General features: G+C 37.4%; 45 protein-coding genes (2 of these 45 only partly in view). 22 read left to right on the top strand and 23 right to left on the bottom strand.

What is annotated here, in order from left to right:
- A protein-coding gene (locus tag EQG61_RS07055) for a tetratricopeptide repeat-containing hybrid sensor histidine kinase/response regulator (RefSeq protein ID WP_129461215.1) crosses the window boundary here: on the top strand, positions 1-2,143 show its 3' portion. The gene continues 47 nt to the left of window position 1, outside the view; the window shows 2,143 of its 2,190 coding nt (coding positions 48-2,190); its start codon lies beyond the left edge, outside the window; it ends in the stop codon at positions 2,141-2,143.
- On the opposite strand, the gene EQG61_RS07050 is transcribed toward EQG61_RS07055, so the two are convergent.
- On the bottom strand, positions 2,140-3,402 hold the full coding sequence (locus EQG61_RS07050) for a hypothetical protein (RefSeq protein WP_129461214.1): 1,263 nt from the start codon (positions 3,400-3,402) through the stop codon (positions 2,140-2,142). The two genes, EQG61_RS07055 and EQG61_RS07050, sit on opposite strands and share 4 nt — an antisense overlap.
- Positions 3,403-3,702: 300 nt before the next feature.
- Between EQG61_RS07050 and EQG61_RS07045 the strand changes: the two genes are divergently transcribed.
- The 9 genes from EQG61_RS07045 (at position 3,703) to acs (ending at position 14,659) form a co-directional block, all read left to right on the top strand.
- The gene (locus EQG61_RS07045; protein WP_129461213.1) at positions 3,703-4,122 is read left to right on the top strand and encodes an IS1/IS1595 family N-terminal zinc-binding domain-containing protein; all 420 of its coding nucleotides are present in this window, start codon (positions 3,703-3,705) and stop codon (positions 4,120-4,122) included.
- A gap of 98 nt (positions 4,123-4,220) precedes the next feature.
- Complete coding sequence (locus EQG61_RS07040) at positions 4,221-5,597, top strand: porin (protein WP_129461212.1); 1,377 nt, start codon at positions 4,221-4,223, stop codon at positions 5,595-5,597.
- A gap of 20 nt (positions 5,598-5,617) precedes the next feature.
- Positions 5,618-7,156 (top strand): MFS transporter, encoded by a 1,539-nt coding sequence (locus EQG61_RS07035; RefSeq protein ID WP_129461211.1) that lies wholly within the window; start codon positions 5,618-5,620, stop codon positions 7,154-7,156.
- Between the two features lie 11 nt (positions 7,157-7,167).
- Entirely contained in the window at positions 7,168-7,392 is a 225-nt protein-coding gene (locus tag EQG61_RS07030) for a DUF6814 family protein (RefSeq protein ID WP_129461210.1), read from the top strand.
- Positions 7,393-7,457: 65 nt separating this feature from the next.
- On the top strand, positions 7,458-7,652 hold the full coding sequence (locus tag EQG61_RS07025) for a hypothetical protein (RefSeq protein WP_129461209.1): 195 nt from the start codon (positions 7,458-7,460) through the stop codon (positions 7,650-7,652).
- Entirely contained in the window at positions 7,645-10,329 is a 2,685-nt protein-coding gene (locus tag EQG61_RS07020) for an ATP-binding protein (protein WP_129461208.1), read from the top strand. The genes EQG61_RS07025 and EQG61_RS07020 overlap by 8 nt, the downstream gene beginning before the upstream one ends.
- A gap of 5 nt (positions 10,330-10,334) precedes the next feature.
- A complete protein-coding gene (locus EQG61_RS07015) occupies positions 10,335-10,697 on the top strand; it encodes a response regulator transcription factor (RefSeq protein ID WP_129461207.1) in 363 nt (120 codons plus the stop codon).
- Positions 10,698-10,717: 20 nt separating this feature from the next.
- A complete protein-coding gene (locus EQG61_RS07010) occupies positions 10,718-12,613 on the top strand; it encodes an acetate--CoA ligase (protein WP_129461206.1) in 1,896 nt (631 codons plus the stop codon).
- 138 nt (positions 12,614-12,751) lie between these two features.
- Entirely contained in the window at positions 12,752-14,659 is a 1,908-nt protein-coding gene (gene acs / locus EQG61_RS07005; protein ID WP_129461205.1) for an acetate--CoA ligase, read from the top strand.
- Between the two features lie 57 nt (positions 14,660-14,716).
- Here acs and EQG61_RS07000 read toward each other — a convergent pair whose 3' ends face one another.
- Genes EQG61_RS07000 through EQG61_RS06975 form a run of 6 tightly spaced genes read right to left on the bottom strand, consistent with a single transcriptional unit; the run spans position 14,717 to position 21,636 of the window.
- Entirely contained in the window at positions 14,717-15,388 is a 672-nt protein-coding gene (locus EQG61_RS07000; protein ID WP_129461204.1) for a GDSL-type esterase/lipase family protein, read from the bottom strand.
- Entirely contained in the window at positions 15,385-16,272 is an 888-nt protein-coding gene (locus tag EQG61_RS06995) for a carbohydrate kinase family protein (RefSeq protein ID WP_129461203.1), read from the bottom strand. Before EQG61_RS06995 ends, EQG61_RS07000 begins: the two co-directional genes overlap by 4 nt.
- Before the next feature lie 3 nt (positions 16,273-16,275).
- On the bottom strand, positions 16,276-17,598 hold the full coding sequence (locus tag EQG61_RS06990; protein ID WP_129461202.1) for a sugar porter family MFS transporter: 1,323 nt from the start codon (positions 17,596-17,598) through the stop codon (positions 16,276-16,278).
- 8 nt (positions 17,599-17,606) lie between these two features.
- Entirely contained in the window at positions 17,607-19,079 is a 1,473-nt protein-coding gene (locus EQG61_RS06985; protein ID WP_129461201.1) for a glycoside hydrolase family 32 protein, read from the bottom strand.
- Positions 19,080-19,124: 45 nt separating this feature from the next.
- Positions 19,125-19,721 (bottom strand): 3'-5' exonuclease, encoded by a 597-nt coding sequence (locus EQG61_RS06980; RefSeq protein WP_129461200.1) that lies wholly within the window; start codon positions 19,719-19,721, stop codon positions 19,125-19,127.
- A gap of 1 nt (position 19,722) precedes the next feature.
- Entirely contained in the window at positions 19,723-21,636 is a 1,914-nt protein-coding gene (locus EQG61_RS06975; protein ID WP_129461199.1) for a DUF294 nucleotidyltransferase-like domain-containing protein, read from the bottom strand.
- A 101-nt stretch (positions 21,637-21,737) separates the two neighbouring features.
- Between EQG61_RS06975 and EQG61_RS06970 the strand changes: the two genes are divergently transcribed.
- Complete coding sequence (locus EQG61_RS06970; protein ID WP_129461198.1) at positions 21,738-22,811, top strand: DUF4832 domain-containing protein; 1,074 nt, start codon at positions 21,738-21,740, stop codon at positions 22,809-22,811.
- Positions 22,812-22,864: 53 nt separating this feature from the next.
- Here EQG61_RS06970 and EQG61_RS06965 read toward each other — a convergent pair whose 3' ends face one another.
- The 6 genes from EQG61_RS06965 to EQG61_RS06940 form a co-directional block, all read right to left on the bottom strand.
- Positions 22,865-26,818 carry a DUF2194 domain-containing protein gene (locus EQG61_RS06965; RefSeq protein WP_129461197.1) on the bottom strand — a complete coding sequence of 1,318 codons (3,954 nt, stop codon included), beginning with the start codon at positions 26,816-26,818 and terminating at the stop codon, positions 22,865-22,867.
- Positions 26,819-26,821: 3 nt separating this feature from the next.
- Entirely contained in the window at positions 26,822-28,765 is a 1,944-nt protein-coding gene (locus tag EQG61_RS06960; protein ID WP_129461196.1) for a hypothetical protein, read from the bottom strand.
- A 47-nt stretch (positions 28,766-28,812) separates the two neighbouring features.
- Positions 28,813-29,547, bottom strand: coding sequence for an endo alpha-1,4 polygalactosaminidase (locus EQG61_RS06955; protein ID WP_164974902.1), 735 nt, complete (start codon positions 29,545-29,547; stop codon positions 28,813-28,815).
- A gap of 55 nt (positions 29,548-29,602) precedes the next feature.
- A complete protein-coding gene (locus tag EQG61_RS06950) occupies positions 29,603-31,216 on the bottom strand; it encodes a hypothetical protein (RefSeq protein ID WP_129461194.1) in 1,614 nt (537 codons plus the stop codon).
- 31 nt (positions 31,217-31,247) lie between these two features.
- Entirely contained in the window at positions 31,248-32,789 is a 1,542-nt protein-coding gene (gene pelF, locus EQG61_RS06945; RefSeq protein WP_129461193.1) for a GT4 family glycosyltransferase PelF, read from the bottom strand.
- A gap of 228 nt (positions 32,790-33,017) precedes the next feature.
- A complete protein-coding gene (locus tag EQG61_RS06940) occupies positions 33,018-34,553 on the bottom strand; it encodes a DEAD/DEAH box helicase (protein WP_129461192.1) in 1,536 nt (511 codons plus the stop codon).
- 150 nt (positions 34,554-34,703) lie between these two features.
- Here EQG61_RS06940 and EQG61_RS06935 point away from each other — a divergent pair, with 150 nt between their 5' ends.
- Together EQG61_RS06935 and EQG61_RS06930 are read left to right on the top strand one after the other, a co-directional pair.
- Positions 34,704-34,979 carry a DUF3817 domain-containing protein gene (locus EQG61_RS06935; protein WP_129461191.1) on the top strand — a complete coding sequence of 92 codons (276 nt, stop codon included), beginning with the start codon at positions 34,704-34,706 and terminating at the stop codon, positions 34,977-34,979.
- Between the two features lies 1 nt (position 34,980).
- Entirely contained in the window at positions 34,981-36,237 is a 1,257-nt protein-coding gene (locus tag EQG61_RS06930) for a mechanosensitive ion channel family protein (RefSeq protein WP_129461190.1), read from the top strand.
- On the opposite strand, the gene EQG61_RS06925 is transcribed toward EQG61_RS06930, so the two are convergent.
- Positions 36,234-36,629, bottom strand: a complete 396-nt coding sequence (locus EQG61_RS06925; protein ID WP_129461189.1) for an acyl-CoA thioesterase — start codon at positions 36,627-36,629, stop codon at positions 36,234-36,236. The two genes, EQG61_RS06930 and EQG61_RS06925, sit on opposite strands and share 4 nt — an antisense overlap.
- 168 nt (positions 36,630-36,797) lie before the next feature.
- On the opposite strand from EQG61_RS06925, the gene EQG61_RS06920 reads away from it, so the two are divergent.
- On the top strand, positions 36,798-38,114 hold the full coding sequence (locus tag EQG61_RS06920; protein ID WP_129461188.1) for an OmpA family protein: 1,317 nt from the start codon (positions 36,798-36,800) through the stop codon (positions 38,112-38,114).
- Positions 38,115-38,190: 76 nt separating this feature from the next.
- A complete protein-coding gene (locus tag EQG61_RS06915) occupies positions 38,191-38,586 on the top strand; it encodes a glyoxalase (protein WP_129461187.1) in 396 nt (131 codons plus the stop codon).
- Positions 38,587-38,632: 46 nt separating this feature from the next.
- Here the strand turns inward: EQG61_RS06915 and EQG61_RS06910 are convergent, their stop codons facing one another.
- The 7 genes from EQG61_RS06910 to EQG61_RS06880 form a co-directional block, all read right to left on the bottom strand.
- The gene (locus tag EQG61_RS06910) at positions 38,633-39,124 is read right to left on the bottom strand and encodes a DUF2231 domain-containing protein (RefSeq protein ID WP_129461186.1); all 492 of its coding nucleotides are present in this window, start codon (positions 39,122-39,124) and stop codon (positions 38,633-38,635) included.
- Between the two features lie 22 nt (positions 39,125-39,146).
- Positions 39,147-40,265, bottom strand: a complete 1,119-nt coding sequence (locus tag EQG61_RS06905; RefSeq protein WP_129461185.1) for a VIT1/CCC1 transporter family protein — start codon at positions 40,263-40,265, stop codon at positions 39,147-39,149.
- A 2-nt stretch (positions 40,266-40,267) separates the two neighbouring features.
- The gene (locus tag EQG61_RS06900; protein WP_129461184.1) at positions 40,268-41,386 is read right to left on the bottom strand and encodes an efflux RND transporter periplasmic adaptor subunit; all 1,119 of its coding nucleotides are present in this window, start codon (positions 41,384-41,386) and stop codon (positions 40,268-40,270) included.
- Between the two features lies 1 nt (position 41,387).
- Positions 41,388-45,722: a CusA/CzcA family heavy metal efflux RND transporter gene (locus EQG61_RS06895; RefSeq protein ID WP_129461183.1), complete on the bottom strand. Its 4,335-nt coding sequence runs from the start codon at positions 45,720-45,722 to the stop codon at positions 41,388-41,390.
- A gap of 59 nt (positions 45,723-45,781) precedes the next feature.
- The gene (locus EQG61_RS06890; RefSeq protein WP_235829039.1) at positions 45,782-47,080 is read right to left on the bottom strand and encodes a sensor histidine kinase; all 1,299 of its coding nucleotides are present in this window, start codon (positions 47,078-47,080) and stop codon (positions 45,782-45,784) included.
- Positions 47,081-47,165: 85 nt separating this feature from the next.
- A complete protein-coding gene (locus EQG61_RS06885) occupies positions 47,166-48,053 on the bottom strand; it encodes a cation diffusion facilitator family transporter (protein WP_129461181.1) in 888 nt (295 codons plus the stop codon).
- Position 48,054: 1 nt separating this feature from the next.
- Positions 48,055-48,714: a response regulator transcription factor gene (locus EQG61_RS06880; RefSeq protein WP_129461180.1), complete on the bottom strand. Its 660-nt coding sequence runs from the start codon at positions 48,712-48,714 to the stop codon at positions 48,055-48,057.
- Between the two features lie 135 nt (positions 48,715-48,849).
- Between EQG61_RS06880 and EQG61_RS06875 the strand changes: the two genes are divergently transcribed.
- Positions 48,850-50,943, top strand: coding sequence for an LTA synthase family protein (locus tag EQG61_RS06875; RefSeq protein ID WP_129461179.1), 2,094 nt, complete (start codon positions 48,850-48,852; stop codon positions 50,941-50,943).
- Between the two features lie 2 nt (positions 50,944-50,945).
- On the opposite strand, the gene EQG61_RS06870 is transcribed toward EQG61_RS06875, so the two are convergent.
- Together EQG61_RS06870 and fabG are read right to left on the bottom strand one after the other, a co-directional pair.
- Entirely contained in the window at positions 50,946-52,982 is a 2,037-nt protein-coding gene (locus EQG61_RS06870) for a hypothetical protein (RefSeq protein ID WP_129461178.1), read from the bottom strand.
- Positions 52,983-52,995: 13 nt separating this feature from the next.
- Positions 52,996-53,742 carry a 3-oxoacyl-[acyl-carrier-protein] reductase gene (fabG, locus tag EQG61_RS06865; RefSeq protein WP_129461177.1) on the bottom strand — a complete coding sequence of 249 codons (747 nt, stop codon included), beginning with the start codon at positions 53,740-53,742 and terminating at the stop codon, positions 52,996-52,998.
- Positions 53,743-53,869: 127 nt separating this feature from the next.
- On the opposite strand from fabG, the gene EQG61_RS06860 reads away from it, so the two are divergent.
- From EQG61_RS06860 to EQG61_RS06835, 6 genes are all read left to right on the top strand, one after another.
- Positions 53,870-54,397, top strand: a complete 528-nt coding sequence (locus tag EQG61_RS06860) for an RNA polymerase sigma factor (RefSeq protein WP_129461176.1) — start codon at positions 53,870-53,872, stop codon at positions 54,395-54,397.
- A gap of 39 nt (positions 54,398-54,436) precedes the next feature.
- Positions 54,437-54,709, top strand: a complete 273-nt coding sequence (locus EQG61_RS06855) for a hypothetical protein (RefSeq protein WP_129461175.1) — start codon at positions 54,437-54,439, stop codon at positions 54,707-54,709.
- Positions 54,709-55,191, top strand: coding sequence for a Spy/CpxP family protein refolding chaperone (locus EQG61_RS06850; protein ID WP_129461174.1), 483 nt, complete (start codon positions 54,709-54,711; stop codon positions 55,189-55,191). The genes EQG61_RS06855 and EQG61_RS06850 overlap by 1 nt, the downstream gene beginning before the upstream one ends.
- Positions 55,181-55,855 carry an MbnP family protein gene (locus EQG61_RS06845; protein ID WP_129461173.1) on the top strand — a complete coding sequence of 225 codons (675 nt, stop codon included), beginning with the start codon at positions 55,181-55,183 and terminating at the stop codon, positions 55,853-55,855. The genes EQG61_RS06850 and EQG61_RS06845 overlap by 11 nt, the downstream gene beginning before the upstream one ends.
- The gene (locus tag EQG61_RS06840; protein ID WP_129461172.1) at positions 55,852-56,865 is read left to right on the top strand and encodes a cytochrome-c peroxidase; all 1,014 of its coding nucleotides are present in this window, start codon (positions 55,852-55,854) and stop codon (positions 56,863-56,865) included. Before EQG61_RS06845 ends, EQG61_RS06840 begins: the two co-directional genes overlap by 4 nt.
- Before the next feature lie 62 nt (positions 56,866-56,927).
- A protein-coding gene (locus tag EQG61_RS06835) for a YHYH protein (protein WP_129461171.1) crosses the window boundary here: on the top strand, positions 56,928-57,671 show its 5' portion. Its footprint extends 591 nt past the window's final position; the window shows 744 of its 1,335 coding nt (coding positions 1-744); it begins with the start codon at positions 56,928-56,930; its stop codon lies beyond the right edge, outside the window.

Genomic DNA, 57,671 nt, shown 5'->3' with positions numbered 1-57,671 from the left:
TTCTCGCATTAACAATTTGGAACAAAGTATCCAATTGGCGAACGAAGCCCTTCAACTCGCCCAATTTCATCATCGCAAAGAACTTATTGCGAAATCGTATTCCCATTTATCTCTTTTTCATATGATTAAAGGAGATAATGATACTTGCACGGAATATGCGAACATTAGCATTGAATTATATCAAGAATTAGAAGACGATCGTGGAATTGCAGATGCGAAGTATGCCATCGCAGGTGTAATGTATAAAACCAATAACTATCATTTAGGACTAGTTTATTTAGTGGATGCTTTGGGTATTTATAAAAAACACGATGATTACCATAATATTTCTCGTTGTGAAAAAACCTTGGGCACTATTTATGAGTATTTTGAAGATATTGAAAAGGCCGTAGAATCCTATGAAAATGCGATTGAAGCCGCGCGAAAAATAAATGACATCAAGCTCGAATCCAATGCTTTAACTAATTTATCCAGTATTTGGATTAAACAAAATGATTTAGAAAAAGCGGACGCTTATATTGAAGCTTCGATTATCATGAAAAATAAAGCCGATGATATTCGCGGATTGGCTTTTGCCTTATATGGTAAAGCAAAAGTATTAGCAGCCCAAAAACAATTTGAATCTGCCGAAAATCTCTTCCATAAGTCCATTGAAATTCACACGCGCATGGGGGAAAAGATGGGTTTATCAATGGCGTATCATAAATTATCTAAGTTATATTACAGCACAAACAATATGGAAATGGCCAAGCGAACCTTGGATTTGGCCTTTGCTATTATTGATAAACATAACATTACATTAGTTCGATTTAAGTGTTATTATCTCTATTATAAGATTTATAAATCTGAAGGTGATATTTCCAAAGCTTTGAACTATTTAGAATATTTTATGCGAGAAAAAGAAGCGGTTTTAAATACGGAAACGCTGAAAGTAATCGATAAATACGACATTTTAGTCAAAATGAAAACCATGGAACGCGAAGCTGAATTGCAACGCGAACGCGCCGAAATGATCGAGCGAAACAATCGGGTAGAGGAAGCGGCTCGTGTTCGTCAAGAATTCCTTTCCACCATGAGTCATGAAATTCGGACGCCCCTTAACGCCATTACTACCATCATTAATATGTTGGGTGAAGAGCATGAATTAAGTAGTAACCCCATGTTGGAACCCCTGAAGTTTTCTGCCAATCACTTGATGATGGTCATTAATGACATTCTCGACTTTACCAAATTGGATATGGGAAAAGTAGAGTTGGATTTACACGATTGTGATCTGTGTGAGTTAATGCAAAATCTACATCAAACCTATTATCCGATGGCCGAAGACAAAGCTATAAATTTGGTATTGGACTTGGATGAAAACATTATGACTTCCTATGAGATTGACGCCACTAAATTGACTCAAATTGTAGGGAATTTGGTGAATAATGCCATCAAATTCACTGAAAAAGGAACGGTAAAATTGAAAGTGGAATTAGCTGAAATAGCGGACAAAGTGGATACTTTATATTTTGAAATCAGTGATACAGGGGAAGGTATTGAATCCCATAAATTGCATCAAGTATTTGAAAGTTTTACCCAAGTTAAAAATACACGAACCCGAAAAGCGGGCGGCACAGGATTGGGATTGGCCATTGTGAAAAATCTGGTAGCATTGTATGGTGGTTCAATTCAAGTTAGTAGTGAATACGGCAAAGGGAGTATATTTTACTTTTCCATCCCTCTTAAAAAATCATTACAATCCTGTGAGATTAATTATAAAACTCAAACCGTAGATTTTGATGGAAAATCAATTTTATTGGTCGAAGACAATTCCATCAATGCAATGATTGCCGACAAACTCTTATCCAAATGGGGATTCTCCGTATTTCATGTCATGAATGGAAAAGAAGCCGTGATGGAATCCAATAAAAAAATTTATGATTTTATTTTGATGGATATTCATATGCCTGAAATGGATGGTTTTGAAGCCGCTAGGTATATCCGAAAAACCCAAAATTTGAATCAAGAAACGCCAATATTCGGACTTACAGCAGACGTTTCTGCAAAAGACAATACAGAATACCAAGAATTATTCACCGGATTTTTATACAAACCCCTAGAGGTCGATCGATTAAAACAGGTACTTGTGAAATCAATCTAACGGTTGGCCTCAGAAATCCAATGGAAGGGTTTGTCTTGTAATGGAAAATGAGAATGGGTATTTTTAAGTTTCCAATACACTTTTTTGTTATTTATTATTCCATTTAAAATCAGCGTGTTTTTTGTTTCTTCATAATTTAAGACGAAAACGGGGACCGAATCAATTGCTGTTTTTCGAAATTCAACCGTTTTGTTCTTGGTAATTAAAATATAATCAAAATACACCCGTCCATAACGATGTTTAAAAAGAGAGGAATCTTTCGATTGAATACTCCCAACACCACCTTTTTCAAATATAAAATCATTCCAATCCATTTTGGTAAATGATTTCGTTGAAATAGTATCGCTATTAACAATGTAGGTTTCAATTTTATAAATATCCTCTTTGAAATGGGGCCGATTCGCTTTAGCCTTATCTTCTTCAATCCAACTTAAATTTAAAAATACACTTCCACCAATCACATAGAGTATAAAAAAGGATTTAAAGATGAGACGACCTACACGTAGTAATTTTGATTTAAAATAGGGTTGGTAAATGGATTCCACAGTATTCGCTTTTTGATAAAAGAAAAAGCCTAAAAACTTGTGACGTTCCAAATAAATCAAATAGAGGCATCCTATTACTAATTGAAATGAAAATAGTTTAACGGGAATGTCGTAACACACATTCATCATAAACACATGCAGAAATACCCCTAAACCGATAAATACCCCCAAGGAAATTGTTCTTCTCCAAAGAAGAAGTAAACCTACAACTAACTCAATGAAACCTGTAAAAAATTCATAGGGATACGAAACGCCTATGAAAGACCAGGCCAAACGCATCGGTAATAAATCTCCAAAGTAGGTGGCATACCGACTTAATGAGGGTTCCGGCATTTGCAAACCAAAAATTTTAATTATCCCATACGATAGTGCATTGAATGCAATAAAATACCGAACCAACGTTCGGGTCCAATACATTCGATTCTCATGAGAAGACTTTTCAAAAAATCCCCAAACCACGGCAATTAGAAAACTACATAATACGATGGTAAAATACTCGGCCCAAGCATAACTGGTGTCACCACTACCGCCACCATCACGGTTTAAAACGGATTTTACATGCCAAAGGTGCGTATTAAAAAACGTGGTGACTTGTTCAAAGAACCAACTTACGGCAGAACCTAAATAGGTGAATGGAGGTAATTCAAACCAAAACCAAGGTGCAGTAGTGCCTACAAAATAACACAAAGCAAAGCGAGTAAGAAATTTTTGCATTTTTGATTGTTTAGAATTGTAAATATAACAAATTGATTATAAGGATTATAATACCTTTTTGTTGTAAAATTGAAAACCCTATTACTTTTCGAATGGATACAATTTTATTATTTAAAGCATTATTTTCTGAAAACATCTGCATTAATTCTTAATGTCAATGGGATGTATTGCAGTATTTGTAGAGATATTCGCAATGTTTTAAGTCAAAAAATAGATATACTTAAAAAATAAGTTGATTTTTTTTTGAATATTATTTTTGTATAATTGCTAAATTAGTATATTTATGCAAAATTTATATATATGGAAATTCCTTCATGTCCCAAATGTCAAAATACAACCATAGTAAAAAGTGGGGTAATCAAAGATAGACAGCGGTATTTATGCAAATCTTGCAATTATTACTTTACCGTTAATAAATTAGGAAAAAAGATCGATAGCTACTATGTTACGAAGGCGTTACAATTATACTTGGAAGGTTTAAGTTTTCGGGAAATTGAGCGTATTATCGGGGTTTCCCATGTGACGGTCAGTAATTGGGTAAAAGAATTTAAAGTGACAAAACCCAATCACACCGATTACCATCCCACTTATAAGATTTATAACCACTTAGAGTTAGTAGAATTCCTAAAAAACAAAGATCAATTAAAAGGAGCGGGTATGATTATTACCGAACTGGGAGATAAGTTCATGCTTATAAAATGGGAGCGTTTTAAAGATTAAACTATATTATTTACATAAATATATATAGATATTTTTTTCATTAACAAAATTTTAGAATTTGGTCAAGCAAAAATGTATTACTAACCAAATTTTAAATTATGAAAAAAGGAATTGTTTGGGCTGCACTTTTAAGTACAGCTTTTTCATTCGCTCAAGGTTCACCTGATTATGGTGGGGGAATGAAATTCAATTTAAATTCTGAAGGTACCAAATACATGCGTTTTATAGCATGGAACCAAATTTGGGCACGTTCAACCGATCTGAACCCTGGAACCATGATTGGTGATCAAGGGGCTACTAAACAAGAAGATATTGGATTACGTCGTTTGCGTTTGTTAGCTTATGCTCAAATTTCACCGCGCTACATGATTGTGACTCATATCGGAATTAACAATCAAACTTTTATTAATGGTGGAGCCGCAGGTTCGCAAAACACTGGCGGTTACGGTGCAGGAAAAAAACCCGGCCTTTTCTTTCACGATGCATGGAATGAATATGCAGTCGTTTTACCAAAAGAAAACAAACCTTTCAGTTTGTCTGTAGGGGCGGGGTTGCATTATTATATGGGACTTTCCCGTATGACTATGTCGTCAACTTTAAACTATTTGACTATTGATGCGCCAATTTTCAACTGGCCATTAATTGAAAATTCAGATCAGTTTGCCCGTCAAATGGGACTTTTTGTTAAGGGTAAATACAATCGACTTGAGTATCGAATGAGTATTAATAAACCATTTGCAACCAACGTAACTCCCGTAAATACTACTGATGCCAATGCAGCAGTAGCGGTAGATAACAACAACAATGCACGTTGGTCAAAAGCAGGTTATTTTGAATACCAAATTTTCGATAAAGAATCCAATCTATTACCATTCAAGGTAGGAAGTTATTTAGGAACCAAAAAAGTGTTTAATATTGGAGCCGGTTTCTACACTGCACCCAGCGGTACTAAAACTTCAGTAAATGGTGTAACGGAACGCCATGACATCAACTTATTTTCGGGTGACATATTTTTAGATTTACCTGTTGGTGATAAAGCTAAAAAAGCAGCGATTACAGCTTACAGTGTTTACTATGATTATAATTTTGGACCGAATTACTTACGTAACATAGGAATCATGAATGAAGGGGTTAATGATACCAACTTCACTGGAACACGTGCTTTAGCAGGTCCTGGTAACCTTCAACCTATGGTGGGAACAGGTTCAATATGGTACACCCAAGCAGGGTATTTAATTCCAAATAAAGCGGAAAAACCTAAAGTTCGTATTCAACCTTTTGCAGCTTATACACACAAAAACTTTGATGCTTTGAAAAAAGCAAGTGGACAATATGATATTGGAACTAATTTCTTTTTGGACGGACACCATGCTAAAATTACCGCACAATATTCAACTCGACCCGTGTATACTGCAGTTGATAAAATCGACTCTTACAAGGGTGAATTCCTAGTACAATTACAGATTTATTTATAAACTTTTTAACCAACTGAACTATGAGCAAAGAATCATCAAAAGGGATTTGGAAAGTAATTTCTGCTTCCTCTATGGGTACCATGATCGAGTGGTACGATTTTTACATCTTCGGAAGTTTAGCGGTTGTTATTTCAACCAAATTCTTCCCAGCGGATAATCCAACTGCCGCTTTCTTATCAACACTGGCCACTTTTGCTGCCGGATTTGTAGTTCGTCCCTTCGGAGCTTTGTTCTTCGGACGTTTGGGCGATTTAATCGGACGTAAGTATACGTTCATGGTAACCTTAATGTTGATGGGAGGTGCTACCTTCTTGATTGGGTGTATTCCGAGTTATGAAACCATCGGATTTATGGCTCCTTTATTAGTCTTGGTACTCCGATTATTACAAGGTTTAGCCTTAGGTGGCGAATACGGAGGAGCCGCTACTTATGTGGCCGAACATGCTCCTAAAGGCGAGCGTGGGTATTGGACATCCTGGATTCAAACTACGGCTACGGTTGGTTTATTTGTTTCGTTAATGGTAATTTTGATCACGAAACAAATGATGACCAAAGAAGCATTTGAAGACTGGGGATGGAGAGTTCCATTTTGGGTTTCAATCTTAATGGTTGTTGTATCGTATTATATCCGCAAAGGAATGCATGAATCTCCTGTTTTTGCCAAAGCGAAAGCAGAAGGTAAAACCGCTTCAAATCCGTTAAAAGAATCTTTTGGACATAAATACAACCTCAAATTTGTCTTGTTGGCTTTATTTGGAGCGACTATGGGACAAGGGGTAGTATGGTATACGGGGCAGTTCTACGCGATGAACTTCTTGAAAACAGTACAAAATATCGATGCTTCACAAGTCGATACGCTTTTGGGAATTGCACTTGTTTTAGGTACACCATTCTTTGTGGTTTTTGGTAAATTAAGTGATAAAATTGGACGTAAAAACATCATGATGTTAGGGATGTTGATTGCGATTATCTCTTACCGTCCGATTTATCGTGCGATGTATAATACAACTGATTTAACCAAGAAAACGGAAATTGTTGAAAAAACAACAACAGTTCCTTCTATGAAAGAAATTGAAGGTACAAAAATTGATTCGATTTACACGACCAACAAAGCGTATACCGATGGAACTACTGTGGAAGAAATCAAAACCATCCACATGGAGGCCGGTAAAGTGATGGTCGATGATAAAGGAAAAGACAAAGTGGAAACCAAAATCACGAAAAAAATCAATGATAGTGATCGTTGGATGTTGGTTTTCTTAGTGTTCATTCAGGTGATATTTGTAACCATGGTATACGGTCCGATTGCTGCTTTCTTAGTAGAAATGTTCCCAGTGAAAATTCGCTACACGTCCATGTCCTTACCGTATCACGTGGGTAACGGTATCTTTGGTGGATTACTTCCTGCCATTTCAACCTATCTGGTTACAACCGCGAAAGACGCTGGTGATACAGAATTCTATTTGGAAGGATTATGGTATCCTATCATTATTGCCGCCGTTTGTTTTGTCATCGGGGTCATTTATATCGACAAAAAAATTAATACGCTTCACGAATAATATATAGGATTATGAATGCATTAAAGAAATTTCTAGGATTTATTTGGATTTTGCTCGCCGCAGTAGTGTCCTACTTTTGTATCTCCATTTTTGGTGGAAAATTATCCTCCGGTAAACAGGATGACCTGGTTTTCGGGATTATTATCTTCTTTATTTTATTACCTTTGGTAGTATCGGGTTTAGGCCTCTTTGGTTACTATTGTATTACCAGCGAATACGATGAAGATTATGATTAATAGACAATACTAAAATAATCCAAAGCTCTTATATCCTAAGGGCTTTGGGTGTTTTTATAAAAAACATGAAAAAAAGACACCAACAGAAACTAATCATCATAGCCTTAATCCTCTGGATGGGATTCAACCTTCCCTTGGTTTTGCTATTTGATTCCGCACAAAATATGGGCGGTTTTCCGTTGATTTATGTGTATTTTTTCTCCTTATGGATTTTAGCAATACTACTCACCCTTTTAATTGTTCGCCGCTACAATGAATAGTATTGTATTAATTGCCATATTGGTTTTGTACTTGGGTGTCTTATTTTATATCGCCCATTGGGCCGAAAAGAAAGACAATTCGAAATGGACCAATAATCCTTATATCTATACCTTATCACTTGCGGTTTATTGTACTGCATGGACCTATTACGGAAGCATTGGTGTGGCAGCAGAGAGTGGACTGAACTATTTACCTATCTATCTCGGCCCCGTTATCATTGCACCCACTTGGATCATTATTTTGCGAAAAATCATTCGCATTTCAAGAATCAATAAAATCTCTAGTGTAGCCGACTTTATCTCCCTTCGCTATGGGAATAGCCGTTTCTTGGGAGCCTTGGTTACGGTGATTTGTTTGACAGGAATTATTCCTTATATCGCGTTACAATTGAAAGCGATTGCCGAAACATTTCATATTGTTTCCAACACACCCATTCGTACCAATATTTTTGAAGACAATACCACTTTTATCGCCATTGCTTTAGCGCTATTTGCTTCCTATTACGGAACGCGTTATGTCGATGCATCCGAAAAACGCAAAGGAATAGTAACTGCTGTCGCATTAGAAAGTGTACTCAAATTGGTCTTCTTTGTGATCATAGGAATCTATGTTACCTACAGTGTTTTCAATGGTTTTGGTGATATTTACGAAAAAGCATCTCAACTCCCAGACTTTGTAAAACGAAATACCATTGGTGGATTGCCTCAAGCTATTAATTGGGGATTGCTTTGTGTGCTTTCCATGTTTGCAATTTTCCTTTTACCGCGTCAATTTCAAGTGGCCGTTATTGAAAACAACCGTGAGAATCATATCAATACCGCAGTTTGGCTTTTTCCTTTGTACCTTTTGATTTTCAATCTTTTTGTCTATCCCATTGCTTGGGGTGGCAATATTTTGTTTGAGGGCCAAGATGTCAATTCGGATGCGTATTCCTTGTTGATTCCGATGCATTTTAAAAATGTTCTATTAACCGCATTGGTTTTTTTGGGCGGATTCTCCGCAGCCATTTCCATGATTGTCGTTTCGTCTATTGGATTAGCCACTATGGTCACCAATAACGTATTAATTCCGTACAATTTTATTGGTCAACTCAAAGGGGAGGAGCAAACCATTAATAGTACCCGAATTTTAAATAGTCGCCGAATTGGGATTTTTTCTCTCATCATTTTGGCCTATTTTATTTACCGCTTTTTTGGGTTGGATTATAGCTTGGTGTCTATCGGACTCGTGGCTTTTGTCATTATCGCTCAATTGGCGCCAGCATTTTTTGGTGCTTTATTTTGGCGAAGAGGTTCGCGCCTAGGTGCAGTTTGGGGAATAATCATTGGTTTTGCCGTTTGTATATACACCTTATTAATTCCGTATGCTTTAGGTGCCAGCAATGCTGCCAATTCCTTGATTTCAGAAGGGTTCATGGGGATGCATTTGCTCAAACCTTTTCAATTGTTTGGTTTGGATTATTTGCAACCGGTTCCGCATGCTTTATTTTGGAGTTTGTTCTTCAATTTCATTACCTATTTTGGAGTTTCGGTGAGTTTTAAAGGAAATTACCGAGAACGCAATTATGCAGAAATGTTTGTCGACATCAACAAATATGTTACCAACCATGAGAATGCCTTTATTTGGAAAGGAACAGCCTATCGCAATGATATTGAAAAAGTGTTAATCCGTTTCTTAGGAGAAGAACGCACCCGACGAGCCATGAATATTTTTAACCTCAAATACAATGTGGATAAAAATCAAGAATTGGCCGATGCCCGTTTGATCAAATTTGCTGAGAATCTTTTGACTGGTCATATTGGAACGGCTTCAGCCCGAATCCTAATCGCCAGTGTAGTAAAAGAGGAAAAAATTACGTTACCCGAAGTGTTGAAAATCTTAGAGGAATCCAAAGAGAATATTATCATCAATAAAAAACTAACCGAGACTTCGCGGGAATTACAAGAATTATCGGCAAAACTTAAAGATGCTAACGATTCCTTAATCCAAAAAGACCAACAAAAAGATGAGTTTTTGGATACGGTGACCCACGAAATTCGAACACCTATTACCGCCATTCGTGCGGCGAGTGAAATCTTAATCGAAGACGACGAAATCCCTGAAGAACTTCGAAAACAATTTTTGCAAAACATTATATCTGAATCCGATCGTTTGAATCGTTTAATTGATAAGGTTTTGGATTTGGAGAAATTCGAAACGGGAAAACAAAAAATCAATGTCTCCGAAAATCGTATTATGGAAACCATTGAAAATGCGATTGAACCGCTCCAACAATTACTGACAAATAAGCAAATTTCGATTCATGTTGAAGGCAAGGAAAATACAAAAGCACTTTTTGATGAAGATCGCATTTTCCAAGTAGTTACCAATTTGGTGTCCAATGCGATTAAATTCTGCCCCGAGCAAGATGGATTGATTGTCATTGCCGTTCACGATAAAGCGGATTTCATAGAAGTCCAAGTAAGAGACAACGGCAAAGGAATTACCAAAGGTGATTTCGAAAATATTTTTGATAAATTTTACCAGTCAACCAATCAAAATTTCAAAAAACCAATTGGCAGCGGACTCGGACTCGCCATTTGTAAACAAATAATAGAAACACATAAAGGTAAAATTTGGGCAACCAATGGCGCAAACGGCGGCGCATGTCTCAATTTTACATTACCCAAAAAATAGCAACCATGAAAAAGATCTTAATCGTTGATGACGAACCCAACATAGTAATGACGCTAGAATATACCTTCAAGAAAAATAATTTTGAAGTATTTATCGCGCGTGACGGTCAAGAAGCATTAGAGATTTTAAAAACACAATTTCCAGATGTTATCATCTTGGATATCATGATGCCCTTAGTAGATGGATTTGAAACTTTACAACAGATTCGCCAAAATGAAAATTTAAATCATTGTAAAGTGATTTTCCTTTCCGCAAAAAATAAAGAAAGTGACATTGAAAAAGGATTAGCCTTGGGCGCTGATGCCTATTTAACCAAACCTTTTTCTTTGAAAAAAGTAGTCGAACAAGTACATGTTCTTTTAGCGTAAAACAACAACCAACAAATACCATGAATTACAACGAATTTTACCAGGAAAGCCTTGGTAACAAGGAAGCCTTTTGGAAAAAACAAAGCAACGAACTGCCTTGGTTTACACCACCCAACACCATTTTATCGGAAGATGCTAACGGCTATCCCTTGTGGTTTGCCGATGGTGAAACCAATGCGTGTTATTTGGCATTGGACCAACATATTGAAGCCGGATATGGTGATCAAGTAGCCATAATTTACGATTCACCAGTTACCCAAACCCTTAAGAAATATAGTTTTAACGAAGTAAAATCGGAAGTCTCACGGTTGGCGGGCGGACTTTTAGCATTGGGTTTGAAAAAAGGCGATACGGCTGTAATTTACATGCCCATGATTCCCCAAGCTGCATTTGCGATGTTGGCTTGTGCACGAATTGGCGTAACGCATTCGGTGGTTTTCGGCGGATTTGCTCCTCATGAATTAGCCATACGCATCGATGATTGCAAACCTCGAGTTGTGATTACTGCGTCTTCAGGTATCGAAATTGATCGATTGATTGCATATAAACCTTTAGTGGATGAAGCCATTGAATTGGCCGATCATAAACCCAAAAAAGTAGTGGTTTTGAATCGTAAACTGGGAGCTCGGATTCCTTTTAAAAAATACGACGTGGATTACGATGCCTTAGTCTATGGTTCAGAAGAAGCGGCTTGTGTACCTGTAAATGCTACACATCCCTTATATGTTCTATATACTTCAGGTACAACAGGTAAACCCAAAGGAATTGTTCGAGATACCGGTGGCTATGCAACGGCTTTAAAATTCTCGATGAAATATATATACGGCGCACAACCGGGTGAAGTTTTTTGGGCTGCATCGGATGTGGGATGGGTAGTCGGACATAGTTATATTGTTTACGGTCCGTTAATAAATCGTAATACAACTGTTCTTTTTGAAGGAAAACCGATTCGTACTCCAGATGCGAGTACCTTTTGGCGTGTGATTTCAGAACACAATGTCAGCGTGATGTTTACGGCGCCCACTGCAATTCGCGCGATTAAAAAAGAAGATCCCAATGGTGAATTCATCAAACAATACGATTTATCGTGTTTACGTACTCAGTTTTTAGCCGGTGAACGTTGCGATGTGGCGACTTTGGAATGGTATAACGAACATATTCCGGTGCCTGCTATTGACCATTGGTGGCAAACAGAATCAGGTTGGCCCATGATTTCCAATATGATGGGGGTGGAGCAACTTCCTATTAAACCAGGTTCAGCTTCCAAAGCGGTGGCAGGTTATGACATCCGTATTTTTTCTGAAAATGGCGAAGAATTGGGCCCGAATGAAGAAGGTTATGTGGTGATTAAATTGCCATTACCTCCAGGAACTTTATTGGACATTTGGAACGACAACCCCAGATTTAAAGCAGGTTATTTAACCAAATTCCCTGGGTATTATTTTTCAGGAGACGGCGGATTTAAAGATGATGAAGGCTATCTATTCATCACGGGTAGGGTAGATGATGTAATAAATGTAGCAGGGCACCGCTTGTCTACAGCCGAAATGGAGGAAATTGTGGCAGCGCATCATTCCGTTGCAGAATGTGCTGTGATTGGAATTAATGATGATTTAAAAGGACAAATTCCTTTGGCCTTAGTAGTTACTAAATCAGGCGAAGAAATTGAACATTTTCAATTGCAACATGAAATCGTTCAAAAAGTGAGGGAACAAATTGGTGCCGTAGCTTCTTTGAAAGATGTCATCGTAGTACAACGCTTACCCAAAACGCGTTCCGGAAAAATATTGCGAAAATTATTGCGAAGTATAGTTGATGGCGCCGACTATCAAATCCCTTCTACTATAGATGATGAAGCAATTATTCCTGAAATAGAAGAAGTGTTAAGTCATTGTAAAATAGGAAGTTTTAAATAAAAATTATTGTAAATTATATCATAAGCTGAAGATAAAGCCTGCTTTAATTAGCTATAGCAATTTAGCAACAAAAATCAATTTTGCATCTTTTTTATCTTTACTTTTGATTTGTAATCAGATTAATAAAAAAATAAGGAAATGAGTTATTATAAAATAAATAATCTCGAACATTATTTTAAAATGTATAAAAAATCCATTCGTGAACCCCGAAAATTTTGGGACCGAATCGCGGATGAGAATTTTACTTGGTACCAAAAATGGGACAAAGTTTTAGAGTTCGATATGCAGGAAGCCGACTTCAAATGGTTTGTGAATGCTAAAGTAAATATTACCAAAAATTGTATAGATCGGCATCTAGCCAAAAGAGGGGAAAAAACGGCCATCATTTTTGAGCCCAATGACCCCAACGAGGCCGCACAACATATCTCCTATAACGAATTATATGCTCGTGTAGCTCGAATGGCGAACGTACTTCGGGATCAAGGTATCAAAAAAGGGGATCGCGTTTGTATTTACCTACCGATGATTCCTGATTTGGCAGTAGCCGTATTGGCTTGTGCACGAATTGGCGCCATCCATTCTGTAGTGTTTGCCGGATTTTCAGCCTCTGCCGTAGCGGCACGGATTCAAGATTGTGAAGCCAAAATGGTGATTACTTCTGATGGAGGGTATCGCGGTGATAAAACCATCAATTTAAAAGGTATCGTTGACGAGGCCTTGGAAAAATGTCCCACGATTGAAACCGTATTAGTAGCACGTCGTACCAATCAAGATGTTCCTATGAAAGAAGGACGCGATTTATGGTTGCAACCTTTATTGGACGTTGCAATTCCAAATAATGTAGCGGAAATCATGGATGCTGAAGATCCCTTATTTATTCTGTATACATCCGGTTCAACTGGAAAACCCAAAGGGATGCTGCATACGACTGCAGGATATATGGTGTATACCGCTTACACGTTTAAAAACATTTTCAATTATGAAGAAAATGATGTGTATTGGTGTACGGCCGACATTGGTTGGATTACAGGTCACTCTTACATTTTATACGGGCCATTATTGAATGGTGCTACAACTGTTATTTTTGAAGGTGTTCCTTCCTATCCCAATTTCAGCCGTTTTTGGGAAGTTATAGAAAAACACAAAGTCAATCAATTTTATACGGCTCCAACTGCCATTCGTGCATTAGCGAAAGAGAGTTTGGATTACGTGCAAAAATATCCATTGTCGTCATTAAAAGTAATTGGTTCAGTAGGTGAGCCAATTAACGAAGAAGCTTGGCATTGGTACAATGACCATGTAGGTGGTAAACGTTGTCCATTGGTGGATACCTGGTGGCAAACCGAAACCGGAGGAATAATGATTTCACCTGTTCCTTTTGTAACGCCTACAAAACCAACCTATGCGTCTTTACCTTTACCCGGAATTCAGCCCGTATTAATGGATGAATTGCGCAATGAAATTGAAGGCAATCAAGTGACCGGAAGTTTGTGTATCAAATTCCCTTGGCCAAGTATGGCGCGAACCATTTGGGGTGATCATCAACGGTATAAAGAGACCTATTTTTCGGCTTTCCCAGGAAAATATTTTACAGGTGACGGAGCTTTACGTGATGAAGTGGGCTATTACCGAATCACCGGTCGGGTAGATGATGTCATCATAGTTTCAGGGCACAACCTTGGTACCGCACCTATTGAAGATGCAATTAATGAACATCCCGCAGTGGCAGAAAGTGCTATCGTAGGATTCCCGCATGACATTAAAGGTAATGCGATGTACGGATTTATTATTTTGAAAGAAGTAGGAGAGACCCGTAATCGTGAAAATTTAGCGAAAGAAATCAACCAATTAATTTCGGATCAAATTGGACCGATTGCCAAATTGGATAAAATACAGTTTGTAAGCGGTTTACCTAAAACCCGTTCAGGAAAAATTATGCGTAGAATATTGCGTAAAATCGCAGAAGGTGACTTCAGTAACTTCGGTGATATTTCAACGTTATTAAACCCGGAAATCGTTGAAGAAATTAAAAACGATCGCGTTTAGTTATTAGTTTATTTAGTTTATTGGTTGAAAACTGCTTTCTTATGAAGGCAGTTTTTTTTATTTTTTAAGCACAGCCATTAGCGTTTTCTCCATCACTTTGTATCCTTCTAAATTGGGATGTACACCATCATCTCCATATTTCTTGGCTAATCCAGAATCACTATCTTTCAAAGGTGTATAATAATCCACCAAAGGAAGCGCATTTTTAAGTGCATAATTTTGAATCAAAGCATTCAATTCAGTTACTTTTTCTGTTGGAATAATTTCGGGACGCCAGGGAAATCGATTGGCGGGAACCAATAAACAAAGAATGGGTTGGATTTTATTCGCTTTTGCTAAATCCACCATTGATTTAATATTGTCAAAAATTTGAGGAACAGAAATCGGACCAGCATTTTGGGCAATATCATTAATTCCAGCTAAAATAACCACCGATTTAGGTTGCAAAGCAATAACATCTTGTCGAAAACGCAATAGCATCTGACTTGTGGTTTGTCCACTTATTCCACGATCAATCAATTGGTTTTGTTCAAAAAATTGCGGGTCATTCACTTTCCAAAACTCAGTGATAGAATCACCCATCAACACTGTTTTTCCTTGAAAGTTGGATGCTGACATGATCATTTTATTTTCTGTGTCATATTTTTGATAATCAACAAAATCACTCACTTTTGTTTGCGCAATTAATGAAGTAGCAAATAGAAGAATAAAATAGGGTTTGATGTTCATTTTTGTTGGGTAATAAATAATTCAATTTCTCGTTGTGACAGCTCAGGATTGGCACCTTTTTTTCCAGCTACCAATGCGCCAATAGCACAACCGAAAGTTACGGCTTTTTGCGGATTATTTTCATTCAAAAACACGGAAAGTAATCCGGCTAGAAAACTATCTCCTGCACCAATGGTATCCACAACTTCAACTGCAAATCCTGGGGAATAATAAAATTTTTGTTGGGTATAAAACACCGCACCTTTCGCACCTAAAGTCACACAGATACTTTCAACCCCCGTATAGTTCGATAAAAATTGTATATGCCCTTCTAAAGTATGATGCCCCGAACCCAATGCAGGACAAACTTCAAAGAGTTCGTCATCATTTAATTTTAATAAATCCGCATGGATCATCAACGCTGCCAAGTCATCAATGTCGTAATACGGCGGACGAATATTTACATCAAACACTTTGTATTTTGCATGTTTCAAATAGGTGAGCAAACTTGCTTTTGACGTTTCGTCGCGGGTGGCCAATGAACCAAATACAAAGGCATCGGATTGGTGAACAGCTTCAATAGCAACATCTTCAACAGCAATTTTATCCCACGCTACCGGATATACAATTTCATAAGAAGCATGCCCTTTTTCATCCAAATGAACCAATACTTCACCGGTTTTCAAGTCAGAATCCGTTTGTATCAGTGCTGTGGAAACCCCTTTATTGGCTAGAATAGCAATCAATTCTTCACCCAAAGAATCATTTCCTCTTCTACTTATAATTTGGGAAGAAACCCCTAGCGATTGCAAACGAATGGCTACATTCATAGGGGCTCCACCGGCAATAGCACCGGTTGGTAAAACATCCCATAATATTTCTCCAAAACAAACTACCTTTTTCATGTTCTAACTTTTTAGACTTTCCGAAACATCTTCCAAGGATTTCCCTTTGGTTTCGGGCATTTTAAAATATACCCAAGCCAATTGCCCGATCATCATGATACAGAAAAAGGTAAACACAGAAGCTGCTCCAATTTTTTCAATAGTAAATGGCATAAAGGCTGGAATAATGGCCGCTAAAACCCAATGCACCGAAGAACCAAAGGATTGTCCCGCAGCGCGTAATTTATTGGGAAATATTTCAGAAATGAATACCCAAATTACCGCACCTTGTCCGATAGCATGAGCCGCGATAAAGACAAAAAAGAAAAGCGGCACTAACATACCTTTCCATTCCAATGCAAAAGCAATGGCTACTAATCCGAGGGAAATAATGTAACCAATAGAACCAACATACATCAATGTTTTTCGCCCATATTTGTCAATGAGTCCGACACCAATAATGGTGAAAATTAGATTGATTAATCCAATTCCCATACTGCTTAAAAAAGACGCCGACTGTTCTAAACCCGCCAATTCAAAAATTCGAGGCGCATAATATAAAAATGCATTAATTCCAGAAACTTGATTGAAGAAAGCGATGAAAAAGGCAAGGAGTAGGGGTTTGCGGTAGGTTTTTAAAAATAGAGATTCAGAAGTTGGGTCATTCTTTTTTTCATTTAAAATAGCATGAATACTGTCCTGAGGATCAACTGTTGGATCAATCGCTTTAAGTATTTGCACTGCTTTTTCGGCGTCGTTTTTATATTCTAACAGCCATCTCGGACTCTCGGGTACACCCATAACCATTAATGTATAGAGCAAGGCAGGAATTGCTTGGATTCCGAGCATCCATCGCCAAGCATTTTCCCCAATATCGCGTAAAAAATAATTAGAAACAAAAGCGACCAATATTCCGAAAACAATATTGAATTGGTACAAGGCAACCAATTGACCCCGTTTTGCAGCAGGAGCAATTTCTGATACATAAGCCGGAGCTGCAATAGTAGAAACTCCAATTCCGAGTCCGCCCAAAAATCGAAATACCGCAAATGAAACCGGATCATTTGCCATACAAGTTCCCACAGCCGAAAGCAAAAAGAGCACACCGATAGCAACTAATGTTTTTTTACGTCCCCAATGATTGGTGGGCCACGAACCGAAAACTGCTCCTACAACAGTTCCCCAAAGCGCTGAAGACATGACCACTAATCCATGGTATAAGTTGGAGCTATTCCATAAGGTTTGAAGTTGTTTGTCAGCCCCTGAAATCACAACAGTATCAAATCCGAACAGGAATCCGGCCAAGGCCACGACAATGGACCAATAAAATATTTTACGATAATTCATAGTGATAGTTATTTTTTCCAAATAGAAGGAATTGCGTTGATGGTTAAATTTTTGATTTTTTGAACTGAATTCGAAGTGATAGAAATATCTGAATAGGGTTGAATAGGGAAAAACAAATTGGTCATGGAATACTTCCCGTCATTAATAAGCAGTTCAATCGACGATGCATCCAATAGCATTTGAACAGAAGTAATCTTTTCAGGTACCGCCATGGATTGAATTTTTGAACCAAAAACTTCACTAAATCCAACTTGTCCCGATTGAGATCGATCCATTTGAATTACGCCATCGGCAAAGGTGATTTGAAATTGTTCTTTAGCACTATTTGAAAGAGTGATTCTAAAGTCGGAAGCCTCAGTCGCAAATGAAATTTCAGCTTGTTCCAATTCCAATCGCTTTTTCTCAAAAGGCAAAGAGGCAATAATGGCTTTATACAATTCGTTTTGATTGTATTGGAAAACGGGCAATAGGGATTGCTTTAGGAAAAATTGATTTTTTGAAGCGACCAATTCGAGTTGGCGTGGTACTGTCATGGCACTTCGCCAAACCTCAGTGGGCACTTTGGTGGCATATTGCCAATTGCTCATCCATCCTAAAAGAATACGTTGGTTATCGGGTACATTGGAAAAGGTGACGGCTGCATAAAAATCAGTGCCGTGATCCATCCAAAGCGAAGACTGACTAGGAGTGAAGGTTTTTCCATCGAAATCACCAACGAAATAGCGTGTTCCCGAACCGCCATTCGGACATTTATCACCGTGATTAACAATCATCACCCATTTTGTGGTCCCCTCCGAAGTGGTCATAGGAAATAAATCGGGGCATTCCCAAAAACCGAGATCTTTAAAATCATTGTCGGGTTTAAAATCACTTTCTTTTTTCCATTCTTTTAAATTGGGAGACGAAAAAATTCGGATATGATCGCCAACCGCCAATACCATATTCCAAAGCTGTGTTGAAGGATTCCAGAAAACTTTTGGATCGCGAAAATCTTGTTCCCCAGAATTGTTGAGTACCGGATTTTTATCATATTTCACCCAGGTTTTTCCTTCATCCAAACTGTACGCAATTCCTTGCGATTCGGTGTTTTTTTTACCCGATTTCCAAATTTCATCATTGTGATACGTGAAAATTGCAATCATGGCGTTTCTTCCAAATCCAGCGGTATTTTGGGTGTCAATTACAGCACTTCCGGAAAAAATCCAACCCAAAGCATCGGGATATAAAGCGATAGGGAGTTGCTCCCAATGCATTAAATCGTAACTTACTGCATGGCCCCAATGCATCGGACCCCAAACCGTAGCTTCAGGATAATATTGATAGAATAAATGATATTTACCGTTAAAATATACCAAGCCATTGGGGTCATTCATCCAATGTGCAGGCGGTGTGAAGTGAAATTGCGGACGATAAATTTCGTCGTAATTTTGCGCATAAATTGAAATTCCGGTAAAGAAGAGTGCAGCAAATAGCGATTTCATGAATTAAATTTTGCTAAAAATAACAAAAAATCAATTCTTTAACACTTATCGCAAACCTAATTTTGATTTTAATTTGAGAAACATGAGAGCGATGTTATAGGCATCGTCGGTTGTGGAAACATGCTCTGTCGTGGGAAGTTTGTAATGTGCTGCCAATTCGTCTAATGCGAAATTTTTATCCGAAATATCGTGCAGTTTTTTGTACATAATTTCAATATCCAACGCCTCATTTCGCAAGCGACCACAACCTAATTTTTCTAATAGTTCATTTAACATTTCAACATCAAAATAGGTACGGTGTCCAACTAATACGGCATTATCAATAAATTTGATAAAATTTTCGATAGCTGCAGGTTCGGCGAGCTTGGGTTGCAAACTTTCCATTCCAAAGTCATGATTAAGGCCATTATCATGCAAATATTTATACTGCGGAATCGCAATTTCAAAAACATCACCTACAATCACTTGATCGTTTATAATTCCGATAGCCCCAATGGAAAGCACTACATCTTTTCGTGGATTGAGTCCGGTAGTTTCCAATGAAAAGGCGACATAGCGATTGGACTTTTTATCAAATTTTGACAAATAGTCTTTCCAAAATTCCGGGTAATCTTTGTTTATGTTCTTTAACCAATCCAGCATATTAGGAGAATTGTGTGAGTTGATAGTTGTCTTTAATCAGTTCTTCCAATTCACGCATAGGTTGTAACGCGTGTTTTAATTTTTCTTTGTCGACTTTGCTCATTTCTTCCAAATCAATATACTGTCCGTCATCATCATTTTTCAAACCTTCTAGGGTTCTAAATTTGGACAACTCTAGAAAGGCTTCAGCGCAGTTTACATAGATTTCAGCATGTTTTGGATCAATAATTGCGAGATGTTTGTAACGATGATAGGTACTATTTATCCCTTTGATGGAATTACTGATTACTAATAATCGGGCAGCATCCACTAAAGGAAGAATACCTCGATTTTTAATGTCAAATTTCCCTTTAAACGTTCCTTCTTCTTCCACATTGAACTTTTTAAAGAACGTTAGTGCGGGTGGTTTACGAAGTGCATCATTCCCTAAATAATCAAAAAACAAGACATTGTTTTTGGCATTTTTGAAAATCACATCGGTGAGTGCATCTTCCAATTTTTGTTCGCCAATAGCCATTTCGTAATCAAAAAATACGCTACTGATTTCATTGGATTTTTCACCTGGAGTATTCATCCAGTTGTTATACTGTTTCACCCAATCTGTCAACGACTTACACCAAAGCATATTGCTTGCCATATGATTTTGAGAACACATTTTATACCCCACTTTTTCTAAAGTCCCGGTGGCTTTTTTGGCCAATCGAATGAAGTAATCTTTGGTGTTTCTGTACTTGTCGGCGGGGACATCTTCAAAGATTAGAATACTATCTTGATCGGTTAACAACAATTGCTCTTTTCGTCCCTGACTACCGATACACAACCAAGCATAACGAGCAGGAGGGGACCCAAGGTCTAAAATTGCAAGTTCGACCGCTCTTTTTACTATAGCTAACGTAATTTCACCGGCAATGCTGTTAATGTGAGTCAACGGAATCGTTCTATTTAAAGACGATTGAATGATTTCGTATAATTTATCCCGAACAATTTTGAGTTCTTTAGCCGAATTAGATTTCTTTATTTCTTTCAAAAGAACGCCGGGGTTATTGGCTTGCGCAACCACCAAATCGTGCTCAGAAATGATTCCTTTCACTTCCGATTTGTCGGTTCCATCCAAGGTTACACACAAATGGGTGACACCGTGTTTTAACATCACCAATTGCGCTTCAGCCACGGAGATATTTTCAGTTACAGTAATAACTGGAGCATTCATTAAAGTGGGGATTAGCGACAGAACTGGAATACGACCTGTAGCCACTTTGGCGCGAAAATCTTTATCGGTTACAATGCCAATGGGACAGGCTTGATCCGTAATTAACGCGCTATCCAATAAATTATCGGTCATCAGTTGCGCAACATCACGGATAGTAGTCGTAGCGCTCACTTTCAACGGATTACGATTGTAACTCAAGGTTTGAAAATACAACATATCCGATTGATTCTCATTGAATGCTACAGTATCCGATAAAAGACCTTTGGCTTGTTTATCGGCTTGGTTTTTGGAATTGGTTGCGAAACTTTCCAGTAAAAAATCTAAGACTTCTTGATTTTGTGAAACATACGGTTTGAATGTTGCAATTGGAATAGCATACACAATACAATCGTCTTTGGCTTTGGCGGTCATCTGGTAATTGTTTTTTGCAAAAAAGGGACGCAAACCAAAAATATCACCAGTATGGCATTTATTGAGTAGCATTTCATCGGCATCAGAAACCACCATTAAATTCACAATTCCAGAAGATACAACATAGAACGAATCGTGTAACGCATCATTGATTTGAAAAAGTGTTTTGTTCTTTTCTAAATTATGAACGCGAACAGTAATGGCGATTTTTACCAAATCATCATAGGCTAAAAAATTGAACGGTTCATAATCCTTTAAAAAATCAGCAATACGCTGTGCAATAGCATTACTCATAGCAGTTTTCAATCAATAACGATAGTCAAGCTGAATTTGGTGGTTGGGGTTATAACCAAACCAATCTAACCACAGCCAACAACAACCACCGCAAAGACATCATGAATGCCTTGCTTAGCGCTTTACCGACTAGTCGGATGATACAAGTTCGCTACCCATCATTCAAACAATTGATGTATTCTTCAACAGCAGTAACTTCCACACAAGCGTTTACACAAACGAATTCGGCTCGAATTGCGCATCACAATGATTGTTTTTTGGCGAGTTCGACCGATTTTGGAACCTATGATAATACGGCAACCCAATATCCTTACATGGAACAAGATACCAAGTTTCTAGCAATGGGGGGTGAAACGTGTGCCATGAATTTACCCCGATCAGGTTGTGCTTCTGCCCTTCAAGAAATGGCTAAATTTCACTGGTCATTTATGAATTTGGACTATTTTCCTGGAGTTATTGACGGATTTCAAACGAATAATTGCTACGCAGATATAGAAAATAAATTGGGATATCGCTTTGAGTTGCGTTCTTCAACTTTTCCGACGACAGCTATGGTTGGTTCCGTTTTACCCGTAAATTTTAAACTTTTGAATGCTGGCTTTGCAGCACCTTACAATGCCCGAACGGTTTCCTTAATTTTAAAAAACACAACCACAAACCAAATCGTCAGCTTACCCATGAATACTGATCCACGCCGATGGTTGGGACCGACAGAAATTATTGTCGCTGAAAATTTACAATTGCCCTCTTCCTTACCTGTTGGCAATTATCGATTGTATTTACACATTGCAGATGCCAGTCCTTCCCTAGCCAATCGCCCAGAATATGCGATTCAAATGGCCAATTCAAACATGTGGAATGCATCAACCGGATATAATGACTTGAATTATATTTTAAATGTCACTTCTCCTCTTGCTCTAGCAGAAAATGTGAAATTTGAAAGTGTCATTTATCCCGTTCCTGCTCAAAATGAATTGCATGTAGAAATGGCCGGAATTGAAAACTATCAAGTGGTGCTATACAATTCATTGGGACAAAAGATTGACACCGAACAATCATTGGTAAATAACCGCAAAACAATATATGTAAACGGTTTAAGTGATGGCGTGTATTTTGTTGAAATTTCGAAAGATGGCATTAAAGATACCCGTCGCGTTGTTTTAACGGATGATTAATAAAAACAACACCATACATAAAAAAAGGGATTCGTAAATGAATCCCTTTTTTATTATCGTTTTCTCGCTTTAAAATTGTGTTTCAGTCCGAAAGAAACCGCATTGGAGTAATATTTTTGTTGGTTAAAAAACTCCAAATTAAAAGTAATAGCCGTAAAATCAAACAATTGATAACTTAACGACCCGTTCAATCGCTTGAAATTTTTAGCAAAGTCATCTAAAAAATAGCCGGCTTCCAATCTAGCTTTTAAATTTTCTGTGTTGAGTTCCCATCCTAGTCCGCCACCACCAAAGAATCGTTCTTTTAGCATCCAATACGGATAGCCCAATTGTAAATCACGCGATCCCAACATTACTTGTGATTCAACAAAAGGAATAAACTTAGAAACGCTTTTCTTTTTTTCATCCCACAAAATTCGCGCAGAAAAGTGGCCACTGTAAGAAGCGTCAAATTCTTCTATTTTCAAATTTCCATCCGGTAATTCCGTTATTTTAATACGATTCGCTTGCGATGCTACATTGAAATTGTTTTTACCCGGTAACCGTCTAAAAATAGTATCGCGAGATAACATTCCATCTGTAAAATAATCGCTTTCAAGAACGAATGAAACATTCAATTTCTTTAATAATTGCGTTTCATAATAGCCTGTGAAGCGAATATTGTAAATCTTTTGATTCATTGCAGAAGCCGTTTCTGCTGGGAAAGCACTTAATTCTGACGAATAGTAATTTTTCCCTTTTGTTTTGTTAAATCCGACGCTAGTTTGAAAATACAATGCACTTTGCTGACTCATTTCCAGTCGCGCTCTCGACCAATATTGCGCTTTATTTTCAATGGATGCCGTTTTAAATTGGTACTCTAAACCACCCAATGCATTATCGGTATTGTAATCGTATCTTTTCCCGTTGCGAAAATCAATTTCGTAATAACCTGAATACGAAATTCCAAAAGTATGGGTGCGTTTTTTGGCATCAATTCGATTATACGAAAGTAAATTTCTGAAAATTGCGGGATCTTTCTGGTTGGTTTCCATACTGGATTTGTAATCCAAATAATCCCCATATTCTGACCGAATAGATTTGTTCAATTTTTTCAAGACATCAGGATAAAATAACGGCTGTTGATTTGCAATTAATTCTTGTTGAATCCCCACTTCTTCAAAAACAACATCTTTATTTAACATTTTACGAAGTTCTTCTTTAGCTGGAGATTCACTCATTGAATTGGCAACAGTCCAGGCCTCTGTAAAACGCCCTAATCCATGATAAATAGTGGTCATTAAGGCTTTAACTTCTTGATCATCTGGGTTTTTCTTGATGTACTCTTTATACAAGGGAATGACTTGAGAGGATTTACCCATTTCTACATACCATTGCATTTTTTGTTTAAAATCAATTTCCGGACTAAAGGCGGACCAATCGAGCGCTTTTTGAAAATTACCCTCATCGGCATACTTCCAAACAAAACTAGTTGCCATCGAACTCCATAGTTCGGAAGGTTGAATTTTATCCACTTCCAATTTCCACTCCTCGGGAAAGTAATTTTGCAAATGACTAATGTAGGCGGCATGATTGTCATGTGAAGGTTCCAATCGGTGTATTTGTTGCAGCAAACCTTTGATCTTTTCTTTATTTTCCTCCGAATTAAAATTCAACACATAGGCCTTTAATAGGGAAAGGTCATTCGGAGCTACTTTCGTTTGTTCGAACATCCATTTTTCTTTAACTAAATCATCCGGATATCCAATCACATGATCCAGTTCTGTTGCATACAACACATTGTTTTTGGACGGGAATTTTGTAGCATGGATGTCATACATTTTCCAGACTTCGCCGGCTTTATCTTCCCACGACATGTATTTGGCATACTTATTCCAAACGGTGGAATCAATCTCGGCATTATCAAGCATTTTATATTTCAATGTCAATAATTCCAATTCGTGCTTTTTGACAAAATCATCTTCCCAAGTTCCACCACTCAAAAAACGGGCTACGGCTTTTTTATAGGTAACCAATTCATTTTGTGTAAGAGCCACTACGGTTGCAATCTTTTCATCATTTGTCTTTTCTTGTTCTTTATAATCTGGCAAAATGATCTGATCTTTAACCGTTTTGATACTGTATAAATAGCCATCCATTAGTGGTGTTTTGGTGAACGAATACCCTTGTTTTTTTAAGACGGCCTCTGTTGTTGCATTTTTTTCTTTGGAGCCAAACATCATCCAATAATTATTATCGATTTGAATGGCATTGGTTTGCGACACACTGTAATTTCCGTTGTTGGATTGGTGTTGATAACGCGAAGCTCTCCAACGCATAACCGTGATTCCTCCCTCGTTACCATTCACAAAATGCATTTGAGGAAACTGTTTTGTAAATTCCTGAATAAAAGACTTGAATTCAGGGTACATAGCGGTCTTAGCGTTTTTGGACGTTCGCCATCCATAATTTAAATTATTGCGCAAATTATACCTTCCGGCACTACTATTTGCTGTCGCGGGAATTTGAAAAACATCATCAGGATGCACAAAATGGGTCCAAATTCCAGTAAATAAATACATGGATTTTGTGGCATAGACTTCATCATTTGAGAAATAAAATCCACTGGAAATGCGCGGATAATCAAAGAAATTTGAACTAAACGGATCGTAATCAAATTCGCGATCGCCCCCCTCCTCTGCTTGTCCTAAAAACAAACTACACATGTATTTCAAACTGGGCATTGATTTTTTTAGTGCCCGAACACCATAACCGTCAATCTCATTGGAAGGTGGTACATAGGTCGTTGGATATTTTCCATAATTGCTCAACTCCCATTTCTTTTTTATAGTACTCATAGAGGTTTGAATCATTTCCTCATTGGGCCATAATTTTTTAGTCAATGACACATGGTTATACCCATGGAAAGCCAATTCGTGATTGCCTTTTTTCAATTCATTTACAAACCAATCGGGTAAAGCTTCGGTATGATTATTCGTTTTTATTTTCCTTGAATTCCATTGATCTAAGGTAAATGGCGGTACAATTTTATTGCGGTAATCAAAAGTAAGCATGGCCGCATATGGAATTTTGTATTCTTGTGCCAAAGCTTTCATATCGGGCCACCATACTTTAGAGACAAAATCTGAAGTAGTCAAATTCATTTCTGATTGAATCGGTTCCGCTTTAATATCATACTGTGGTGCTGGAAAATCATCTAAGAAAATAGTAGCCGTATTAGCGATTGGATAAGGAACATTTTCCAATCCTCTCAAAACACCAGCAAACAAGAATCCGCGGTCAATTTTTCCAAAATCACCGGATGTATTATACAATAATACCTGCCCTAACCCTACTTTATTCTCCACAATAGCAGGATACGTATGATCATTAGCAGCGGTGGCTAGAACTCGAACCTTTTCTGAAAAATTCTCGGCAGCAAAACCAAAGAACTTAAATTCTAAGTTGCGCGTTTTATTTTCCATTCCAGGTAAAACCGGGGATGTAAAATACCAACCCAAAGCTTTGGTATTGGTACCGTATTCTGCTTCGGGTTTGAAACCATATAGAAAGGCCATACGCTTATCCTCACTAGCAAAGGGTACAAATAAATGACCGCCTTTGGTTACAAAATCCAACAATTTGGCAATAGCTGCATCGTTTAATTTTCGGGTGTTGTATACCACAATTACGCGTGCAGTAGATGGAATGGATAGTGAGGTGTTCCAACTTGACTCTGTACTGCAATTAAATGGAAGTTTACTGTAATCACAGGCTTTTCGAAGTTCTGCATTGTATAATTTGCTGTATTTTGCTTGATCGTCATATAAAGATAGTACTACGGGGGTCTGACTCAATTCAGGCGTTTGGTAACGAATGAAATTATCCGCAATTTCAATTTCTTCATCGGATCTTAGCCAATCAAAAACCGAATTGGTATCGTTATTGTCACGTTTCCCACAAGCTGTTACCACAAAAAGCAGAACAATGCTGTAAAAAAATAGTTTATTTAGGGTTGAATTTCTCATGGCTTAAAACAATAAATCTTTTACTTTACTCTTTTTGGGTTCGTTCAAAATCTCGTAAACATTGAGAATTTTACTGGTATAAATCAAATTGATTGGTCTTCCTTTTTGGCGAAGTGATTTCAATGATTTTACCAATTTATTTTGATAATGTTTGTTTTCGGCAAACACATTTTTCTCGACCATACTGGATTCGGTTAAGACAAAAACCAAGATACTTTTTGCTACAGCATATTCAGGATGGGTACGGAAAAATTCAGGATTATTTCGGTACTGATGTTGGATGGAATCGATTTTGGGATATTCGTTTAAGAAATAATCATAATTCATGAAATAATGGGAATTGGTGCTCAATACCTGTGTAGCCGGATCATTTACTACACAATAGGTTTGCTCAAAATAATTGGAAGCAATGTGATCATAAGCATTTAAAATATATTTTGGCGTATCATCAGAAACTTCCAATTCGCCCATTTTTTCCTTTTGATAATGAAAGGCTAAAAAAACGAAAAGCACATAGGTTAAGGGCATGCAAACCACTACACCTTTTTTTGAAGGTTTCCAAAACGATTGGAATACCGTTTGAAGAATGGCAATATTAAAACCAATAATCAACGGTAAAAATACAATCATGGCATTATTCAATAAATCTTTGTCGACAAACTTCAAATGGAAATTGGATAATAAAATCAAGAAATTGAAATAGGAGATGAACGTTAAAGGTGTGCGCCACTCCCCTTTTTTTATGACCACAAAAAGAAGTAATAATCCCAAAGCAATCATCGAACTTACTTGAACCCAATACAAAATTGTCGCATAAGGGTAAACCAATTGCGGAACGTAGGTGTAAGAACTGATCGAAATTAAATTGGACTCTAAATACGAAATCCAATCGATACCTTGATATTGGCAAGCCAATTTATAGATTACAAAGAGAACAAAACTCGCTACCATAAACGCAGCCAAAACCAATATACTTTTTTTCCATTGGCTAACTGTGGTTAGTACGCCCGCAATTAATAAAAAAGGCGGAATGAGTATGCAATACGTAAATAAGTCGGTTAGTCCGATGGCTACAAATCCAACTGCATATAAGATAAAGTAGCTTTTTTTATTTCCTTTAAACAAGTTCGAGTTGGCATACATTGCAAACAATGGCAAAGCAAAGGCCAAGGCCAAAAATGTTGGATTTCCTTTTAAAACGAAATAGACATTCAGTGGCGAAAGCACATACACCAAACCAAAAAATAAAGCGGTAATCAATGGTGCAAAATACTTCGACAAAGTCATTTTATGAATAACCCAAAACAAGACAACGGCCAAAATTACCGATTCTAGTAAGGCGATGACTTGTAGGGCAATTGCCGGACTCACATCGGTAATTTTACTGTAAAAATTAACGAGTGAGAGTTCGCCATTGGTTCGTAAATCCTGCGTAGCCCAATATTGATTGTCAAATTGCAAAACGGAATTCAAATCGTTAATCCACGAATCGGATAAGGAATAATTATCATAAATCACAAAGAAATAGCGACTTAAAAAGGTGGTTGCGCCAATAATAATCACCGTCCAAAATAGGATCCGATTTTCATACCGTACATTTTTATCTTTGGGAGTAATGGATAAAAAATAACGGATAGACTTTCTGTTTTCGACCGCTTTAATTAAGTTGATGATTGCTTTTTTAAAGGCTTGTTTGATAAACCCCTTCGGATTTTTAAGGTTTTGAATGCCTATAGAATCTAAGAGTACAAAAAGACTAAGTAAAAAATAGCAATTAAATGTATTGTAAGCACTTAACTGCACCAAACAAAAAATAAGTACAATTAAAAGTGCGCCATAGCGGAGCCAATTGGTGACAATAAAATCGAGAAAATGAACCTGCTTTTCTTTATTAATGAACTTTCGGTTCAAATAAAATAAAAATAGGATAATGAGACAAAGTCGCATAAAGCCTATTAAAATCGAACTTGTAAAAAACATCATCATGGCAAATACTAAAATTTAGGGAGTGTTTGTAAATCGATTTTACCAATGAAGTAATCAAAATCGGTAGAATCCATGCGTTTTTGAATGGATTCTTTCAAATTTTTGGTATCAGCATATTCAATACAAATTACGGGCACGTTCCACTTGGATTGCATTTGAGTAATGGATGCGTAGCGTTCATTATACTGAGTTTCTTTTCGCAATTGATATATTTGGGTGTCAAATTGATAGTCAGAGGCGACCGATTCAAAAGCCACTCCGCAGATGTACGAATGGGTTTCAGGCACCAACTCTAGTCCGGCATTTTGTAAAAACAGCTTATTGGGGTATTTGGCTTTGAGTTCTTTGAGTAATGTGATAATTCCTTCACGTTGGTCTTTTTGGGGACCGAATTGGGTGTAATTATCAAAATTATCCATGAAAATTCCGTCAAACCCTTTTTTGAAAATGGAATCTGTAACTTCCAAAATAATATTTCGTGTTACCGGATTTTTTAAATCCAAATAATGGCTGTTCCAAATGGTGTTTTTCCCTAATGTATGTTCCTTTAAAGCATTGTAATGGGGTGCATTTTCATTGACTTCCCCCAAACTGAAATAGGCAAACACCTGTTTGTTTTGGGACTTGAAAACCCGAACATTACTTTCTAAATAATGATGCGATTCCAAAATAACGTAACGATAACCATTGATTGTTTCCGGCTTTAATTTTCCATAACACACCAACACAGCTTCTTTTTTCATGGTATTTTGAAATGCAATGATTATAATTATAATGGGTAAAATATATAGGATGTACTTAATACGCTGCATAGTAGTGGTAATCTAAATTTTTAATGTACTTGAACGTATCTTTCATGGTAATCAATTGAAATAAAATTGAACCAGCCAACAACCCGAAAACACTGCATTCGTAGCTTATCAATCGACTTAAAACAAACCCAACAAGTAGGTTCATGGAACAAGCATAGATTAGCGCTTTTAATGGTTTTTTAATTTGACCCAGTGTAAACAAATACAGCGTATTCAAAATTCCCCAAGCCAAAATTAAATACGACACACCACCAATCAGGAAGACTTTAAAACTAAGTCCGCCGAGTTCATGATGAAATTTAGCTTGGAAACCCCATGAAGCATGGATCAATTCGAAAACTCCAAAAAAAGCTAAAAAACCGGTAATAAATAACAAAACTACTTGTTGCCAGTACATTTTTCGAATGTGATTACTATACATTTCTGGCGTTGAAGCGCTAATTACTTTTTGACCAATATCCATAAAGCGAGTAAACGATGCAATTCCATATTCCAATACACCAGCCAACAAGAGATACACCATGATGGCTAAATCCATTCCTAATTCATAGTTTTTTTCAAAATACACCATAAACGGTTGGCTCGGACCTACTCCAGCTGACCAAGCAAAAATTCGATCAATGAAAATGAAAAAATACATGAGAAAACCATAAATAAAGTACTGATAATTATGGTAAATAAACACAGGAATGGCAATGGAATCTCCCGAATTGGATTTCACTTGTTTAACATATTTACGCAAATACAAGGTCAAAATTGTTTTTGCAAATAAAATAGCAACGGCGATCCCTAACCAATGCACAAAATAGATAGAAAGTGTGGTATATTCTTTTAAAATTCCAGCGGTTAATGTCCCCAAAGCAACAGAAATTGTAATAGCCCAACGCTGTTTTATGGTGTGGAATGGCGCAATCACTAAGACTAAAATTCCGATTAAAAAGGCATAGGCAAAAACAACAAATAATAACTCATACGGGTACAAGTGGAAAAATAGATTAACCGTAAAAATTAATAGCAGTACCGTAAATATTGAACCTACCCCTATTTTCAATAAATAGTTAATGGTTCGGCGCACGCGCAAATAATCATGGTGATTCCAATAAAACGAGGCTTGTTTTCCAATAACTTGGATAAATCCACCCGTAGAAATGAGTCCGACGATAACCCCTAAAACCACCGCTGTCGATTGGATTTCATTGAATCCAACAAAGGTCCACAGCGAAAAACCGAACACGATGATGGTGGCAATTTGAATAAAAACAGGTAATAAATGAAACAATCCAAGTGTGTAGTACTGACTGAAAATTTTGGCTTTTTCAAATATGTAATCGGAAAACTTATGCCGAATGGGTTCTAAGATTTCTTGTTCTTTTTCCTTTTCATTTTTAAGAGTAGTACTGTCTGCACTATTGTAAATGGCTGAAAAAATAAATTGAGCCAAATCAGGAATAGACGCAAATCCATAATCCTCCATTGTGTCATTTTCACGAATACCAAAGGACTCTATTGTCGCTTCAACAACGTGCACACTTACAGGCTTACCGATCTTCTCTCGAATGGATTCTAGGAGAGATTGTCTTTTTTCATTGTAGTTTTCCATACTGTAGATTGGGGATCTTTTATGGTTAATTTTAAGAGGCTTCCATGGTCATTTCCTCTTGATTTGAATGCAAATAAATGGTCTTATCAACGGGTGATTGCATCAAGGAATCATAGATTTTTTCATACGCGTTGATAAACTTTGTAATGGTGAAATTTTGAATCACTTTTCTTCGTGCATTCTCCCCCATTTTCTTGCGCAATTCTTCATTTTGAAGTAATTCAATCACACGATTTCCAAGGGCTTCAAAATCTTTGGGCTTACATAAATATCCGCAAGATTCATCCAATGCTTCTCCTACTCCCCCAACATCCGTAGCCACTACAGGCACTCCACAACTCATGGATTCAATCACAGTATAGGGAAATCCTTCAGAAATTGAAGTCAATATCGATACATCGCCTTCACAAAACAATTCACTTGGCGTTTCATGATGGCCGGCAAAAATAAAATTATTTTCTAAGTGCAATTCAGTGATTAATTCTCTACATGCTGTAGTGTAAGAAGGAACCGCTTCGGCATCTCCATAAACGATGTATCGCACATTCGGAATGACTTTTTGTACAACTGCGCAAGAGCGAATCATGGTAATTATATCCTTTAATTCAAACACACGTGCGGCAGCCACTACTGTGGGAATATCTTTCAAATGCGCTGGTTTTTCCTTAGGAACGAAAACAGTTTCATCAATACCGTTGTAAACTACTTCGATTTTTTTCAGGTCGGCGCCATACTTTAATTCCCATCCTCTATTGAATTTGTTAACCGATACGATTTTATCCGCTTTGTAATACGCTAATTTGGTAATACACTCCGAAAATCGAATGAGTAAGTTCTTTAAGAAAAATGAATATTCCGAAGTATTGATTGCAATCAATCGCTCGCGAATAAAGACTCCATGTTCGGTAAGCACCATAGGCGTACCGTATTTATATTTTAAAACCAAAGCGGGTAATACGGGGAATCCCGACAAGGTTAAATGCGTAACATCTACTTTGGGTACGGGAATGGATATAGGTAATAAAAAGCGATAAATCCAACGCATCCCCACAGTCAAATCATAAAGAGAAACGTCGTAATGACCGTCATTTTGAGCAATTCCAGTAGTTGTTTCGTAAAAACAACGCCAAACCGCCCAACTTTTCATGGTTTTTTTATAATCGTGATTTTGGAAGAATTTCCACAATCGAAAAACAGTTTGATCAATTGCTTTGGGTTCTTGTACCGGCGCATAAATATGACCGAGTAGTTCTTTAAACAAAGGAATGAACTCCTGTTGAATCGCCTCACAGTCATCTTTTTCTTTTCGACTAACAAATTTGTGGTATTTTTTACCATAATCTACCAACTCTTGTGGTTCGAGCGGTGACCAAATTGGAACTTGAATGACGTTTTTCACTTGTTCACTCAATACATAATTTGAAGCTACTTCAAAATTAGCATTGATGGTGTACAATGAGAAATCGACATTTGAAACTTGACTACATAAAGAATGTGCCCAAGTCGAAACACCACCGCCATTAAAGGGATAAGTGCCTTCCAATATCAGCATTACTTCATTTTTGTTCTGCATACGAATTTAATAGGGTTTTTTAATCTGGGGCGATTAAAAGAACTCGGCTAATAGTTAAACTTGAAACAAAGATATTTTGTGAAATGGAGTGATGGAGTGAAATCAGTTATAAATAGTGATAAACTCGATGAAATACACTTTTTGTACAATGAAATTTTGTAAGGAAATTTTAAGGATGAATTATACCGATAAAATGGTGTTTTTCATCGAGATAGCTGATTTTTCTGACTACTCTTCAGCCATTAATTTTTCCCGCATTTTTTTTGATGTGGCCAAAACCAGTTTTTCTTTGTAGTCTTCAATTAACCACAAGCGGTAATTTTTTGTAGTATTTCCTAATAAAACACAATATTGGCGCACGCGATATTCAATATCATCCGCCAATTCTTTGGTTAAGAATTTAGCCGAGATTTGATCCTCTGCATTTTCAACACAAATACGCGCATGTTGGTCAATCGATTTGTCAATGACCGTTTTGGCTTTCAAATTATTTTTTACGGTGAATTTAAATTCTTCATGTAGATCAAATTCAAAATCAACCGATTTACTGAACTTTTTACGCAATTCAGGCGGCATCTCGTACTTAAAATTACTTTCTATCTCGGCATCATCGCGGAGACTAGCCAGATAAAATTCAGGAGCTTTAAATATATGTTGCCAATCCACAGGATTATTCCACAACCCAAAACGCAGAGCATTGTTTCCTAAATCGATGATGGTAAACTCTTCTTTATTGGGCAAACGCCGTGAACCGCGTCCAATCATTTGAAAATAAAGGGTGATGGACTTTGTCGCTCGATTCAAAATGATACTCTCTACCGTGGGTTCGTCAAAACCTGTCGTTAAAATACTTACCGAAGTCACAATAGCATCCGGTGTTTTTTTGAACCATTTCAGAATTTCTTTTCGTTCGTCATTGGGCGTTGTATTATCCAAATGGCGAATGTTTAATCCTGCCTTTTTAAACGTTTCATACACATACAATGAGGTGCTGATACCGTTATTGAAAATCAAGGTTTTTTTTCCCATTGATTTTTCCATGTAGGCATGCAACAATTTCTCCTGCATCATCAAATTGGAATACAATTCATCAGATGACTTTACGGTATAGTCGCCATTGATGCCCACTTTCAAAGAAGTCAGACCCACATTGTAGCTATAGGTTGTTGCTTTGGCTAAGTATTTTTGGTCAATCAAATTTTGAATGGTATCCCCAACGATCAATTCATTGTAATTTTGATACATGGGTAGTTTCACATTCGAACTTAATGGCGTAGCGGTTACGCCCAATATAAAGGTATCTTTAAAAGCACTGAATAATTTGCGAAAGGAATTAAAATGCGCTTCATCGACAATCACTAAACCCACATCGTGTATGGCTAATTTTTTATCGTTTAAGCGATTTTTTAAGGTCTCAACCATGGCCACAAAACAAGAATACTCTTCTTGATCGGGTAATTCTTTGATGTCGCTGTTGATGACTTTGTTTTTAACTCGAAATGTATTCAGCATTTTTGAAGTTTGCTTGCACAATTCGATACGATGGGTTAAAACCACCACTTTTTTCTGGTGTTTTTCAAGATAGCGACGGGTGATTTCAGAAAAGATAACCGTTTTTCCACCACCAGTAGGCAATTGATACAACAAATGATAATTAGCAGGCGCGTTATCCAATCGCTCGAAAATTTTATCGATGTCCCGTATTTGGTAATCGTAAAGTTCCTTTCGATCCTCTAATTCGTCAAATAATTGTTGATCCAACATTCAAAAATGAAATTTTGCAAAAATAAGTTTAAAAAAGAGTGGCAACCTAATTTTTAACAAAAAATATATCCTGAATTTGTAAACAATTTTAAAGTTATTTTAGGTTAAATCTAAATCGTGATTCCTAATTTTGTACCAAACCCAAAACTCATGACCCGACTTTTTCGAACCATTGCTTTTTTAGAAGGCATTTCCTATTTGGTATTATTTGCCAACATGCTCTTTGTAAAACCAAATGATTTAGTGCTATACAAGACACTACTTTTTCCCATTGGTATGTCGCACGGCCTTTTGTTTATTGCCTATGTATACCTAGCTTTAGCAATTAAAGCACAACAACAATGGACATGGCGTGATTTGGGCTGGATTCAAATAGCGTCATTACTCCCTTTTGGAACCTTTGTCATGGAAAAGAAATATTTCTAATATGCATCAAAAACTTGAAAGTTTATTTGGTTGGTTATATCCCTTGCTCCGTAAAATTGGATTAGGAGATACTGTTGCGTCGTATACCAGTTTATTAGTCAATATGGTTGAAATGATCGTTTTGGCCTACCTAATTTACATGCTGTTCCGACTGGTTTTGGTGACGTTTATGGCAGTCATTGCTAAGAAAACCCGAACTAATTTCGATGACTTATTGGTCAGTAATAAAACGGCCAAATACATTTCTTACCTCATTCCGTTTTTATTCATTTACAAATCGGTTCCCGTCATATTAGAAAATTATGTGTACTGGGAATCCTTTTTTGGGAAAGTCGTAGGCGTTTACATTGTTGTGCTCACCTTGTGGATTATTCGAAGTATATTAAAATCCATTCGGGATTATATGAAGGAAAAGCCCAAGTATAGCGACAAACCTATCGATAGCTTTATCCAAGTCATCATGATTATGTTGTGGATTTTTGGGATTGGAATTATTATTTCAAAAATATTCGACATTTCGACCAATGCCTTATTAGGAACGCTAGGAGCCGTATCGGCTTTTGTCATTTTGATTTTTAGAGATACCATTTTGGGTTTTGTAGCCAGTGTTCAAGTGGCTTTGAATGACATGGTCCGCATTGGCGATTGGATTACATTTGACAAATTTGGAGCAGACGGCGATGTGATTGAAATTAATTTGGCCACAGTAAAAGTGAGAAACTTTGACAACACGACTACTACAATTCCTACCTACAGTTTAATATCAGACTCTTTTCGCAATTGGCGCGGTATGCTGGATTCTGATGGCCGACGTATTAAGCGATCTATACTTATTAAATCCAAAAGCATTCGTTTTCTAAACGATGATGAATTGCATAAACTCAAACGTATCCAACTCATTTCCAATTACATCGACCAACGGCAACAAGAAGTTTCGGAATACAATCAATTGCACAGTATTGACAAATCACTTTTGGTGAACGGTCGAAATTTGACCAATTTCGGATTATTTAGAAAATACATTACAGGCTATTTGGAACAACATCCTGGATTAAACAAAGACATGATTTTGTTATGCCGCCAATTGCAACCCACTCCACATGGTATGCCATTGGAAATTTATGCCTTTTCAAAAGACCAACGTTTTGAACAGTATGAATACATAATGGCGGATATTTTTGATCATATATTGGCGGCTGTACCCTACTTTGATTTAGAGATTTTTGAATTAGCAACCGATACTAAATCAGAAATTTAATCTTTTTTATTTAATCGGTCACTGACATACTCAACTTTGGTTTTACCGTGGGCTCTGGGTTTTCCATTTTCATCCACGCCTACCATGGTAATTACATCAATGGTGATTATCGTTTCGCGGGTCATCATATTGCGCACTTCACACATTAACGTAAGGGAAGTTGTACCGAATTTCACTACATCGATACCAATTTCTATTATATCTCCTTGTTTGGCCGAACTTCTGAAATTAATTTCCGACATGTGTTTTGTCACTACTCTAGGTGTTTCTAATTGAATGATGGCATATAGAGCCACTTCTTCATCTATCCAAGCCAATAAACGTCCACCAAACAATGTGCTGTTCGGATTTAAATCTTCGGGTTTAACCCATTTTCTAGTATGAAAACGCATGCTGTAATTTTTTAAATAGACACACTCAAAAACACAAAGTAAGAAATAACTTATTTTTGTTAATGAAATTGTTTGTAAAAATAAGGAATCTTTTAACACATTTTCTTGCTAATAACCTGCAAACAACTATATTTGCAACACAAAGTATAAATTTAACTAAATTCTAATATGAAGAAAATTACTTTGTTGTCGCTTTTAATGGCTTCATCTGTAGCACTTCAGGCTCAGAAAAAAGAAGAAGTAAAAGACACAACCGCAACATCTGAATTTAACAAGTGGACTATTGAGGCAACCGTTGGTCAGGCCAAGGGAGTTAAACCCTATGCAGTTGGATATTTTTCCAGCGATCCTGGTGCTTTTTTGGGTAAACCACAAGCCAATAGTTTTTCATTGTCAGGTCGTTACATGTTAAGTCCAATTTTTGGATTTAGAGGTTCTTTACATTATGACAATTTAAAAAACATTAAAGACAACGGAAGTAAACCTTTTGAAATGCAACAATTTGGTGTAGGTTTAGAAGGTGTTGTTAATTTATCTCGATTATTAGGAATTCAAGAAAACTTAAACCGTTTTGGTTTATTGGCTCATGGAGGTATCAAAATTGATGCGATGACTTCAAAAACAGCAAATGTTTTTGAAAACGATCATAATAATGGTGCTACGGAATGGAATGGTGGTTTAGTAATTGGTATTACTCCACAATTTAGAATTACGCAAAAATTAGCTGTAATGTTAGATGTTTCTGTTCAAAACAATTACCGTCAACACTTCAATTGGGATGGATCATATTCTGATATTTCCAACAACTTAAATGGTCAATTAATTACGGGTTCATTAGGTTTATCGTATTCATTTGGACCAAATGATATTCATGGTGACTGGGCTGTAATTCGCGATAAAAAATCAGATGAAATCGAAGCATTAGGTAAACGTATCGATGATATGGAAACATTAATGAACGATACCGACAAAGACGGAGTTCCAGATTATTTAGACCAAGAAAACAATTCAGTTGCAGGTGTTGCTGTTGATACACGTGGTAAAATGGTGGACATCAACCGTAATGGAGTTCCAGATGAGTTAGAGCGATATGTTGATAAAACGACAAAAGAAGTTACACAACAGTCTAATGAAGATATGGTTAAGAAATTAATCAATGAAGGTTATGTAACTACTTATTTCGACACGAACAAATCGACACCAACCAATGTTTCTACAGAAGGCATCGACTTTATGTTGACCTATTTGAGAAACTTCCCGAATACCAAAATTGAAATCATCGGACATGCTGATGAAATTGGTTCAAGTGCATTCAACAATAACTTAGCCAACAAACGTGCAGAGGCAGTGAAAGCTATCTTAGTGAAAGCTGGAATCGCTGCAGACCGTATGACTGTTGTGACTCAAGGTGAAGACTCATCAGTAGATCCAAACTCTGATGGTGCTAGAAAATTAGTAAGACGTGTAACTTTCCAAGTTAAATAATTAACAACGAAGTATTCATAACTATAACAAAGCCTCTGCAATTTGCAGGGGCTTTTTTTATACCTTTAAAAGAAAAATGGAACCGAGAGACCCCAGTCTAATGGAATTGCGAGGCAATGCTATTGGCACCATCAACCCCAACTCTTCTTCCGAAGAAGTTTTTCAGAATCAAACCCTACGCCCCATTCTGAAATTGCAAAATGATTTGTTTATTGAAGTGTTTCGGAATTATGCAGTCAAACAGAAAAATGTTTTCTTTTCATTAGGGCCCGACAAGAAAATGGCTTATATCGAAAACGTCATTCAACGGGATATAAAATTCCGTAATTCACTGAAAGGAATGGTAATTGGATTATTTACGGTACAAGAATACCAAGAGTACATTCTTAATTCTTCCAACCTGAACAAACGCATGATGAATATGTTAATTGAACGTTTGAAAAGTCAGGTTCAACTTTTTGAAAACCCATAAAAAAACCGGAGTGTAGTGCTCCGGTTTTTTGTTTGTTATTTTTTATTTAGTCTTCATCATCATGGGTTTCCATCTCATTTGAAGGAGCTGCATTGCTTTCATTTCGAATTTCAGTGTGGCGAATCTCTCCTCCACTTGTTCCTGTAGCTTTGCCTAAAAGAACTCCAGCAATTGATAACACCAAAGCCGCAATGGTTACCCATTTTGCTTTAGCATTATCTTTCACATTCAAATACCAGCCAACAATAGAGACCAAACCAAGAGCATATAAAACCAAAGCTAGTTTTTCTGCAATTTCCTCATGTTCGTGGATGATTTCATGTCCAACTCCAGGCAATTCCTCTACCATTTCTTCAGCACCTTCTCCTGTAGCCATACTCGCTAAAGTGGCGATTGCTCCCACAATAAATAAAAAGTAGGCTGTATTCTGTATTGTCTTATTTTTTAAAACAATTCCGCCAACCAAAACAATAAAACCTAAAATAATTCCGATGATGGGAAAATGATTTACCACCATGTGTAAATGTGCATCATTCATACGCTATGTTTGTTTTTAATTATTAACCTCCCAATTGTACACCTATCAGCGAACCAATGCCATAGGTTACGGCAGCAGCTGCCAATCCAAATCCAATTTGTCGAAATCCAGAATACCAAATTGACTTCCCAGTAAATAAAGTGATGGACGCGCCAATCGTAAATAAGCCGAGTACACTAGCCGCCAAACTTGTCAAAATTGCAGGAAACCCCGATAAAAAGAAAAATGGAAAAAGGGGAATAATCGCTCCAATCGAAAACAATAAAAAGGAAGTAATAGCGGCCTCCCAAGCGGAACCTCCTAATTCCTCTTTATCAATTCCCAACTCTTCTACAATTAAGGTATCGATAGCTGATTCTTTGGATTCAAAAGCTTTATCTGCTAGATTTTTGGCTTCACTCTCTGACAATCCTTTGGCTTGGTATAATAAAATGAGTTCCTTTTTCTCTTCTTCTGGAGACGCTTCCAATTCCGCCATTTCTAAATCGATTTGGCGTTGGTGTAGTTCGCGCGAACTCTGCACAGACAACCATTCGCCCAATGCCATCGAAATCGCACCCGCCAATAGTCCGGCCGTACCTGTCAACAAAATCGTATTGTTTTGAGCGGCTGCACCGGCGACTCCCATTACCAAACTCATATTAGACACCAAACCATCATTGGCTCCCAAAACCGCAGCACGTAGCGCGTTCCCTCCAACAGATTTGTGCCGACTCTCAAACTTGGATAAAAATCCGCCCGAAACATTTAACGCTTGGTTCGAATTTACAGCCTCTATAATTTTTAAGTGATTGTGTTCAAATCCCGATATTTCCTCACCTTGTTTTCGTTTGTTACGAATTGTATTGACCGCAAATTGTTTCTCAACACTTGCCAAACTACTGATGATTGAACTGTACCCAAAAATTTTACCCAAACGCAATTGCAATTTGGCCCTTCGTGAAGGACTGGGCATTTTGTAGTTCGGACTCACTTTTTGAAGTTCACCCAACATGTGTTGCGCATGACCTTCTTCAATTTTAGCTAAAGCTTCTAAAACCCGAAACAAACTTTGATCTTCTTGAATAGCGGCTATACTGTGGTATAAAAAAGCCGTATCGATTTCGACTTGTAGTTGTGCTTGTAATCGGGAAATATCCATAACTAATTGATTAAATCAAATACTCCTTTGAGCAATACTTTGGAATCGGGTTTTATTTTTCCATCCACAGCAATCTCTTCAAAATCATCGGAAGAAGAACCTACAACAACTGGAACTTTAGTAAAATGAATTCCTTTACCATCTTCATGGTGAAATAAAAGTACGAAATATTTATCATTTTCTTTACCTAAAGCATCTTTAGGTACCGCATAACCTTTTTTACGATCCACCACAATATTGGCTTCAATAAACATTCCGGTCAATAATTTTTGCTTTACTTTTTCATCCAAATGGCCATGAACATTGGTGGTTCGGTCGGTTCCTTCAATCGATTTACCAATTAAATGCACCTCGCCTTCAAAAACTTCTTTAGAAGCTTCGGGTACTGTAAATTTGATCAATTGATTTTCTTTTACTTTTAAAATGTCTTTTTCAAAAACGCTTAACTCGATATGTAATTCCTTATTATCCACAATCTCCATCAACATTTCAGAAGGATTTACAGCCATACCCACAGCGGCATTGACAGTAGTGATATCCCCAGAAATAGGCGCATATAACGTAATTGTTGACGCAATTTTTCCTTTTTCAACTTGTCCTGGATTAATAGTCAACATCAATAACTTTTGACGTAACGATTGGTATTGTCCTAAAGCGGTTTTATAATCACTGTCCGCCTTTAGATAATTCTTTTGCGAAGTGATTTTCTCGTCATACAAGGTCTTTTGACGTGTATATTCCGATTTTAAATATTCTAATTGACGAGCAATTGTCAAATACTCTTTCTGCATATCCACGACTTCCGGACTTTCAATGGTAAGTAATGCTTGCCCTTTTGCCACTTTATCCCCGATGAGTAGGTTCGAACTCTTTACAAAACCCGAGATGAACGTGGTGATTTTAGCCCGATTTTTAGGCGGAACATCAATGCGCCCTGAGGCTTTCACAGCCACATCAAAATCCATCGCAATAGGCGTTCCCATTTCCATTCCCATATTTTCAAATTGGGCTTTGGTAACCGTTACATATCCAGAATCAACTGTAGATTCAGGCGCGGTTGCGGGTTCATTTTTACAACTTAAAGCAAGTAAACTTAACGATAATACAATATATTTTTTCATCTTATTGAAGTGTCAAATAAATTAATTGATAGTGAAGGGCATTGTATTGGTAAACAGCATTTAGGTATTCAGCTCGAATTCCGGTGGCATTTTCTAAACTGAGAATGTATTGAAAAAAGTCAATTTCACCATGCTTATAACTCATCTCGGCCACTTTGATAATTTCGTTGGCCAACTGGTTACCCGTTTCCTGGTAATACTGCATGGTTTTTTGATATTTATCTAATTCTTTTTTTCGAGAGATAATTGATTGTTCCAAACGTTGTAGCTCATTTTGCTTTTGGGATTCCCAACGTTGTTGCTCCAATTTTGCCACTTTATTCTTGGCTTGAATTGAACCATAAAACAAAGGAACTCCTAATCCGACTTGAAAACCATAAAGTGAAGTCGATAAACCATTATTTTTTCCTTGAAAATATTCCAAATTGAGATCGGGTAACCAACTTTGTTTTTGCAAATACACATTTTGGTCGTTTACTTTACTTATAGACTGGAAGTAAGATTCATAGACTTGCTTGTTTGAACTATAATCAACGGCAATAACCGGTTCTAATTTTTGGGTTTGAATAATAGGTTTTTCTTTGTCCTGAATGAAAGCGGCTAATCGGGCATAAGCGGCTTCTAAATCCAAATCCAATTGCTCGAGTTGTGTGTGAATTTGGCGAAACTTACTCTGCGCCGTGATTTTTTCCAAATAATTGCTTTCCCCCAATTCAAACTTTCTGCCACTGGCTTTGGAAAAATTTTGATACAAACTATCGAGATAACGATACATTTGTTTTTGATGGTTCAAATACACAATCGTGTTGTATAATTGGGCGACTTCTTGTGATAGCTGCAACTTTTGCAACTCCAATCCTGCTTTTTCTCGCTCATATTCAGCACGAAGCAATTTCTTTTGAGCACTGTATACTGTTGGAAAACTAAATTTCTGTTGGACTCCCACTACCTTTAGCGGTAAATTATTCAAAGCCAAATTATTCTGATCATAGCTGTAGTAAACATTGGTTTTATCAATAGAATAGGCCGTTCCTTGAGCAGCTTTCGCCTTTTCAATTCCGGTATTGGCCGCTTTAATTCCCAAATTATTTTCGGTTGCTTTTTGAATTAAACTTTCCAATTCCGTATTTTTTTGTTGGGCAAAAGTTCCCAAACTACTGAATAAGAAACCGAAAACAACAACTGCTGGATTGATTTTAAATTTGGCTTTTTTCCCTTCTTTGGAATCCAAAAGTTTATATAAAACCGGTAAAACAATCATCGTTAAAAGTGTTGCCGTAAACAAGCCACCTATCACTACGGTCGCTAATGGACGCTGCACCTCTGCTCCTGCCGAACCGGAAATCGCCATAGGCAAAAACCCTAATGCGGCCGCTGAAGCCGTTAACAACACAGGACGTAAACGGTCAGTTGTTCCTTTTTTGATTAATTCATCAATATCGGTCATGCCTTCGTGTTTTAATTCTTTAAAATGTTCAATTAACACAATTCCATTTAAAACCGCAATTCCGAACAAGGCAATAAACCCTACTCCTGCCGAAATACTAAACGGTAAATCCCGTAACCATAAAAATAAAATTCCTCCTACGGCTGATAATGGAATAGCCGAATACACCATTAATGCTTCTTTTACGGATTGAAAAGCAAAATACAATAAGACAAAAATGAGGAATAAAGCGATAGGCACAGCAATCATCAAGCGGGCTTTGGCACTTTGCAAGTTTTCAAACTGGCCGCCATACGTAATATAATACCCTTGGGGTAACTTGATTTTTTCGTTGATAATCTTTTGCACATCATCCACCACACTTTGCATGTCGCGGTTTCTAACATTGATTCCCACCACAATTCGGCGGTGTGTATTGTCTCTAGAGATTTTTGCCGGCCCTTCGGTATATTCAATTTTGGCCAATTGATACAAAGGAATCTGCTCACCACGCGGTGTGGTTACATATAGATTTCGCAAATCATCAATATTCTGACGTTTGTCTTTATCCAAACGGATGACCATATCAAATCGTTTTTCGCCTTCGAAAACAGTTCCCACAGTTGCTCCCGCAAATCCGAGTGCAATCATTTCATTCAAATCAGCTGTATTTAAGCCATAACGTGCAATTTTTGTGCGATCAAACTGCACCGACATTTGTGGCAATCCTTCTGTTTTTTCAACGATAATATCCGAAGCACCTTCGACATCTTTAATGGCATTTTTGATCTGCTCGGCGCGTTTAGCCAAAACATTCAAATCTTCTCCAAAAATCTTAATCGCCACATCACTTCGTGTTCCCGAAATCAACTCATTGAAACGCATTTCGATGGGCTGGGTAAATTCAATTTCAATATTCGGTATTTGCTTTTCAACGGCTTCTTTGATTTTATCCGCCAATTCATCTTTTGTCGATGCAGAAGTCCACTCCCCTTTTGGTTTTAATTTGACAATAATGTCACTTTCCTCCATACTCATCGGGTCGGTAGGTACTTCGGCAGCACCAATCCGACTCACCACTTGTTGGACTTCAGGGAAATTTTTCAAAATTGTCTTCTCAATTTGGGTGGTAATTTTTATGGTTTTGGATAACGACGTTCCGGTTTTTAATACGGGCTGAATCACGAAATCGCCTTCATCTAGGGTCGGAATAAATTCCCCACCCATGGTTGTAAACAATGCGATGGCAAACACTAACAAAGCCCCAGCACTATACATAACTTTTCGGGTATTCATTAAAGCCCACTTGATAATCGGTCGGTATAGGGCATTTAATTTATTGATCAATCGCACTGAAAAAGTATCCGTACGTTCTTCTTTTGCTTTTAAAAATAAAGAAGATACCACGGGAACATACGTAAAACAAAATAACATGGCGCCTACTAAGGCAAAGCTAAACGTCATCGCCATTGGTTTGAACATTTTCCCTTCAACACCTGATAAGGATAAGATCGGTATAAATACAATCAAGATGATCAACTGTCCAAAAACGGCTGAATTCATCATCTTTGAAGCACTTTTGAACGTGATTTCGTCTATCTGAATTTGGCGTTCTGATTTTGATAAATGATTTAAATGTTTGGCTTTGTGCGCAATTTGGAAAGCAATAAATTCCACGATAATTACAGCTCCGTCAATGATAATTCCAAAGTCAATTGCACCCAAACTCATCAAGTTGGCATCGATATTAAAAATATTCATGAACGAAATGGCAAACAACAAACATAGTGGAATCACTGAAGCGACCACCAATCCCGAACGCCAATTTCCAAGCAATAAAACCACTACAAAGATGACAATCAAACAACCTAAAATGAGGTTTTCAGCTACTGTAAAGGTTGTTTTTCCTACCAATTCTGAACGTTCCAAAACCGGATTGATATAGACGCCTTTCGGTAAGGTTTTTTGAATTTCGGCCACTCGGGTTTTGACATCATGGATCACTTGTTTGGAGTTTCCTCCTTTTAACATCATGATTTGTCCCATCACTTTTTCACCTTGACCATTTCCTGTAATGGCTCCAAAACGATTGGCACTTCCAAAACGAACTTGCGCTACATCATTAACATAGATAGGCAATCCGTTTTTATTGGCTACCACAATATTTCCAATGTCTTCTAGCGAACCAACTTTTCCTTCGCCGCGAATAAAATAACTTTGGTTTACTTTTTCAATATAGGAACCACCCGCAATACTGTTGTTTTTTTCCAATGCCATAAAAACCTCAGAAGTGGAAATGTTCATGGCTTTCAACTTGGATGTATTGATGGCTACTTCATATTGTTTCAAATAACCGCCCCAGGTATTGATTTCAACCACACCTTTAATTCCCGAAAGTTGGCGTTTAACCGTCCAATCTTGAATAGTTCGTAAATCGGTGGCGTCATACAAGTCTTGATAAGCCGGTTTGACTTCTAATGTATATTGGTAAATCTCTCCCAAACCTGTCGTAATCGGACCCATTTGTGGAGTTCCAAATCCGGGCGGAATATTTTCAGAAGCAGCTTTGATTTTCTCTGCGATCAATTGACGCGGTAAATACGTACCCATATCGTCTTCAAAAACGATGGTTACCACAGAAAGACCGAATTTTGAAACGGAACGAATTTCCTTCACTCCGGGTAAATTCGCCATTTCTATTTCAACGGGATACGTAATAAACTGCTCAATATCTTGGGTTGAAAGATTACGCGAAGTAGTAATTACTTGGACTTGATTGTTGGTTACATCTGGAACCGCACCGATAGAAATTTGAAAAACAGAGAATATTCCGAAGCCTAGGACTAAGGCGGTGAACAACAAAACGATTAACTTGTTTTTTAAGCTAAAGGCAATAATCTTTTGGAGCATGGCTACTAATTTATACTACAAAAGTAGGAAAGCTATTTTTGGATTAGTTTAAGATAGGCTTAATTTTCAAGAGGAAAAATCAAGCAAAAACGGGTTCCATGATTCACTTTTGAATCTACCATTACTTGAATTCCCAACACATCGGATAATCGTTTTACAATCGATAATCCCAGTCCGTTGCCCTTAATTTCAATTAAATCCAAGGTCGATTTGGTACGGTAAAACGAATTGAAAATTTTCTGCAGTTCGTCGGCGGCAATGCCCATTCCATTATCTTGAATTATGAGATGAATTTCTTGGGGTTGGGTTTGCATATAAAATGAAACTTCTCCTCCTTCTGGCGTGTATTTCAAGGCATTCGAAATAATATTATTCAAAATGATGGACAGAAAATAAAAATCGGAAACGACTTCAATATTTTGGGAGTAATGTTCTTTGATTTGAATTTTTCGTGATAAAATTCGTTCGTCAAAGCGTGACAAACACTCACTAATGGCGTTATTTAAACTTATTTTCTGAAGATTCAACGATTGCTTTTGATTTTCCAATCGGGCCAACAACAACAATTGATCCACCATTTTATTGATGCGATCCACTTCTTGAATACAATAGGCAATTTTCTGATTGTATTCGTCAACCGTACGGGGCTTTCGGGATAACACTTCCAAAGTGCCTTTAATCACCGCTAAAGGAGTTCGTAATTCATGCGAAGCGTCTGATGTAAATTGCTTTTCCCGTTCCACCGCATTTTCTATTCGATCCAACAAATTATTAATGGTTTGGGTCAAAATATAAATCTCATCCTTATTCTGCGGCAATTGAATTCGGGCATTCAAATTATCTTTTGAAATGGTATCCGATGTGGCAATGACATTTTGAATGGGACGAATGCTGCGACCAGCGATATAACGAGCAATAAGAAATAACAATAAAAGAATCGTGGGATAAGCAATTTCAAGAACAAAAAGCAAATTATTCATCACCAACATGGCGTCTTCAAGTGACATGGCCACAATGAGGTACCCTATTTTATCATCATTTTCAAAAATTGGAATTTGGATTTGTCGAATTTTATGATGGTCCAACTGACTGTCAAACAACACGCGGTCTTCGACATTTTTATTCAGTTTGATGGTGTGGTTTTTAAGGTTGGGCGATTTCTCGAATATTTTCCCGTTGACATCCGTAAATTGAACAAATACCGGATTTACATCCAAGGTATTGTGTTCCCGTTCCCTCCATTCTTCTTCGTGCACAATTTTGATTTCGCCATAATGAACTGAAATTTCAGTCATGTGCTTTTGTACTTCCGAATCAATATCGGTATCGACGTGTTGGTAAACACTAAATTTGACCATGTTATAAATCACAAAAAAAGCCACAAATACGAGTATTCCCGTGGTGAGAATATAGTATAAGGCAATCCTGTTTTTTATCGGACGGTTAAACATGATGGTCGTCGTTGTGGGGTTCGATATGAATTAACACATGACCGAGTTGCGGAATTTCATTTCGCAAAGTATCTTTCAACAAATGGGCGATGTCATGGCCTTGTTTCACTGTTAAATCCCCGTTTACAATAGCGTGTAAATCCACATGGTATTTCATTCCGGCTTTGCGAATAAAACATTTTTCTGTATCCAAAATTCCGGGAACCTTTAAGGATTCAATGCGAATTTCTTCCACCAAATCATCGTAAAAATGTTCGTCCATGATTTCGCCCAAAGCGGGACGGAAAATCAAATAACTGTTGTATAGGATAAAACCCGATGCAAACAATGCTGCCCAATCGTCGGCAGCCTCATAACCTGGACCCATGTAAAGCGCAATACTTATCCCAATAAAAGCGGCCACTGAAGTAATGGCATCACTGCGATGGTGCCAAGCATCGGCTTTTAAAGACGAACTGTGGGTTTCTTTACTTTTCTTTAAAACAATGCGGAACGAAACTTCTTTCCAGATGATGATTGCTCCTAATATAAATAAGGTAAAAGGCTTGGGTAAAGCATGGGGAGTACTAATATTATCAATGCTTTCATAAGCAATAATGGACGCTGATATCACCAAAAAAGCCACTACGATAAAGGTAACCAAAGGTTCGATTCGTCCATGACCGTAAGGATGATTTTCATCAGCGGGCCGACTCGCATACTTGAGTCCGAGCAACACCAACAACGACGCAAAAATATCCGTAGTGGATTCGATAGCATCTGCTATTAAGGCGTATGAATTCCCGAAAATTCCGGCCAACCCTTTGATTAACGCCAACGAAGTATTGCCAGCAATGCTGAAATAAGTGGTTTTTACGGCAGTTTCGGTATGTTGATTCATATTATTCGGCCATGTATCCAACACCACGAATGGTTTTGATGGATTCGTTATCTTTCGACAAATGTAGTTTTTTTCGAAGTGCATTCATAAAAACATCGATGACACCGGTATCGTATTCAAAATGAATGTTCCAAACTTCTTCGATGATTTGGTTACGCGAACACACTTTGCCTTTATTTTTAACTAAATAATGAAGCAACTCAAATTCCCGTTGGGTTAATGCGATTTCTTCTCCTTCTTGAAAAACTTTATAGCGTTGGGGTTCGATTCGAATAGTTCCTAATTCCAATACCGTTTGTTGTTGAGAATTACGAAAATGTACTTTGATACGTTCCAGTAATTCTTCAAAACTGAACGGTTTTTTGATATAATCATTGGCACCCGCTTGGAATCCTTCTAAGGTTTCTTGCAGTGTATCTTTAGCTGTCAAAAATAAAATTGGGGTAAGACTTCCTTTTTCGCGAATAGCTTTACAAACTTCGATACCCGACAATTTAGGCAACATCCAATCCAGAAGAATCAAATCAAATTTTTCAGAAAGTGCTTTTTCCAAACCGAGTTGTCCGTTTTGAGCATGAACAACGGCAAACCCCTCTTCTTCTAAACCTTGCTGCAAAAAAGAAGCAATTCCGATTTCGTCTTCAACAATTAAAATGCGCATACCATTCTTATTTTAAACAAAAGTACATATCCTTTTAAATCAATATAACATTGTCCATTTGAATTAAGGAAATATTAATCTAGAATGCTAATTGTAGCATTGGGTTTTGTTAAATTTGCAGTAAACCATTACTGTATGAATTTTTTTAGCAAAAAAGCACCGTTCTATTCCTTACTTCGTTTGTTCTTACTTGTTAGTATTGTAATGCGTGTCGTGTTGCTTTTTCATCCTATAACCCAATCGCATTTTAGTTTTCTCGATTTTTTGAAAATTTTCTTCTTTGGTTTTTGCTCGGATGCACTGGTTTTTGTAGTGGCTTCAGGATTTTTATGGCTGTATTTACTGACCCTTTCCAATCGAAAATTTGACAAGCCGAAAGGGTATCTGATTTTAGGATTTTGGCTTGCATTACTTATTTATGTAGCTTCCGGAAAATCAATTTTATCCGAGTACGGCGGTTCTTTACCCGAAATCGGATTGGCTTTTGTGGGATTAAAAACCGTTCTTTTTACACTATTGTTATTTTTATCCCAATACCGAAAAAAAATCCGTTTGGCACTGTATGCTTTCACCCTATTCCTATTTGTCCTGTTGATCATTCAAAATGCCATCAGTGAATTCTTTTTCTGGAATGAATTTGGCGTACGGTATAATTTTATTGCTGTAGATTACTTGGTGTACACCAATGAAGTCATCGGGAATATCATGGAATCCTACCCGGTAATTCCTTTGTTTTCAGGTGTCGGAATCCTTGCTTTTTTAGCGACTTATTATGTGGTAAAACAATCCAAAGGCTATTTGGAAAAATTACCCGATACCAAAACACATTTGGTTTCCGGCGGATTGTATTTGGCACTTTTTGGAGTGTCCTTATTTACGATTCCCCGTTTGGCCAAATTAGAGAATTCTGACAATGTGTTTACGAATGAATTGCAAGCCAACGGACTTTATAAGTTTTATGGCGCTTTTATGAATAGTGAATTGGATTTCAAAAAGTTCTACCAAACTTTACCCGATCAAGAAGCGTTAGCATTGATGCAACAACAAATCGAGAATTTGGAACCTGGCGTTTTTAGAAATGTAGCTTCAGATTCAACTGAATTGAAAAAAAATGTTGTTTTAATTACCATTGAAAGTTTTAGTGCTGACTTTATGCAACACTATGGCAATACGCAAAACATTACTCCTTTTTTAGACGAATTGAGTGAGAAATCGATGTTTTTTACCAATTTATATGCAGTGGGTAACCGAACCGTTCGCGGCTTAGAATCGGTGACCTTATGCCTACCGCCTTCCCCTGGAGAAAGTGTGGTAAAACGCAAAGACAATAAAAACAAATTCAGCACAGGAAGTATTTTTAATTCCAAAGGTTATACCGTCAACTATTTATACGGCGGTGATGCGTATTTTGACAATATGCAGGATTTCTTTGGCGGAAATGGCTATGGTATCATTGATAAAAAGGATTTTACTCCCGAAGAAATTACGTTTTCCAATATTTGGGGCGTATGTGATGAAGACATGGCCAAAAAAGCAATTGCTACGATGAACCAAGAAGCGAAATCGGGCAAACCGTTTTTCAACCATTGGATGACCGTAAGCAACCACCGTCCGTTTACGTATCCCGAAGGAAAAATCGACATCGACAGTCATTCCAAATCCCGAGAAGGCGGCGTAAAATATACCGATTATGCGTTGCGTCAATTTTTTAAAATGGCAGAAAAACAACCGTGGTTTAACAATACCGTTTTTGTTATTGTCGCTGACCATTGTGCATCAAGTTCGGGTAAAACAGAACTGCCTTTAAACAAATACCGTATTCCGGCCATGGTCTATGCACCAGGATTTATTCAGCCTCAAAAAGTTACCAAATTGGTTTCTCAAATCGATTTAATGCCAACTGTTTTGGGACTTCTTCATTTTAAATATCCTAGCAAATTTATCGGACAAGACGTTTTTGCTCCCAATTATAAAGAGCGCGCTTTAATTGCAACCTATCAAGATTTGGGCTTAATAAAGAACAATCGTTTAACCATTATTTCACCCAAACAAAAGGTGAAACAATTTGATTTAAAATTACAACCTGTGGAAGGTGTTGCCCCTGAATTTCAATTGAATTACGAAGAAGTTCCCGTGCAAAAAGTGGATGAAAAATTGGTGAAAGAAACCATTGCTTACTATCAGCTTACTACCGATATCTTACACAATAAACAATACCAAAAAAAATAGGATTACAACATGCCGTTGTATTTGCGGATGAACCATTCAGCTGCAAATAATCCGGTGATAATTAGCAATAAAAGTTTCCAATCGATTAAAGCTGATTTTTTCACCACTTCTTTTTGAATGGTTTTATAGGCTGGGTCTGCGACTAACTTTTTAATCAATACGTCAACTTGATTGGGAACATAAGCTGTACCTTGCGTATGGTTGGCCAATTGTTTTAATTTGGTTACATCGGCATTGACAAATTGTTTTTCAATATCAAAATCCAATACTTCAAAACTACCCGAATACGTGGAATTGGAATTGAGTTCCTTCACATTAAAGGCATATTTCCCCGGAGTAAGTCCGTCTAAATTGACTTTAAAACTGTTCGAACTCCGCACCAAATCGTATTGTTTGCGTTGTTTCGTTTGGGTATTGGTTAGGGAAATCGTCAAACGTGCTTTTTCATCCAACTCGTAATTCTTGTTGAAATATTGCGCTGTAATTTCGATGTTATCGCCAGAATTGTAAAACCGTTCGTGGTTGACAATAAGCGATTTTCTGCCATCATTAGAAGCTAAAAATTGGATGGTTTTGTCTAAAAATTGGTCAAACTTTTCAAATGATTTTTGTTCGACATACGAATGCGCCCGCCATTTCCATATATTTTCTCCCAGCAAAAGTGCGCCACGTTTTCCTTTTTGATCTGAAAAGACCCAAAGTGGCTCACCTGTTTCTATGCCTTGAACTCGGGATTCTAACAAAACCGAAGTTCCATCTTTTAAAGCTACATTGCCAAAAGGATTTTCCAAAGGAGGGAAATTTTCAAACCCGATATTTTCTACGGCAAACACATTGAAATCGGAATTGAATTGTGCCAAATAATTTTCCTTTTGATTGGACATGTTGCAATCAACCAGAGTTTGGTATTGATTTAATAAACCAAAATCGGTGGCATTTCCAGTGATGATAAAGGTATTTAATCCTAAATTTTTATTGGTCTCAAAAACCGATTTGAAACGAGCATTCGGTTGGTACAAAATCAACACATTGTATTTCCCTAAATCACTAATTTGATTTGGTTTAAGTACGGTTACTTTACGCTGTGCATTCGATTCAATACTTCGCTTTATTGCCCCCAAATCCGGATGCGGCATATCGGAAATCAAAGCCACTTCCGTCTTTTGATCGATAATTTCGACAGCAAACTTTTTGGAATTGTTGTAGGTATTCTTTTCCGAACTTTTGGAGGAAATTGTAGCGGTATAAATTTGCAAGCCCACTGCATTAGCAGGCAACAGCGCATTCACAATCTGTGCCCGTTTGTCAGCTGAAAACTGTACATTTTCTTTGACTAAAATGGAATTACCCGATTGAATGGAAAAAACAGCATTCATGGGTTGGGTTCCCGTATAATTCAGGAATACTTCAACGGGAAATTGGTTTTTATGAAACGCGTATTTGTTGACATTCACTTGTGCAATACGCAAATCCATGTACTGTGTCGTATCACCTACAATTAAAGGAAAAACTTTGTGATCCGCTTGAAAACCAAAAACAAAGTCGGAACCCGAAGTTTGGTTCCCATCGCTCAGCAAAACGGTAGTGTAAGGCAAATTTTTATGAATCGCATTGACATTGGAACCCACTTTATCCAATTGCGAAGCTTTTCCTTTAAAATTCAAATCGTTACTATTTGAAATCGGACGAAAATCGGCGTCAAAAGCATAGGATTGTACTTCAAATTTCTCTTGAAGTTGATCATTTTCAACTAACTTTCCATAAACTTCTTTTGCCGTTTTATCCGCTTTCAAATCAGCTATAGAAGCTGAGTTATCAACGACTAGGGCCAGTGGCGGTTTGTTGGTTTCGTAGGTGCTCCGACTCACAATTGGATTGATGAGTAGTACCAATATTCCAAAAATCGAAAGAAAACGCAAAAAAGCCAGAACACGCGTAATTTTACCCGTTGATCTGGCTTTGTAATAATAGTGAAAAAACGATAAACCACTTGCAACTGTTAAGGCAAGAATAAGGAGTAAAACCGTGTTTATCGTCATAAATTATAAAGTATTAGGTTAACATTCCACCGTCAACATTCATTACTTGACCGGTAACATAAGCACTCATGTCTGAAGCTAAAAACAAACAAGCATTTGCTACATCTTCTGGAGTTCCACCGCGTTTCAACGGAATAGAATCTCTCCAACCTTGTACCACGTCCTCGTTTAATTTGGCCGTCATTTCCGTTTCAATAAATCCAGGAGCAATCGCATTACAACGAATGTTTCGCGAACCCAATTCTAAAGCAACAGATTTAGTAAAACCAATCATACCGGCTTTTGAAGCCGCATAGTTGGCCTGACCTGCATTTCCTTTCACCCCAACAACACTACTCATGTTCACAATCGAACCTTTGCGGTTTTTCAACATGATTTTTTGAACGGCTTTGGTCATGTTAAACACTGACTTCAAGTTGATTTCGATTACTTTATCAAAATCCTCTTCGCTCATGCGCATTAACAAATTATCTTTCGTAATACCGGCATTATTAATTAAAATATCCACGGTGCCAAACTCAGCAATTACATCGTCTACCAATTTTTGAGCTTCGTCAAAATTCCCAGCATTGGATTGGTATCCTTTAGCTTTTACGCCTAATGCCGTCAATTCATTTTCTAAAACCAAAGCAGATTCAGCGGAAGAACTGTATGTAAATGCTACTTGAGCCCCGTGTTGGGCAAAAACTTTTGCAATCCCACTTCCAATACCACGACTGGCACCGGTGATGATTGCAACTTTACCTTCTAATAATTTCATATTTGGTGAATTTAGTTGTACTTTTTACGAAGTCCCAAATATAGGGAAATATTTAGCGCTGGAAAAAATCTTTAACGACGTCTAAACCTTTTTGAGTTAAATTAGTCGAACCAAAAAAGTGAACTGCATGAAATCGAATTCAATGCTTCTTGAAGAATTATACGGCCACTATGGAACTATGGTCTATAATTTAGCATTGAATTATGTACAAAATGTAGAAGATGCGGAAGAAATCACCCAAGATGTTTTTCTAGCGGTCTTCGATAATCTGAAAAATTTTCAGGAACAATCTTCCCATAAAACTTGGATATATCGTATTGCCATCAATAAATCCTTGGATTTTATAAAACACAAAAACAGTAAAAAGCGATGGTTTATATTTGGAGCAAAAGCGGATAATGAAGCGGTATTTGCACGGGTGTCCGACTTCAATCATCCGGGAGTTTTATTGGAACAAGAAGAAGCTGTAAAACAAATTTTTGAAGTGATCAATTCCCTTCCCGAAAATCAAAAAACCGCTTTTTTGTTGGCTAAGTTGGACGGACTATCCAATCCCGAAATTGCGGCGGTGATGGAGACTACGATAAGTGCCGTAGAGTCACTGCTGTTTCGAGCAAAAGGTACGTTAAAACAAAAATTAGAAAAAAATAATTGATTCGTGCAAGAATTTAAAATGACTTTCGTCTAAATGAGTATGGAAACAAATTTTACATCAGAACCTTGGGAACAATCCTTAGCGCAGGTGCGTAAAGTGAATCCGAGCCCCGAACTATTTAAACGAATTCAAAATGCCATTCCTACGCATGAAAAAGTATCGAATCTTACTGTATGGTTGGTTGCTGCTTCTCTTATTGCTCTTGTTGCAGTTAACTTTTTAATACTACAACACAAATCAGCAACAGCAACTGAAACGAAGTTGAAGCTTGTTGAAAGCAATTTAAATCAATCGAATCAATTGTATTACTAATGGAAAAATCAAAATTATTAACCCTTGCGGTGGTTACATTATTGGTTATAAATATTGGAACACTTGTCTTTTTGTTTTTGGGTAAACCACACCCCGGACCTGGAATGGGTCCTGAAGGAATGGGTCGACCAAAACCCAAAGAAATCATCATCGAGCAATTGGGTTTGGATGCACCGCAAATCAAAGTTTATGAAGGATTGATTCAGGAGCACCGACAAAGTGTGGATAGTTTGGACCGTATCATTCGGGAATCCAAAGATGCTTTGTATCAAAATTTAGCCAATGATTCAGGTGATGCTGTTGATACGGCCTTGATTGCTAAGATTAATGCGGCTCAAAAACAAATTGAATTGACCCATTACCAGCATTTTTTAGCCCTAAAAAAACTATGCAAGCCTGAACAAAAAGAAAAATTTGAAGCGTTAACAGAGGAATTACACCGCCTTTTCGGAAGACCACCCCACCCTCGTCATGAACCTTAGTTGGCTTTTAATTCTTTGTTTGTTTTCACAATTCAATTGGGGTCAGTCTGCACAAGACGGATTATCTATTCAATTATTATTTGAAAACCAACCTTTAGAAAAAGAAAAACAATACATAACGCAAAGCGGAGACACACTCACTTTTGACAAAGTAAAATTTTACATTTCAAATGTAGAATATATTGATACGAAAGGCAATTCAACTACAATTCACGAATACCCCCAATTGATCGATTGGGACAAACCCGAATCGTTGAAATTAGATTTTAATTCGGTTGCTGTTAAAGAGGGTTGGCTCCAATTCACTTTGGGTGTACCTTTAGAATACAATACGAATGGCGCATTTGATGGTGATCTCGACCCCGTTTTGGGCATGTATTGGGCGTGGCAAAGTGGTTATATTTTCATTAAAATGGAAGGCCATTCGCCGAGTGCACCCACTTTAAAACATAAATTTCAATTCCATTTAGGCGGATATGCAGGAGCAATGAATGCCCTAACCCAAGTAAAACTCCCGATTCATGAGCAATCCAAATCTCTTACAGTCGATTTAGCTCCATTTTTTAATGCCATACAATTACAGACAACACCTACGATTATGGTTCCGGGTAGTCAAGCGGTAACATTATCGCAAACCTTCAATTCTTGTTTTCGTATACCATGAAAAGTTTACTACTCCTTCTTTTTAGTTTCTTACTTATTGGTTTAAGTGCATTTCGGTATTCTGAAGAAAACGAGTATTTTACTATTCCCAAAGGTTGGCCAAAACCACATTATAATTTTAAAGGAAATCCACTGACACAAGCAGGTATTCAATTGGGGAGACAATTGTTTTACGACCCTATTTTATCGCGTGATTCCTCCATTTCTTGCGCCAGTTGTCATTTACAAGCAACGGGGTTTGCACATGTCGATCATGAACTTAGCCATGGAATTGATAACCGAATAGGAACACGAAATGCCATGGCATTAATCAATTTAGCGTGGAATGAATCATTTATGTGGGACGGTGGCATTAATCATTTGGATGTTCAAAGTTTGGCACCAATCACACATCCGGCAGAAATGGATGCCGATTTGGAAGTAATTGTAAAAAGACTACAACAAAGTGAAAAGTATTCCAATTTGTTCCAAAAAGCCTTTCCCGGAAAGCCTATCACGAGTCCGCTCTTATTCAAAGCCTTAAGTCAGTTCATGGTGACTTTGGTGAGTGCCAATTCCAAATACGACCAACAAAAAAGAGGCGAATACCAATTCACGGCAAGTGAATCCAAGGGCTATCAATTATTTCAACAACATTGTGGAAGTTGCCATCGCGAACCGTTGTTTAGTAGTTCAACCTATGAAAATAATGGCTTATCCGTAGACCCTGATTTAAAAGATATAGGCCGCATGAAAATCACACAAGATCCCAAAGACTCTTTGCGTTTTCGAGTTCCCACTTTACGCAATATTCAATTTACATTTCCCTATATGCATGATGGACGTTTTCAAAATTTAAACCAAGTGATACGTCATTATAATTCAGGAATTGTACCTCATAAAACATTGTCCAAGCCTTTAGAAAAACCGATGCGTCTCTCAGATAATGACCGTGTGGATTTGGAATCTTTTTTACGAACACTATCTGATCCTTCATTTTTATACAATACAAACTATAGCTATCCAAAATAAATTCCATTTCCTGCAAGAATCGAACATATAAGTTCGTCTAAGCATTTAACTAAACCAAACTTATGAAGAAACTACTCTTTATTTTATTCGGAGGATGCTTTTTACAAGCGCAAACCAATCCAGCTATTACAAAATGGTTGCAAAACACAACCAATATCATGGGAAGGCATTATGTTTCGGGTAATTCCACTCCGATAAACGACAATGTATTGGCTAATGTGCAAACTGTACAATATTCGGCTAATTCGGTATATGTCACTACACATGGTATTCCAGCCTATATAACCGGTCCGTTTTTGGACGGCAATCCTTCCTTGGCAACTGATCAAAATGCCATATACAAATTACCTTTGAATCCGGTACAAAATACGGGAACCCCAACAGCGACAACGGGAGGCAACATCGGAATATTTATCAATGGAATTTCGTTGTTTGATTATCGTGATGGTGTAGCTTGGAACAATTCGACACAAGCCTTGTGTGGCGGACCCGGTAATCCGCCTTGTCCAGGTGGACCCAATGCCACACAAGCTTGGAACCGTGACGCCATTCCGGCAGAAAAAGGCGGTTTTGATTGCAACAAAGCACATCCTGCGATGGGTAATTACCACCATCACCAAAATCCGAGTGCGTTCAACTTGGACTTGCAAGTGATTTCAACCATTTGTGCTACTTATCCCGCAGACGGTTTATATGTTATCAATACAAATGTACATTCACCGCTTATTGGTTTTGCTTACGACGGCTTCCCTATTTACGGTGCTTATGCCTATACCAATACGGATGGAACGGGTGGCATTTCACGA

The organism is Flavobacterium stagni (genome assembly GCF_004122105.1).
Lineage (GTDB): Bacteria > Bacteroidota > Bacteroidia > Flavobacteriales > Flavobacteriaceae > Flavobacterium > Flavobacterium stagni.
This window is presented reverse-complemented; position numbering and strand designations above follow the sequence as displayed.

Excerpts from the sequence above, each read along its gene's own strand:
- EQG61_RS07050 (WP_129461214.1), bottom strand. The coding sequence starts at position 3,402 with ATGCAAAAATTTCTTACTCGCTTTGCTTTGTGTTATTTTGTAGGCACT.
- EQG61_RS07045 (WP_129461213.1), top strand. The coding sequence starts at position 3,703 with ATGGAAATTCCTTCATGTCCCAAATGTCAAAATACAACCATAGTAAAA.
- EQG61_RS07040 (WP_129461212.1), top strand. The coding sequence starts at position 4,221 with ATGAAAAAAGGAATTGTTTGGGCTGCACTTTTAAGTACAGCTTTTTCA.
- EQG61_RS07035 (WP_129461211.1), top strand. The coding sequence starts at position 5,618 with ATGAGCAAAGAATCATCAAAAGGGATTTGGAAAGTAATTTCTGCTTCC.
- EQG61_RS07030 (WP_129461210.1), top strand. The coding sequence starts at position 7,168 with ATGAATGCATTAAAGAAATTTCTAGGATTTATTTGGATTTTGCTCGCC.
- EQG61_RS07025 (WP_129461209.1), top strand. The coding sequence starts at position 7,458 with ATGAAAAAAAGACACCAACAGAAACTAATCATCATAGCCTTAATCCTC.
- EQG61_RS07020 (WP_129461208.1), top strand. The coding sequence starts at position 7,645 with ATGAATAGTATTGTATTAATTGCCATATTGGTTTTGTACTTGGGTGTC.
- EQG61_RS07015 (WP_129461207.1), top strand. The coding sequence starts at position 10,335 with ATGAAAAAGATCTTAATCGTTGATGACGAACCCAACATAGTAATGACG.
- EQG61_RS07010 (WP_129461206.1), top strand. The coding sequence starts at position 10,718 with ATGAATTACAACGAATTTTACCAGGAAAGCCTTGGTAACAAGGAAGCC.
- acs (WP_129461205.1), top strand. The coding sequence starts at position 12,752 with ATGAGTTATTATAAAATAAATAATCTCGAACATTATTTTAAAATGTAT.
- EQG61_RS07000 (WP_129461204.1), bottom strand. The coding sequence starts at position 15,388 with ATGAACATCAAACCCTATTTTATTCTTCTATTTGCTACTTCATTAATT.
- EQG61_RS06995 (WP_129461203.1), bottom strand. The coding sequence starts at position 16,272 with ATGAAAAAGGTAGTTTGTTTTGGAGAAATATTATGGGATGTTTTACCA.
- EQG61_RS06990 (WP_129461202.1), bottom strand. The coding sequence starts at position 17,598 with ATGAATTATCGTAAAATATTTTATTGGTCCATTGTCGTGGCCTTGGCC.
- EQG61_RS06985 (WP_129461201.1), bottom strand. The coding sequence starts at position 19,079 with ATGAAATCGCTATTTGCTGCACTCTTCTTTACCGGAATTTCAATTTAT.
- EQG61_RS06980 (WP_129461200.1), bottom strand. The coding sequence starts at position 19,721 with ATGCTGGATTGGTTAAAGAACATAAACAAAGATTACCCGGAATTTTGG.
- EQG61_RS06975 (WP_129461199.1), bottom strand. The coding sequence starts at position 21,636 with ATGAGTAATGCTATTGCACAGCGTATTGCTGATTTTTTAAAGGATTAT.
- EQG61_RS06970 (WP_129461198.1), top strand. The coding sequence starts at position 21,738 with ATGAATGCCTTGCTTAGCGCTTTACCGACTAGTCGGATGATACAAGTT.
- EQG61_RS06965 (WP_129461197.1), bottom strand. The coding sequence starts at position 26,818 with ATGAGAAATTCAACCCTAAATAAACTATTTTTTTACAGCATTGTTCTG.
- EQG61_RS06960 (WP_129461196.1), bottom strand. The coding sequence starts at position 28,765 with ATGCGACTTTGTCTCATTATCCTATTTTTATTTTATTTGAACCGAAAG.
- EQG61_RS06955 (WP_164974902.1), bottom strand. The coding sequence starts at position 29,547 with ATGAAAAAAGAAGCTGTGTTGGTGTGTTATGGAAAATTAAAGCCGGAA.
- EQG61_RS06950 (WP_129461194.1), bottom strand. The coding sequence starts at position 31,216 with ATGGAAAACTACAATGAAAAAAGACAATCTCTCCTAGAATCCATTCGA.
- pelF (WP_129461193.1), bottom strand. The coding sequence starts at position 32,789 with ATGCAGAACAAAAATGAAGTAATGCTGATATTGGAAGGCACTTATCCC.
- EQG61_RS06940 (WP_129461192.1), bottom strand. The coding sequence starts at position 34,553 with ATGTTGGATCAACAATTATTTGACGAATTAGAGGATCGAAAGGAACTT.
- EQG61_RS06935 (WP_129461191.1), top strand. The coding sequence starts at position 34,704 with ATGACCCGACTTTTTCGAACCATTGCTTTTTTAGAAGGCATTTCCTAT.
- EQG61_RS06930 (WP_129461190.1), top strand. The coding sequence starts at position 34,981 with ATGCATCAAAAACTTGAAAGTTTATTTGGTTGGTTATATCCCTTGCTC.
- EQG61_RS06925 (WP_129461189.1), bottom strand. The coding sequence starts at position 36,629 with ATGCGTTTTCATACTAGAAAATGGGTTAAACCCGAAGATTTAAATCCG.
- EQG61_RS06920 (WP_129461188.1), top strand. The coding sequence starts at position 36,798 with ATGAAGAAAATTACTTTGTTGTCGCTTTTAATGGCTTCATCTGTAGCA.
- EQG61_RS06915 (WP_129461187.1), top strand. The coding sequence starts at position 38,191 with ATGGAACCGAGAGACCCCAGTCTAATGGAATTGCGAGGCAATGCTATT.
- EQG61_RS06910 (WP_129461186.1), bottom strand. The coding sequence starts at position 39,124 with ATGAATGATGCACATTTACACATGGTGGTAAATCATTTTCCCATCATC.
- EQG61_RS06905 (WP_129461185.1), bottom strand. The coding sequence starts at position 40,265 with ATGGATATTTCCCGATTACAAGCACAACTACAAGTCGAAATCGATACG.
- EQG61_RS06900 (WP_129461184.1), bottom strand. The coding sequence starts at position 41,386 with ATGAAAAAATATATTGTATTATCGTTAAGTTTACTTGCTTTAAGTTGT.
- EQG61_RS06895 (WP_129461183.1), bottom strand. The coding sequence starts at position 45,722 with ATGCTCCAAAAGATTATTGCCTTTAGCTTAAAAAACAAGTTAATCGTT.
- EQG61_RS06890 (WP_235829039.1), bottom strand. The coding sequence starts at position 47,080 with ATGGTCAAATTTAGTGTTTACCAACACGTCGATACCGATATTGATTCG.
- EQG61_RS06885 (WP_129461181.1), bottom strand. The coding sequence starts at position 48,053 with ATGAATCAACATACCGAAACTGCCGTAAAAACCACTTATTTCAGCATT.
- EQG61_RS06880 (WP_129461180.1), bottom strand. The coding sequence starts at position 48,714 with ATGCGCATTTTAATTGTTGAAGACGAAATCGGAATTGCTTCTTTTTTG.
- EQG61_RS06875 (WP_129461179.1), top strand. The coding sequence starts at position 48,850 with ATGAATTTTTTTAGCAAAAAAGCACCGTTCTATTCCTTACTTCGTTTG.
- EQG61_RS06870 (WP_129461178.1), bottom strand. The coding sequence starts at position 52,982 with ATGACGATAAACACGGTTTTACTCCTTATTCTTGCCTTAACAGTTGCA.
- fabG (WP_129461177.1), bottom strand. The coding sequence starts at position 53,742 with ATGAAATTATTAGAAGGTAAAGTTGCAATCATCACCGGTGCCAGTCGT.
- EQG61_RS06860 (WP_129461176.1), top strand. The coding sequence starts at position 53,870 with ATGAAATCGAATTCAATGCTTCTTGAAGAATTATACGGCCACTATGGA.
- EQG61_RS06855 (WP_129461175.1), top strand. The coding sequence starts at position 54,437 with ATGGAAACAAATTTTACATCAGAACCTTGGGAACAATCCTTAGCGCAG.
- EQG61_RS06850 (WP_129461174.1), top strand. The coding sequence starts at position 54,709 with ATGGAAAAATCAAAATTATTAACCCTTGCGGTGGTTACATTATTGGTT.
- EQG61_RS06845 (WP_129461173.1), top strand. The coding sequence starts at position 55,181 with ATGAACCTTAGTTGGCTTTTAATTCTTTGTTTGTTTTCACAATTCAAT.
- EQG61_RS06840 (WP_129461172.1), top strand. The coding sequence starts at position 55,852 with ATGAAAAGTTTACTACTCCTTCTTTTTAGTTTCTTACTTATTGGTTTA.